The following is a 57166-nucleotide window of genomic DNA, read 5'->3' as shown; positions in this document are numbered from 1 at the left end:
CATATGCTTTTAATTCGTCGCAAAATGCAAATTGGATATTGTAGCATCGGTTTCCCAGTTTCTTAGGATTATATCCTTTTGACGCACCTTCTTGATGACCTTCTACGTTAATTACACTACTATCAATATCAATCGTAATGGATGTCAATTTACTTTTAGTGAGCAGTTTTTTAAAGACTTTAAAATTAATGTCTCTAAACATTTGGGTTGTCTTGAAGTTGAAGTTTCCTAGAAACCGTGACACTGTTTCAGGTTCTTTTACGGAAATATCAAACTCGTTGACGAGGGGATCATTTTGAAGTAGCTTTAGACGTTCTAACTTATCAATGCCAATGAAGTGACCGCAGAGCATGGTCTTTATATGATTCATCTTGATTTTATTTGTTGAGTCATTATCAAATACGAGGTCATTTTCAATAAAATCAAAAATCCCATTGCTTTTTGCATTCTCAAGGAGCAGAAAAAGACCTGCATTTGATGTTAGATTCTTAGCTTTGAAATCAATTTTATTAATCATAATTAGAACCCCTTTTTACTACTTTTCTTACTATTATTTTACCATATATCGAGTCATAAAAGCTGATAATTTAACATATTTTTGAGCACTTTTCTTTCACCCAATGGGTGAAAGCTGAATTTCGAAGGAATGCATATTTATCAAGGCTTTGATTATGCTTTTTGAAGTACTGACGTAGAATCTAGGTCATATATACTTTAGATTGATTTAAAACTTCATTTTTAATTTAAAAGGATCTAGGTGAAGATCCTTTTTGATAATCTCATGACCAAAATCCCTTAACGTGAGTTTTCGTTCCACTGAGCGTCAGACCCCTAATCGCAACATCCGCATTAAAATCTAGCGAGGGCTTTACTAAGCTTGCCCCTTCCGCCGTTGTCATAATCGGTTATGGCATCGCATTTTATTTTCTTTCTCTGGTTCTGAAATCCATCCCTGTCGGTGTTGCTTATGCAGTCTGGTCGGGACTCGGCGTCGTCATAATTACAGCCATTGCCTGGTTGCTTCATGGGCAAAAGCTTGATGCGTGGGGCTTTGTAGGTATGGGGCTCATAATTGCTGCCTTTTTGCTCGCCCGATCCCCATCGTGGAAGTCGCTGCGGAGGCCGACGCCATGGTGACGGTGTTCGGCATTCTGAATCTCACCGAGGACTCCTTCTTCGATGAGAGCCGGCGGCTAGACCCCGCCGGCGCTGTCACCGCGGCGATCGAAATGCTGCGAGTCGGATCAGACGTCGTGGATGTCGGACCGGCCGCCAGCCATCCGGACGCGAGGCCTGTATCGCCGGCCGATGAGATCAGACGTATTGCGCCGCTCTTAGACGCCCTGTCCGATCAGATGCACCGTGTTTCAATCGACAGCTTCCAACCGGAAACCCAGCGCTATGCGCTCAAGCGCGGCGTGGGCTACCTGAACGATATCCAAGGATTTCCTGACCCTGCGCTCTATCCCGATATTGCTGAGGCGGACTGCAGGCTGGTGGTTATGCACTCAGCGCAGCGGGATGGCATCGCCACCCGCACCGGTCACCTTCGACCCGAAGACGCGCTCGACGAGATTGTGCGGTTCTTCGAGGCGCGGGTTTCCGCCTTGCGACGGAGCGGGGTCGCTGCCGACCGGCTCATCCTCGATCCGGGGATGGGATTTTTCTTGAGCCCCGCACCGGAAACATCGCTGCACGTGCTGTCGAACCTTCAAAAGCTGAAGTCGGCGTTGGGGCTTCCGCTATTGGTCTCGGTGTCGCGGAAATCCTTCTTGGGCGCCACCGTTGGCCTTCCTGTAAAGGATCTGGGTCCAGCGAGCCTTGCGGCGGAACTTCACGCGATCGGCAATGGCGCTGACTACGTCCGCACCCACGCGCCTGGAGATCTGCGAAGCGCAATCACCTTCTCGGAAACCCTCGCGAAATTTCGCAGTCGCGACGCCAGAGACCGAGGGTTAGATCATGCCTAGCATTCACCTTCCGGCCGCCCGCTAGCGGACCCTGGTCAGGTTCCGCGAAGGTGGGCGCAGACATGCTGGGCTCGTCAGGATCAAACTGCACTATGAGGCGGCGGTTCATACCGCGCCAGGGGAGCGAATGGACAGCGAGGAGCCTCCGAACGTTCGGGTCGCCTGCTCGGGTGATATCGACGAGGTTGTGCGGCTGATGCACGACGCTGCGGCGTGGATGTCCGCCAAGGGAACGCCCGCCTGGGACGTCGCGCGGATCGACCGGACATTCGCGGAGACCTTCGTCCTGAGATCCGAGCTCCTAGTCGCGAGTTGCAGCGACGGCATCGTCGGCTGTTGCACCTTGTCGGCCGAGGATCCCGAGTTCTGGCCCGACGCCCTCAAGGGGGAGGCCGCATATCTGCACAAGCTCGCGGTGCGACGGACACATGCGGGCCGGGGTGTCAGCTCCGCGCTGATCGAGGCTTGCCGCCATGCCGCGCGAACGCAGGGGTGCGCCAAGCTGCGGCTCGACTGCCACCCGAACCTGCGTGGCCTATACGAGCGGCTCGGATTCACCCACGTCGACACTTTCAATCCCGGCTGGGATCCAACCTTCATCGCAGAACGCCTAGAACTCGAAATCTAACGTCCGTTCGGGCATCGAGGTCCATGTCGGGGTGGGACGGGCCCGTGGCTTCAAGATCACTTGCAGTCCGACCGCGATGTCTTGGTTGCGCGAGAGGTTGTCGACAGGCCATGCTGAGTGTGCGATGGTTGATCGCTTCCTCGCCGCTCTCCACGGCGACGATGGCCGCCGCCATCAGCAAGTGCGCCAGTTCCCCTATGGTGCCCTCGCTGCGTGTGAGCAGGTAGCGAGCCATGTCCAGCGTGGCAATTGGGGAAGGCCGGCGCAGCGGGAGCGAAGCGGCGAAGCTGGCCAGCAGTGAGCAGCAATCGTCGTTGGCCTCCCATACCGGCAGCATCATCGGCTCGAAGCGATTTTCCAACTGGTCATCGGAGCGGATGGCTAGGTAGGCGTCGCGCGTGCCTACCCCAACCAACGGGATGCGCAGTTCGTTGCCGAGGAAGCGCAGCAGGTTGAGGAATTCCCGGCGGTTGACGCTGTTGCCGGCCAGCACGTTGTGCAGCTCGTCGATCACCAGCATGCGCACGCCGACCTTGCGCAGCAGTGCCAGAGCCAGTTGCTCCATTTCCGGCAACCGTGGGCGTGGGCGCAGCGGCGCGCCCATCGCGGCGAGCAGCGCGACGTAGAAGCGGATCACGGACGGCTCGGACGGCATCTGCACGACCAACACCGGGATGTGCTCCTGGTCGGCGTCGGAGCTGGCCGGGTGGGTGCGGCGGAACTTCTCGACGATCATCGACTTGCCATTGTTGGTCGGGCCAACCAGCAGCAGGTTGGGCATGCGTTGCTTGTTTGGCCACGCATAAAGGGCTTCCAGCCGGTTCAGCGCCTCGACTGCGCGCGGATAGCCGATCCAGCGGTCGGCGCGAAGGCGCTGGATGCGCTCGTCCGCCGGAAGACGGGCCAAGCCCTGGGCCGCCGGCAGCAGGTGGGACAGGTCGATGATGGGATATTCGTCCACGGCTACCACTCCTCAATCTGGTCGAACGGTTTGGCGGGTGGCAAGTTGTCTGCCTGCGGGTCGGCAATATCCGTATCCGGCGGAACGGGCTTGTCCGGCCGAGCTGATGTCTTGAGGTGCTGGCGGCGATCCGCGTCACGCCGCGCCTTGCGTGTGGCCTTCTGCGCGCTGGTCACAATCTCACGCATCTGGCCGATCATGCGGAACAGCGCCGACTCATCCACCTGTTCGCGCCCTTGCTGCCGCAGTTTCGCCAGCGCCTGCCGTTGTTCCCAGAGGGTGACAGCCGGATGCGACAAGGTACGGTAGGGAATTTCCAGGTAATGCTGTCCCTCCGGTTCCAGGACCCAGATACGGCTGATGTCGCGCGGATCGCGCCGGATCAGAAAGGACGGCCAGCGTTCACGCCGCGCAATCCACGGCTTGAGCGCATCGGCGTAGTAGTGGATGTGGTCGATGACAAAGCCGGTGCGGGTCAGCGTGCGCCGGAGGATCGGCAGAAAATCGACCAGGAACGAAGTAGCGCGTGTGACGACGGCCGGTACGCCGACACGCGCCACGGCCTCGGCCCAGCGCGCGGCCGGCGGTTGGAGCAGGCCGTTGTGCACCGAACCGTGGTAGGTGCCGACCGCCAATGTGAGCCAGCGCTCTAGCTCGCGCAGCGTCAGGGCGGCCTTGTTTTCGGAATCGTAGTCGCCGCGCTGGTCAGGGTTGGAGAAGGTCGTTCCCGGCAGTTCGTCGTGAATCATCTGCATCGCCGTGCCGATGATCCGTTCCACGATGCCGCCATAGTGCGGCTGTCCCAGCGGGCGATAGTCCAGCCGGATGCCATGCTGCTCGCAACCCCGGCGCAGGGCCTCGCTCTTGAACTCGGCCGCGTTGTCTAGGTAGAGCAGCAAGGGCTTGCCGCTCATCTGCCAATCCATTTCCACGTTCAGTCCTTCCAGCCAAGGGCGCTTGTCGCAGGCGACATGCACGAGGCACAGGCCAACCGAAACGGCAGACGGCGCTTCCAGCGTGACGACCATGCCGAGCACGCAGCGGGTGAACACGTCGATGGCGAGGGTCAGGTACGGGCGGCCAATAGGTTGCCGGTCGCGGTCATCGACCACGATCAGGTCGATGACCGTATGGTCTATCTGCACCTGCTCCAGCGGCGCGGTCACGGCAGGAGGCTCGCCGCCCACACCTTGTAGGTCACGAGCGGCATCCTGGCCTTCCCGCCGGCGGATGACCTTGCGCGGGTCAAGGCTAGCGATCCGTAAGGCCACGGTATTGCGCGCCGGCACTCGCAGTTTTTGAGCCTTGCACACCTGAGTGACTTCGCGGTGAAAGGCCGCTAGGCTGCGCTTCTGCTTGGTCAGGAACCGCTTTTGCAGTAGCTCGTGGATGACGCGCTCGACCGGTTCCGGCAAGCGCCCCTTACCTTTACCTCCACCGGACTGGCCGGGCACCAGATCCGTCACGAGGCCGCTGCCTTGCCGGGCACGCCGGATCAGAACGTATACCTGGCGCCGAGACAAGCCCAGCGCCTGAGCCGCCATATCGGCCGCTTCGTGCCCGACCGTCTCCGACTGCGCCAACGGACTGATGATCTCCGCACGACGGCGCGCACGCTCCCAAGCCTCATCAGGCAGAGTGGCCACGCCTTGTTCTGGAATCCGTGGGGTGTCCGTCGCCATGCTCAGGGGTTCTAGGGATTTTCCGTCCAAAAACGACAAAGTGCTCTGGAGGCCACGCCGTCCGCGGCCTCCAGAGGGGTATTACTTTTTTGGCGCTTCACATAGCCAGTCACAATAAATCAATCACTTAGCAGTCTGAATGTCGCATTTGGACGGAAAATCCCTAGAACCCCCGAGTGGCGGCAGCGGCTCCTCGATGCAGGCCTTCAGTTGGATTGAAGGGAGGTGGTGCCGATGTGGTTGAGCGATAGATTTCCGGGGTTGATGTTGTGGCACACAGTGGCGGCGCTGGCCGCCGTGTTCGCGGCGAAAGCCCTGCTGTACTGGGCGGCTGACTGGCTGGCGCTGGGGCCACTTTACAGCGCCTTGGCGGGGCCTTCCTGGAACGTGGCGGCATGGATTGCGGCGCTGGCTCTGTTGCTGCGCTGGATGAAGGTCTAGCCCGCTCTGCCGCGCTGCGCTTGGCGGCCCCCGAGCCAGTGGCGATAGACTGCGCTAGTCGCCCCAGTTCGGGGGCGACATTGCAGTACTGCAATCGGGTTGTGACGGCGCTTAGATTGCGTGGTAAATTTAGGTATCGCTAGGTAATACCTTTGGCTAACAGTGAGGTCTTATGTCCGCAGCTACCAAACCCATGTCTATCAAACTTGATAGCGATACCCAAAGCCGGATCAAGCAGCTAGCTGCTGCCCGCGACCGTTCAGCGCACTGGATGATGCGCGAAGCTATCACCCAGTATGTTGAGCGCGAAGAGCGCAAGGAGGCGTTCCGCCGCGATACCCTCGATGCTTGGCAGGAGTTTCAGGAGACTGGTTTGCATGTCTCTCTTGAGGAGACCGATCAGTGGTTGGCTGGTTGGGGCACCGAGATTGAAGGTGGTGCACCTGCATGCCACAAGTGATCCTCTCTCCGGCTGCTCTGCGTGACCTTAAACGGCTGCGCGAGTTCTTGCACAGTAAGAGCCCAGTTGTTGCACAGCGAGCAGCCCAAACCATCCGTTCGGCGCTGGCCCAGCTCGGGCAACAACCCGCGATGGGGCGTCCTATTGAAGGGCTCCCGGAGGTGTTCCGCGAGTGGGTCATCCCCTTTGGGGACAGTGGTTATCTGGCGCGTTACCGCCTAGAGGGCGAAACCGTAGTGATCTTGGCTCTGCGTCACCAGCGCGAAGCCGGGTTTATTTAGGGAGGCGTAATGGGCTCCGGAAGCCTCTTTGCCGCCCACCCAATAGGTGTAGCCCGCGTCCCAGTAACCGGAAAGGTGCCCCGTGCCGCTGTCGAACCAGCGCGCTTCCCAGGGCTTTGACGCACCGATGCGCAACGTGGCGCCGCCCTGGCCCGTGGCGCCCACCGCGGCAGACAATTCTGCACCAACGGCGGGCGTGGCAAGCAAGGCCGCAGCCAGTGCGCCGGCCGGCAAGGATCTCAACAACATGATTTGTTTCCTCATGAAAAACAGATGACAACACTTCATGCTTCGGGATCGGCGCTGGCGGCAGCTGGCGCCACTGACGCCGTGTGCCAGCCGCCGCCCAATGCCCGGTACAGATCGATCTCGCTATTGAGCTGCGCCAGCTGATTCAATACCAGCTGCTGCTGCGAGCTGAACAGCAGGCGTTGCGCGTCCAGTACGGCCAGATAGCTGTCGACGCCTTCCCGGGGTTCTAGGGATTTTCCGTCCAAAAACGACAAAGTGCTCTGGAGGCCACGCCGTCCGCGGCCTCCAGAGGGGTATTACTTTTTTGGCGCTTCACATAGCCAGTCACAATAAATCAATCACTTAGCAGTCTGAATGTCGCATTTGGACGGAAAATCCCTAGAACCCCATAGACGGCCGCCAGCCCAGCGGCGAGGGCAACCAGCCCGGTGAGCGTCGGAAAGGCGCTGGAAGCCCCGTAGCGACGCGGAGAGGGGCGAGACAAGCCAAGGGCGCAGGCTCGATGCGCAGCACGACATAGCCGGTTCTCGCAAGGACGAGAATTTCCCTGCGGTGCCCCTCAAGTGTCAATGAAAGTTTCCAACGCGAGCCATTCGCGAGAGCCTTGAGTCCACGCTAGATCTATCTCATCTGCGCAAGGCAGAACGTGAAGACGGCCGCCCTGGACCTCGCCCGCGAGCGCCAGGCGCACGAGGCCGGCGCGCGGACCCGCGCCACGGCCCACGAGCGGACGCCGCAGCAGGAGCGCCAGAAGGCCGCCAGAGAGGCCGAGCGCGGCCGTGAGGCTTGGACGCTAGGGCAGGGCATGAAAAAGCCCGTAGCGGGCTGCTACGGGCGTCTGACGCGGTGGAAAGGGGGAGGGGATGTTGTCTACATGGCTCTGCTGTAGTGAGTGGGTTGCGCTCCGGCAGCGGTCCTGATCAATCGTCACCCTTTCTCGGTCCTTCAACGTTCCTGACAACGAGCCTCCTTTTCGCCAATCCATCGACAATCACCGCGAGTCCCTGCTCGAACGCTGCGTCCGGACCGGCTTCGTCGAAGGCGTCTATCGCGGCCCGCAACAGCGGCGAGAGCGGAGCCTGTTCAACGGTGCCGCCGCGCTCGCCGGCATCGCTGTCGCCGGCCTGCTCCTCAAGCACGGCCCCAACAGTGAAGTAGCTGATTGTCATCAGCGCATTGACGGCGTCCCCGGCCGAAAAACCCGCCTCGCAGAGGAAGCGAAGCTGCGCGTCGGCCGTTTCCATCTGCGGTGCGCCCGGTCGCGTGCCGGCATGGATGCGCGCGCCATCGCGGTAGGCGAGCAGCGCCTGCCTGAAGCTGCGGGCATTCCCGATCAGAAATGAGCGCCAGTCGTCGTCGGCTCTCGGCACCGAATGCGTATGATTCTCCGCCAGCATGGCTTCGGCCAGTGCGTCGAGCAGCGCCCGCTTGTTCCTGAAGTGCCAGTAAAGCGCCGGCTGCTGAACCCCCAACCGTTCCGCCAGTTTGCGTGTCGTCAGACCGTCTACGCCGACCTCGTTCAACAGGTCCAGGGCGGCACGGATCACTGTATTCGGCTGCAACTTTGTCATGCTTGACACTTTATCACTGATAAACATAATATGTCCACCAACTTATCAGTGATAAAGAATCCGCGCGTTCAATCGGACCAGCGGAGGCTGGTCCGGAGGCCAGACGTGAAACCCAACAGACCCCTGATCGTAATTCTGAGCACTGTCGCGCTCGACGCTGTCGGCATCGGCCTGATTATGCCGGTGCTGCCGGGCCTCCTGCGCGATCTGGTTCACTCGAACGACGTCACCGCCCACTATGGCATTCTGCTGGCGCTGTATGCGTTGGTGCAATTTGCCTGCGCACCTGTGCTGGGCGCGCTGTCGGATCGTTTCGGGCGGCGGCCAATCTTGCTCGTCTCGCTGGCCGGCGCCACTGTCGACTACGCCATCATGGCGACAGCGCCTTTCCTTTGGGTTCTCTATATCGGGCGGATCGTGGCCGGCATCACCGGGGCGACTGGGGCGGTAGCCGGCGCTTATATTGCCGATATCACTGATGGCGATGAGCGCGCGCGGCACTTCGGCTTCATGAGCGCCTGTTTCGGGTTCGGGATGGTCGCGGGACCTGTGCTCGGTGGGCTGATGGGCGGTTTCTCCCCCCACGCTCCGTTCTTCGCCGCGGCAGCCTTGAACGGCCTCAATTTCCTGACGGGCTGTTTCCTTTTGCCGGAGTCGCACAAAGGCGAACGCCGGCCGTTACGCCGGGAGGCTCTCAACCCGCTCGCTTCGTTCCGGTGGGCCCGGGGCATGACCGTCGTCGCCGCCCTGATGGCGGTCTTCTTCATCATGCAACTTGTCGGACAGGTGCCGGCCGCGCTTTGGGTCATTTTCGGCGAGGATCGCTTTCACTGGGACGCGACCACGATCGGCATTTCGCTTGCCGCATTTGGCATTCTGCATTCACTCGCCCAGGCAATGATCACCGGCCCTGTAGCCGCCCGGCTCGGCGAAAGGCGGGCACTCATGCTCGGAATGATTGCCGACGGCACAGGCTACATCCTGCTTGCCTTCGCGACACGGGGATGGATGGCGTTCCCGATCATGGTCCTGCTTGCTTCGGGTGGCATCGGAATGCCGGCGCTGCAAACAATGTTGTCCAGGCAGGTGGATGAGGAACGTCAGGGGCAGCTGCAAGGCTCACTGGCGGCGCTCACCAGCCTGACCTCGATCGTCGGACCCCTCCTCTTCACGGCGATCTATGCGGCTTCTATAACAACGTGGAACGGGTGGGCATGGATTGCAGGCGCTGCCCTCTACTTGCTCTGCCTGCCGGCGCTGCGTCGCGGGCTTTGGAGCGGCGCAGGGCAACGAGCCGATCGCTGATCGTGGAAACGATAGGCCTATGCCATGCGGGTCAAGGCGACTTCCGGCAAGCTATACGCGCCCTAGGAGTGCGGTTGGAACGTTGGCCCAGCCAGATACTCCCGATCACGAGCAGGACGCCGATGATTTGAAGCGCACTCAGCGTCTGATCCAAGAACAACCATCCTAGCAACACGGCGGTCCCCGGGCTGAGAAAGCCCAGTAAGGAAACAACTGTAGGTTCGAGTCGCGAGATCCCCCGGAACCAAAGGAAGTAGGTTAAACCCGCTCCGATCAGGCCGAGCCACGCCAGGCCGAGAACATTGGGGTTCTAGGGATTTTCCGTCCAAAAACGACAAAGTGCTCTGGAGGCCACGCCGTCCGCGGCCTCCAGAGGGGTATTACTTTTTTGGCGCTTCACATAGCCAGTCACAATAAATCAATCACTTAGCAGTCTGAATGTCGCATTTGGACGGAAAATCCCTAGAACCCCGCTCACCTCGCTTTGGTGCACACGAGTATTGAGCATAGTCGAGATTGGTGCAGATCACTTCTGATATTGAACTGTCAGGAGCTGGCTGCACAACAGCCATTACGCCCAATCAACTGGTGCAGTCGTCTTCTGAAAATGACAAAAATGCACTAATGTTAAGGAACTATTTAAAACAGACTTAAGGGTGACGTCGATGTTCATTCGCGCTTATCTGCGAGCCTCCACTGTCGATCAAGACGCTGAGCGCGCCAAGGAGCAGTTGGTGACCTTTGCCAGGGAGCATGGCCACCAGATCGCCTCTTTTTATGTGGAGAACGAATCCGGGGCGACGCTGGCCCGGCCCGAGCTGATGCGGCTTATTCGCGATGCCGGGCCCCGAGACATTGTTCTGGTGGAACAGATTGACCGCCTTGCCCGTTTGACCCAGGCCGACTGGCAGACGTTGAAGGCGCGCTTGGCGGAGAAGCAACTGGCCATCGTCTCCCCTGAGCTGCCAACCTCCTGGGTGGCATTACAGGGTGACAGCGGCTCCGATTTCACCAGTACCATCTTGCAGGCTGTAAATGGAATGCTGTTGGATATGCTGGCCGCCGTGGCCCGCAAGGACTACGACGACAGGCGGCGCCGGCAGCAGCAAGGCATTGCCAAAGCCAAAGAGGAGGGGAAATACCGTGGTAGGCAGAAAGATGAGAAGAAGCGTCAGTACATCGGTAGCCTCTTGGTGACAGGCCACAGTTATTCCGCGATCCAGGAGATGCTTGGCTGCTCTCGGCACCTTATCGCCAGTGTGGCCAAGGAAGCGCGCAGTCAGCTCCAGAAGTAGTAATTTTTGATGACCGGCCCACTCTTGCGCTTTGGGCGTGGGGTTGTCTTCAGGGTTTTCGCTGTCCAGATAAGTGCGATGCTCAGCGCAGTGAACAGCCCGGCGGGCCAATGCCAGCAGGTGAGGGCGGCAAGGGCCAGTAGCAGTAGCCAGGCCGTGATAGGCCGTCTGGTAGTCCACGCCAATACTGGCCAGCACCAGTACACCGGTGGCAGGCAGATCAGCAGCCATGCGAACAGCGTGTTGCCCAGTGCCATCAAGCCCAGCACAACCACCGCCATGAGGGCGATATCAGCGATCGGTTTCATGGTGCCGCTCTTTTGCATGCGCCTTGTAGCTATACAGACTCCACACGAAGACAAGCGTGAAGAAGGCCAGCAAGCCCACCATCCCCCAACTGAACGCATCCATCGTGTTGCTCCACCACTGAACATAATTTCAGCATGGCACCGAAGGCGTTGGTGTTCAATCAACTTATTGAAAATGTTGAGTTTGTTCGTTCGTGACAAAGTTGGAACTATGGAATCCAGTGGCTTATTGACCAGTGGAATCAGCGCCCTCATCCCCGGCCAATCCCTGTCCAGTTCCCCTCCACATAACTATCTATCTGGAATCTTGGTGCGGATATTCCAGATAGTGGAATGTCGCTTCAGAACGAGCTCCTTGGAATCTTGGTAGATGCCTTCATATATATCTGGAATGTTAGAGCGGGGCTTCCTTATGGAAGCCTGATATCCCGGTTAGTCAAAACTATTGGATGGAAAGTAGGGCCAATTATTCTATCTATCTGGAATATTGAGCCAGTATCACGAGGTGAAATGGAGGTCAGATAGTTGTAGTTATTATCTGACCTGGTCGATGATTAATATCAAAGTTCAAAACCTGATCATCCATTTATGACGAAGGTGCGACCCGATTGATCGCACCTTCTATGTGCCGCTCGAGCGGGTTACTCCACAATCGCTTTCAGCAGCGCATCTCGGGAGTCTAGGTAGAACTGGATATCCACCTTGGTCGCCATGTCATCAGACAAGTCGTAGAGCTGCCGACGAGCGGTAACGGGCATCAGCAAGGTAGTGGCCCCCTTTTCTACGGCCAGCTCGGCGATATTAACCGCGCTATTGATGGGTTCTATTGAACCCCCTAGGTTGATTTCACCAACCACAACCAGACCACCTTTCACCGATTTTTTCAGCAGGCTGCTACACATGGCGATCAGAGCAGCTACACCCAGCTTGGAGCCTTTCTTGGAGGTATCGAACGCCCGTAGCTGCACACTGTATTCGTGAGAGCGGGGCTCCCGGTCTCCCACCAGCTGTTGTGCACGGGAGTAAAGATTCTGCTCCGCATAGCGGAGCGACTCTTTGAAGGCGGCGGGAGCGGGGTTATTCAGAATTTTCACCCCTGAGCCTGGCCCTTCGTTCACTTCAATCCGATAAAGTCCGGCGTTGTCGTCAATATCCGATCCGCCTTCGCTGATGGTCCAGATCTGGCCCGGCTCCAACGGGTCATCACCAATTTCGTTGTCGGCCCGCAATTCCGGGGTTGCCACAAACTTTTCAATGCCATCGTCACGGCAGAAATAGCTGAAATGTGTATTGCGGAACTCGGCTGCACCTACCCGCTTTTGCTGCTCCTTGACCCGGCGACGCACTTCCAGGCCCAGACGGGTGGCCCATTCCAGATCTGCATCGGACACTGGCATATCCGGATCGGGATACAGCAGCTTCAGCAGGCCGGAAACGGTCTTGTTCACTGCATTGGTATCACGGCCACTGAGGGCGCCACCTAGATGTACCCGGTTTTGCATGGCGGATACCCGGCTTTGAAAGCGCAGCCGGCTCATGCACTCGGAGAAAAAGTCGCTGACCAGGCCAAAATGGTCTGTGGTTAGCTCCTTACTCATTTTGGGCACATCCCAGCCGGGCAGATAGCAATGAATGCGGTCCATCCAAGCAGTGTCGTCACGCATTTCCGCAGGCAGGGGGCCAAACAGGTGGCCAACCCGCTGCTGGTGCTCCACATCCACGTCAAAGTTGCCCACAAACACCATGGAGCCATCGGCGCGGATGCTCTCTTTGCCACGGCTGAATTCGCCGGACTCCATATAGCCCTTCATGATGTTGATTCCTTCTTTGGTGTCGAAGGAAATGCCGCTCACCTCATCGAAGCAGACCACATCGTACTGACAGACCAAACCACGCTGGCCACTGGCGTTGTTCACGAACATTTTGGCAATGGTGGCTTTACCCCCGGAAATCAGGTGGGCATAGGGGGATACCTGCTGGAACAGGTGGCTTTTACCGGTGCCGCGCGGGCCCAGCTCCACCAGGTTATAGTTGCGCTCCACAAAGGGCACCATTCGCAGCAGAACAGCGTCCTTGGCCCTGTCCGACAGGGCTTCAGATTCAAGGCCAATGGAGCGGATAAGAAAGTTGCGCCACTCCCGGCTGTCAAAATGACGGCGTGCTTCGGCCATCACCTCCAGCACGTTGCGCTTGGACATCTGTATGGGGCGCAACTCGGCAATACCAAAGGCATTGCCTTTCTCCTCGGCGATGATGGGGTCGTACTCCAGCGTCACTTCGGCATAAAAACCGCCGGTCAGTAGACGCTCATTGTCATCGACGATCTTGTCAGCAATACGCACCCGGCTGAGGTTCAGGCTGGGCAAGGAGGCAACATAGCCTCCTTCCTTTTCAACAAAGCGCACGCTGACGATGTCGATAAGCTTTACTGTGCCGGCCTTATAGGCCTTCGCCTTGAACAGTTCCTCTTCACCGGCGCGCACCGTGCGTGAGGACAACTGCCGCTGCACGATTTCAAGACCTTCTTCAATCTCGACCGGGTCTGTGCTGGCACAATAGCGGCCCAGCATAAACTCCACCACATAGGTGGGGACCGGAAACTGGCGGGCGAAGGTTCTCACCAGATCCTTGCGAACAAGGTAGCCTTCAAAGGCCTCGGCGGCTTTTCGGTCCAGTTGGTCCAGTTCCACTATTCATCTCCCGCCAATGTTGGTTTCTTTGCTAAAAGGTTGCCTTGAGCGTCCAGCAGCACCAATACTGCCGAGGTTTGCTCATACTGGTCATCCACCATCAGGCTGCACTTACCGTCCTTGAGTGGTTTGCGTGTGCAAATCTCGGAATCTGGATCTGCCGGCAGGGTGCGAAGTACGGCCACCACTGTGTCGGCATTGGTTTCCGCCTTCACCTTGCATACCAGCCCCAGCCAACGAATGTCGGTAATGGACGCTGTTACAGTACTGGTAGTTGTTACCGGCTGCTGACTTTCCAGTTCAATCACGGGGGTCAAGCATTCCTGTAAACTCAGGCCGCCATGGTCATAGTGCCGGCCGGCAACAAAGCTTCTGGCTCCGGGAGCCATGGCCACACTCACCAGCGGGTTCCAGTACCAGCCTACCTGCAAAAAGCCGCTGGCCACTGACTGTTTCAGCAGAGCGCACCGGCTCCAGCGGGTTTCAGTCAGGTGTTTGGGCAGGTCAACCTTGGCCATGGGCTCTGGTGTTAGTATCCAGCCATGGTCGGTGACAATGCGAATTTTGCGCCAACCGGCAGCCAGTAGCTCTTCAATCCGCTCCACAATTTCATCCAGCAGGGCATCGATACGAGCGGCCAGTTTAAGGCCTCTTACATGACCTTCCTTGTCGATGTCGCCGCTTTGCACCCAGGCATTGGTACTTGGATCTCCGGTTTCGCCTTCGGACAGATACCCCCAGCCTTTTTCGGCCAGGAATTTCTTCAGGTAGTGAGAGGAGAAGGGGGTATCATTTTCCATCAGGCTGGGCTGAAAATCCTTATCGTCGGCCCGTCCGGTAATGCGGTCATTCACCGGGGTAACGGCGGCCTTTGCCGTGGCAGTGACCGAGGGGAGGGCGGCCCAGTCATGGCCCAGCCGCACATCACCGAGGTGCTCAAGGCGTTGGAGCAGTCGCCGGGCAATATCAAAGCGCAGGCCATCCACAAAGAACACCAGCTCACCGGTGGGCTGATATTCCGCCGTGGCTTCTTTGGCCAATTGGGTGCCCGCATAGCCTTTCTGCCGCACCAGCTCCTGAAAAGTGCGGGTGGTTTCGTCGAGCCAGGGGGTATACATCTGTGCCAGCAGGCCCTGGATCAGCTCCTGTTGACGGGGACTCAGTGGATAGGCCAGTGCTCGCAACAAGTGATCGTCGGCTTCCCAGTAGCGATCGCGGTATTGCAGTCCCATTTCTTCCATGGAAATACCGGAAAAAGCGGTACCGGTAAGCCGGGCGATATGGGTCAGGTGCTCCAGCGCGCCTACCAGCGGAGATAATCCAAGCGTGTGCCAGATCCACTGTCGGCGAACCTGATGTAGCTTTTCCAGCGCGAGAATTTGCTTGCGTACCTCTGCCGAACCAAGGGGAAGAAGCTGGCTCAGTTCATGCTCCAGGGCGCTTTCTTCGGCCTGGTTAATCACCGGGTAGCTTGAGCCATCTGCGGCCAAATCAGGCTCCACCTTCAGCAGCAACTGAGGCAGGTTTCTGTAGTAATGGCTGCTTTCCACAAAGCGTTGCCACACGCTTTCCCAGACTCCCTGACGTTGGCACAGCAGCTCGGCGGCAGTAAGGGCTCCATCGCGCTCGGGGCTGAAGTGATATTCGGTTTCACAAATGCCAAGCAGCGCCTGCCAGCGTGTCCTGTCCCAGCGAGCCTGCATGGCCTGGCTGTCGTTCATCCAGCTCAGTAGATCGCGCACCGGATCGCTGGAGATCAGCTTGTTGAAATCGGCAGCCTCCAACCGGCGGTTGGCCAGATCTTCCCGTTCGCTTTCCAGCACTTCCGGCAGTACCCGCAACATGGCCTGAAGCGTATTTTCGTCTCTGGCCACATCCAAGCCGGCACCGCCATTGGCGGAAGATAGAAAAGCCGTTACAGTCCAGTCGCGGCCCGCACTGTTATAGGCCCACCAGCAACCACGGTATTGCAGCTCGGCCAGGGGCATCAGGGCTTTGGGACATTCGGCAATGGCCCGCAAGTCCCGTCGCTCAAGGCCCGGCAGATAAATGATGGGAGTGCGATCTTCGGGTAGCTCAAACTCGGGTAGCACCCGTTCAATCACACACTTAATCCAGATGGCCGGACCCTGTTTCTTGTCGGGGGCATAGTCGCCCAGCACCACCAGCTCGGGCATAGCGGACTGCAGCAGCGGCAGGGCACTCTCCCACTGGCGTTGTTTGTCGGTCCAGAGGATCACGCTGGGCGCGACCTGAATATTAGAGTTATAGGCAGCACTGGCCCGCACTTCGTCGGCCAGCAAATCAATCAGTTTCATAGCAGTCCCTGGCGGTACGCTTCAAACCACACAATCTTAGTTCTTTAATCATCTTTTCTCTCCAATGCAGGGCTGTTCTGCATTACTTTGGAGTTCTATTGTTCTCTTACGGATAGAGGGAACTGCTCCAGCACTTTCTTTACCAGCTGGTTTGTTCTGGCCCGTAGCTTATCAATTGTCCAGCTCTCTTCCGCAGCTAGTGAGTGATTCAGATAAAGGCCGTTGTTATACCCAACCTTGCGGCCTTGGCTGTCGGTACGGTTTTGTTTTTCAGCAAAGCTCTTGTTGCCCAGCGAACTGTTGTAACCGGAAATGGTCAGGTTACCGAGGCAATGAACGTAAGTCTGGCGATGTTCTTCAGCCTTATCGGCATCACCATCTGCCATCATATCTACCCAGCTTTGAGGGATCTTTTCGCCCTGGGGGAAGATATGTTCGATGGTCCAAACATACTGCTTGCCCTTCACTGCCCACAAGTCTACCTGGGTTTCCCGGGTCATGCGGGCCTCTTCAAGTGCGCACAGCACAAAGCGGCATACCGCTTTGTTGTCTTCGTAAATCGGGCCCTTGAGGCTGTTCTCGAACTGCTCATCACTGGCGCTGTTGGCTCTGAGACATTGTCTGATATGACTGACTACCACGTTGCCCCGTAGGGGGAGAATCCCCTCGGCGATGTCCATAAAGATGCGAGTCAGATCGCGGGTTGGAGGCTGGTCAGTGCTGTTACGACGAACAAAAAAGGCGATCAGGAAGTCTACTGTCTGTTCCAAATGTTCATTCTCTAACTGCAGTGCATCTTTTCGCTCAAACAAGACCAGTAATAGCAGATAGGCTGCGGCACCCTGGATCCGGTCTAAAGACAGTAGCAAATTTGATAGCTTGGGTTGCTCCGGCACGGCTCGGTAACCAACTATTTGCGCATAGTATGCAGACAGGCGGATCATAGCCTGCAAAAAGGCTTCGGCATCGTGGCTGATCAGCTTTTCGTACACCAGCATCAGGTTCGATTTGGTTGCCACCGGCACCGACACAACGCCCTTTAACTCAGGCTTGAACGCATTGTAATACTGGCGGAAGAAACGCTCTTGAATGCCATAGTCATCGCCCAAGGCGTCCATCACCTTCTTCCAGCGGTTGTAATGCTTGTCGATGCCGCCTTTGTCTTTCGACTCCAGCGTTGCCAGCAGCTTGTTTTTGATAAGGTCGATTGCAGTCAGTGGTACCCCTCGGTTGTTCAGGGACTCAAACAATGTGTAAGCGTCGGAGTGGCTATTTACATCGATTTTGACCAACGTCGCTGAGTTAACCTTTTCAATTAATGCCAAGAGGCTGGTAGCCTTGTTATGGCTGCCTTCCTGCAGCTGTTCGATACGACTTAAAAAATGCCGGTAGGCTTTCATTACCCGGCGTGTTCCGGCGTAAGCCACAGGTTCCACATCCTGAAGGAGACCTGCCTCGCCAAGAACCAGATAGAAATCCTGCTGATTATTGTTTTGTACCTGTGGAACTAGGCGTGGTTGTTCGAGCTGCTTCTTGAGCACCAGCTTGTGCTTAAGGTTATACAGTTCGAACCGATAATCGTCCGTTAAATCAGGGAACACTCTCAAGCTTTGATAGATTGCAGCTAACAGCAGCGATAATGTCGTCATGCGCTGTTGCCCATCTACAAGCTCTAACTTGCGTGTTGCTAGGGAATCTTTTTCCTGGTTAATGCAGATGATCGAACCAAGAAAGTAGTCATTATCATTTTCCAGCAAGTCATCAAATAAGGCGTCCCATTGCCAGCGTCCCCATGTGTACTCACGTTGATAACGGGGAATGACATAGATGGCCTGGGCTTCAATATCCAGCAGGCTGGATAAAGGATATTTATTAACAGACTCGATCATGCATTCCCTTCCTAATTTCGCGCCGCCAGCTTCTTTGCCAGGTGTAGGTGGTGGTCATTGATGCGATCGCCTTCCTTGCCACCGTATTCCAGGCCCAGGTGATACCAGGGGGCGGAGGGCACGTCGCTGCCGCGGTCCTTGGTCCATTTGATATTGGGTTTGGCGCGTAGTATTCCGGCGCCTTTTTTGCTCATGTCTCTGGCGGTCATAAAGGGTCGAATATTGAGTCGCACGCCGTCGTTAAGATCCGGGTTCCAGCCGATGGGCTGCTCGGAAAGCGGCTTCCAGCGCACGAAAATATCGTAAGGGGCTTCGCCTTCGAGAATGGCTTCCAGTGCTTTTTTAAGGCTTTCGGCGGCGGCCAGGCGCACATCGGCACCGTCTTCGCCGTTGGCCATGGCGCTTTGCTGGCTGCGGATCCAGTCGCCCAGGTAGGTATATATCAAGCGCTCCAGGCCGGCTTTGTCCAGCTTGTGGTAATTGACCAGGGCGCTGAAGCCGTCTTTAAGGCCGTCCCATACATGCCAGATAAAGGGGCGGTTTTGGAACAGCTTGCAGTGCTGCTCAAAGAACTTGTCGCGCAGCCAGAGGCTCAGTGACTTGCTGCCTACTGTGTCCAGCAGGCGTTGCTTGAGCGGGGTGGTCCAGGCTTGTCCGTAGGCATCCTGCAGCAGGGCTTCCAGCCGAATATCGGCGGCCTTTTCGCCGCGCACGGCGGGCAGGCAGACGATGCCGTCGTCGTCGGCATGGGTCAGCAGCTTGTCGCTTTCCCCCAGCCAGTGCAGCATCTCCTGGGCTAGCTCCATGTCTTCATCCAGCTCCGCCGGCCAGCGATAGCCCAGCAAGCGGGCCACCGCCACCTGCAATACGGTGTCATCCACCCGCAGTTCGCCCTGGACGGTCCATTTTTTCTGCTCGTCCCACACTACCGAGCCACAGGGATGGCCATGGAAGATCCACTGGGTGGGATCATTGCTATAGGGTTGGGGCAGGCCATTGGGGTATTTTTCTTCCGCTACATTCACCCAATATTTATGGTCAAAAGGAACTTTTACTAGAGTCGAGTTAGTTACCTTAAGGCTTTGGTCTATGTGTCTAACATGATTTTTAAAACTTTCTGATGAGCAAAAACACCAAACAGCACTCAAGAGGTTTTCATCTGATGGAATAATTGCTGCGCAATTTTGATCAAATTTTGAACCTAAATATTGGGAACATGGGAGGTGGCCTACTTGCCTAACACTTATACCTTTTTTCCCCCAAGCAAGTCCTCCTGCAAGTATCGCTTTTCCTATTTCTGATAGCTTCTTCAGTTCGCCTTTCTCTTGCTCCCAGTGGTATGCTGTAGAAAGTCCACCAAAGTCACGAACCTTTTCTACAGTGGTCTGACCAGGCACCCAATCAGGGTTGGTAAGCTCAATCTCCCAAAAACACCTAATGAACCTAGGCGCATCTTTGGTATTGGTGCCATGAATGCCGTTTGCGTAATCAGCTAATATTATTGTACCTTCATTTTCATTTCCCAATGTTATTCTGAAGTCAGGGTTTTTAAGTTGCTGATATTGTGGTAATAGAGTCACCCTTTGTGCTCTTAAATAGTGTGATTTTTCATTTGGTTTTCTTTCACTTGCAGCATCAATAAAGAATGTATTGTCCTTCCCGGTGCCATTCATAACTGATGGTGGTTGGTTATCAAGAGTAAGCAAGATAGCTTTTACATGCTCTCCTGATATTGTTTCAAAGGCTCCGGCACCAAGTCTTGCGACCGACTTCCAGCTGTATGTATCTAAAAGAACCTTCCTAAAATCTTTGTAACCATTAAGGAAGAGCCAGTTTTGAGGAAGCACTAGAGAGCTAACCCCACAAGGTGATAGAAATTCCATGCATCTTGACAGAAAGGAAGTCTCTAACGATCTTCTAGCATGTGGATAGTTTTTGGTTAAAAAATTATCTACTTCCTCAACCATTTCCCCAGTTTTTTTATAGGGCACATTGGTGATCACCCAGGTATACTGGCCGGCCAGCAGCTCGGCGGCCTTGATTAACCCTTGGACTACGATGCCGGCTTCCTGCCGGTTGTTATGCTCATTGCTGTCCCGATCGGTGCCGGTGTTGTCCTGCTGCAGGGCATCCTTCAGCAACTGTTGAATGTCGCTCCAGGAGGCCATATCGGCCTGGCTGCGGCGAGGGTTGATCAGGCTGCCCAGCACGGGGGCATCCGCAAAGGTATGCTGCAGCCAGTCCAGGGCGCTGCTCAGGTTGTGCTTGCCGGCCTGGTGGGCGAGGGTTTTCCATTCGTCCTTGGCGGCGGTAACGGAAAGACCGGTGCAGGCCAGGTGCAGCTCGGGCAGGGTTCGATAGCCACCGGCACCGGGGTAGCGCCAGGCTTCCAGCGCCACCGCAAAGGCGGCCAGCTCCACGCAGCGTTGGTCCAGCTCCAGGCCATGCAGGTTTTCGCTGAGCACCCGGTCAATGGCCTCCTGCGCACCCAAGCTTTCCAGGGTCATGCGCATGGGCACCAGCATTAAAAAGGCCGCCACCAGAAAATGGCCGGAGCCACAACAGGGATCCAGGGCTTTCAGCTCACTTAACTGCTTGGGCCAGGCGTCAAAGGTGCCGGAGGCGGGTTGCCATTGCTGGGTAGCGTCGTCTTTTACAAAACGCAGGTAGCTTAAGGGCACGCCGGGAATGGCGGCTCGGTCGCGCAGTTCCTGTTCGCTTTCGGCCTGCTTCCAGTCCGTTTCAGACAGGCGCTGGCCGGCCCACCAGGCCCCCAGGCTGTTGTCGAGCAAAAAGCTCACCATATAGGGCTCGGTAAACAGCTGGGTCACCGGCGACAGCTCGTCGGCACCGATTTTTACCTCGGACTTGTTCACCTCTTCTTTGCGCTTGCTCTGCCAGAACTGGTATACCCAGCCCAGGCTGTCCTGGGCCTGAAAGGTCTCCAGGGCCAGGCCGGTGACCAGTTGCTCCAGGGTGCGCTGGTGCTCGGGGGCCAGCTCCAGCTCAAACACCGGCGAGTCGATGCGAAAGATCTGCGGCAGCATTTTGGAGGCCAGCACCCCGGCCAGCTCCCAGCCGCTGGTGCAGCGGGCTTCCTGCTCGTCCCGGGCAATGTCCGGCTCCTGCACCAGCTCATTGCACTCCGCCAGGGTCAGGGCGGTGTGCTGGTCGTACATCAGCAGCTGGTTCTGCTCCAGAAAACGGGCAAACAGCATGCGGTGCCAGTGCTCATAGGCCACCTCGGCCACCAGCTTGCCGGTGCTTTGCTGGCCATTGTTCTGTTTAATGTCGCCCAGCTGGCGGCCATGAGCCCGCAGCCGGTTACGCAACTGCTTTTGTTCATCGGTCAGGTAGTCGGCGGCCTTGGCATCGCCCACACACAGGCGCTCCAGCGCCTGGGCCGCGGCCCGTTCGGCCACGTCCCGGGCCTTGATAACGGTGGTTTCCAGCGCCCGGCGCAGGGTCTTTTCCAGAGGAATACGGCTGTTCATGGTTGCATGTATCTGTGTGTTCATCAGAAGGTCACCGGTCCGTCACTGAGTTTGTCGAGGATCTGCTGTTTTACTCGTGCCAGCCACTCATCCACTTCGGCTTCGTTTTCAAAGGTGGTGCGGGGCAGGCTGATGCGCTGCAGCTTGGGCTGCAGCAGTTGCACCGCTTCCAGCCGGGCGCTGTCGAATTTGCTGGCCAGGGAGTCGGTGCGATCGCGCCATTGCTCCAGGCTGACTTCGGTCAGGGCGTCGATAATGGCGTCGGCGTCGTTCAGCCCGGGCTGGGGCAGGGTGAGCAGGTTGCGTTTGTTCAGCATGGTGTTTTGCTGCTCGGGGCTGAGCTGCTGCCAGTGGCTGTCGGCCTGCAGCTGGGCCAGGCAATGGGCATGCTGGCTGCAGTAGGCATCAATATGGTGGTTGATGGCATTGCGCAGATTGGTGACCAGTTGCTGGATCAGGCTGCGAGTGGGGTTGGGCTCGTCCAGTATGGAGCGACGGGCCAGAATGGCGTCCACCTCCTGTTGCACCTGCTCATGAAAGGACAAGCCTTTGCTCAGCCTGAGCAGCTCGCACAGCAGGGTCCAGTCTTCCCGGCGGGCGGCGATGCGCTCGGCGGTGCCGGCCCAGTTGGTGATGGCGGTTTTAATGTCGTCCTGATGGTCCAACACCAGCTTGAGCTGGGCATTGTTGGACTGACGGGCCAGCTCATCAAAGACGGTGGTGCTCGGGCGCTCGGGGAAGGGCGCTTCCCCCCCGGCTCTGGTCGCCAGGCTGCGGCCTTTTTCAATCAGCTCTACCAGTTTGCTGCCTTCTTCCCCGGATTGGCAGGGAATGCCGCAGGCGGTGAGTACGCCACGAATTTTGATTAAATCCACCGGGCGTATGGTAATGCTCTCGGGCTTGAAGCCGGTCTGGGCAATGTGCTTGCGTTCCAGCTTGCTGAGCGGCACGGCATTGCCGCTGGCGTCTTCGGTGATCAGAATGCCGGCGGCCACCAGGGTAAAGAGGGCGCCGTCTATGGCATCCTGAGGCCAGCCGTAAGGAGCCTGCTGAAACTGCTCGCGAATTTCCTTGCCCTTTTTCGACACGCCGATAAAGCGTTTTATCTGGGCACACACCGGGTGCTGCTCCGGATCGCCCTTGAACTCGACCGCTTCCAGGGCGTTCTGGCCACCGTCCTTGCCGGCACGGGTAAAGACTGTGCCCCAGCCGGTGTGGTCGGCGGCGTCAAATTCACGGTACAGGCGGATTAACGAGGCCCGGGCGGCGGTGTCTACTCTGTCGGTAATGGTGTTGCCGTCCACTTCGCTGCCGCCGGACTGCAGCACCAGCACGCCGTCGAAGATTTCGCGCAGCAGCGCCTCCACCTGTTTTTTGGCGTCTCGGTGGCGGGTTTCCATGGCGGTGCGGGCATCTTTGCCGGCGTCGGTGTTGGGAATGCCGCGCTTTTGCAGGGTGGCGTCCGCCGCATGCTCGGCGATGATGGCGTTGGTCAGCTCGGAGCGGTTGCGGGCCGGCACAAACAGAAAAATGGTGGGCTCGGCGGGCGGACGGCGTCGGGCTTCACTGACAAAACTCTTTTCGTCCATGCTCCAGCCGTCCTGCAGCCAGACGTAAATCTTTTTATCGGCGTCTGCCGGCAGCTCGGCCTCGGTGCAGAGGATCACCTGGCGGGGCTCGTTGCATTTGCCCTGGGTCAGGCGCACCTGGGCAATTTGCTGCCGCACGGTTTTGTGCAGCAGATCGACGCGAATGTTTTCAATGCGCTGCATGTTGCCGCGCAAGTCGGCCTCTTCCTGGCGGAAGGTGTCGTACCACTGGGCGCTTTCCTGGGTTTGCAGCCGGTATTCGGTGCCCACGCTGGTTTTCATGGCCATCACCAGGCCGTCGTCGGCCAGGGCCTGCAACAGCTGGGGCACTCGAGTGCGAATGGCGTCTTTGCCGTTGCTCAGGTTGTCGATCAGCAGGTCCGAGAGCATATCGGCGGTGGCCCGCACGCCGCAGTCGGCGGTGGGATCGGTGGGCAGTTTGCCGATAAGCAGGATCAGAGCCAGAATGCGGCCCTTGAGCTGATCCTGTTCGTTGCCGGCGGAGAAGCGGCCAATGACTTCGGAAATTTCCTTGGAGATCACCCCGGTTTGCAGCAGGTTTACCGCAATCTGGTTGTAGATGAAGTCGGCGGGCACCACATGGCCCAGGGGCTCATCGGCGGTGGCCTGGGCGGCCTCGTGGATCACCTTGAGCTGGTTGCGCAGCTGCGACACTGTGCCGGTGGTATCCACAATGCGCAGCACCTTTTCCCAGAAGCGCCGGCGTACCGGCAGCAGGGGGTAGTCCGCCAGCATGACCTGTTCATCGTCGCGGTGATGTTCAATTTTGGTGCCGCGCAGCTGGCGTGAAATTTCACCCAGGTGGTTTTTCAGCACCTGATCCAGCTCAGGCTTGGCGGATTCCTTTTTCTGCAGGATCACCTTGCGGATCACCGACTCCACGTCGGTGTCGGACAGCTGAATGGGGATCTGAAAACGGCCCATCAGGCGCTGCAGGTTGGGCATGCCGGAGAGGGCGCTTTGTCCGGTGGCGACAAACAGCAGCTTGTTGGAAAACGCCGAGTGTTTGCAGCAGGTTTCCACCACTTCCTGCACCTGGTGCGCCTTTTCGGCATCGGTGCCCACATATTGCTGCACCTCGTCCAGCACAATCAGGGTGGCGGGGAACTGGCCATCCTGTGACAGGGCTTCGGCAATGGCATCCACCATTTGTTTGTTGGTGACATCTTGCACATGAGGGTATTGCTCTTTCAGCAACTGCCGCATTTGCTTGATGTCGGAGGCCAGGGTGTTGTCCACCTCCAGCAGTGCGCCGGCGATGCTGCGGGACATATAGAGGTCGTCCAGCTCGTCGAGCCAGTCGTCGTCTTCCGCTTCCACCAGAGATTTTACCTGTTCAAGCAGGCCTTCTTTTTTCAGCCACATCACAAAGCGAGCCTGATGGTATTGCTCGGGCAGTCCAGCTGATTTGAAGACGATATTTAGTAGCGCCAGACGTACGTTGTTGTCGGCCCCGGCACCCAAAGTGCCAGAAGCGGCATGCAGGCCACCATGGCGGGCAGCGGTCACGCTGAGCTCCTTCAGGTGATCCTGAATTTCCTGGGTTAGGTCGGCAATGTCCCGAGCCGAGACTCCACCGTTGAACGGCTGGTTGACCCAGAGCGCCCGCAGCATTTTGGCCAAGTGAGATTTACCCGAACCGAAGAAGCCGGAAATCCACACGCCGGGCTGCTCGTGGCCGTCGGCCAAGTTGCGCAGATAGGTGGAGAGAATTTTCTCCATGCCGGCTTCATACTCGCCATCGCAGACGAAGGTTTCGAGTTCGTAGCGCAGGGTATTCAGGGCCTGAGCGGATTGGTCATCCTTAACCTCGGCCACACCGTTGTTGGCCAGCCGGTTTTTGGTTGGATCGAGCTGGTAAATATCGCGGTTAAGCATCCTGTACGTGCTCCTTTATTTCTTATTGTTAGTTGTCTGCGGTAATGGCGGTGGCCTTATAGCCCCAGCCGTCCCGGGCATCCAGCAGCCGGTAGGTGTTATCTGTGTATTCGCCCGGAAACAGCACCAGCAACCTGCCCGGCACATGAGCCGAGAGCTGTTTTACAAAGTCGGATACTGAGGCAAAACCAAACAATGTGCTGCAGCCAACAAGGGCCACCAGAGTGTTTTCGTCAGACTGTTCATCGATTTTTGCGGCCAGCATGTCTACGGCCTGACGGGCAAACTTTTTGTATTTGGGGGCCAGACTGTCGGGTTCTTCAAAGTATTCTTCCCGGTATTTCTGGCTGGCCATCCAATCGGGGAACAAGCGGGTGACGTCCAGCTCCAGCCAGCGATGGCCGGCGCTTTCTGAGGCCAGGCGAAACTCTTCCACGCGAGCGCGTAGCTTCAACTCGTCTTCCTTGTGATAGACGGCAAACAGTACGCGCTGTTCATCAGCCAGCCCCGCTATCCAGGGGATGCTGATATAGCCGGAAAAGCTTTTGATCAGCCGGTTCAGTCGGTTACTCATGCAGCCAGGTCTCCTCTTCCCTGGTGAGATAGTCTGGGAAAGTCACTTCCACCACCTCACTGGAGTGTTTGAAGGTAATAAGCCCTACATGGCTGGCCATTCTGGCCTGCTCTAGCAGGCGTTCGGTACGGCACTCCAGCATCCGTGCCCACTCGGTGGTAAACAAGCGATTACCTGTGGATCCTTGGAGGTAGCCCAGAAACAGGGCGAAGGCCACGTTTACAGGCCGAATAACTGGTTCGCTGCGTAGTTTTTTGACTCTGCCCTTGAGGTAGCCGGCCTTGGTCCAGGTGCCGCTCACATTCTGTGCCAGAGACTTGAGAGTTGCGGGGCTAAACCGATCCGGGCACAGTTCTGCCAGTGCTTGCTCCATTTGCTCACGAGTGATGGGTTGACCCAGCTCCAGAGACTGTATTTTGGGTTTGGACAAACGTAACAAAGGATCCCGCGCCAGGCTCATTTGGCATGCAAGGACGGTTTGTGCTTGCTCATCAAATTCCCATAAGCGGCGGAATGTGCGAAACAACGGCTGCTCGGGATTCATGCCATATAAGTCCACTAGGTGGCGCCAGGTGAGCTTGCGGGCTTTTTCGGTGGGTTTGTGTAGCACATTGAAGTGCTCGATATCTTCCTGGTACTGAGCTGGGGTAGTGCTGGGTGGCCGGCCTTCAAACAGGGTGGCGATTTCATTCAGCATCATGGTGCGGCAGGCATGGGCACCGTTGCGGCCATACTTAAAGCCGAATTTTTCCTGTATTGCTTGTGAGGTCATATCGGCTTGGGCTCCATGTGAAAACCGGGTGCCAGAGTAAAGCTGGATAACACGTCGTTGTACTGTTGGATCAGTTGCGAGACATTGCGCAACCATAGGTGGTGTTCTGTGGCCGACAGACGGTGGTTAGCGGAGGCATCGACATTCCAGTATCTGAGCAGGTATCCGGCTTGGGCTGCCCTGGTGGACAGCTGCAGAGCGTAGTTGCCATGCTGTTCTTCCATTCCATAATCGTGAGCAATGGCTTCGGGGTAGAGCAGACCAGGATGCGGCACCAGCTCCAGTGTTAACTGGGAGTTCCAGGCTCGGTCGGCGTGTTGTTGTTCGTGACTATCTACCGTAGGCCGCTTGCTCTGTTCTACACAAACAATGCGCATGCAGGCGAAATCCCGAAAGTCTTCATGCGTGCGGTCATAGGCACGCAGATACCAGCGCTTGCCGTTCTTGGCTAGGCTGTGGGGAACCACTGTGCGCTCGCTGCTACCCGAGTTCAGCGACAAATACCTAATCTTTACCGCTTGCTGCTGGCTGATCGCCCGGCTGAGCGGTGCCAGTATGTCTTGTGAGGGAGTGTTCAGATCCGATGCATCTTCACAGAAGCCTGTACTGGGCTTATCCCTACTTACTCCGTTACCAAACCCATGAGCCAGTATGTTCAGTACTGTCCGGCTGTCATGCTGAAACAATGGCCGAAAGCTGGAAGTGCGGTGGTAGCGCTTGTCTTCGTGACGCATTTCCAGGTTATCGGGGGCTAAATTTCGGTAGAGGGTGAAATCTCGGGTGCAGGAAGCCACGGCAGTGCCGAAGTGCCCCATCAGCTCGCCACGGCCCACCGAACCATGGTACTGCAAGCAAAAATCTATAAACGCTAGGCGTTCTCGCTGGGAATGAGAATGGCTGCTGAGCTGAGAAGAAAAGGTCGGCACTGTTATCCCGTTGTTTTAATGGCAGATGCGTACCTTAAGACATCCAATATAGGGGTGCAATCATTTTGATTTGCTGTGTGAGGTGAAGCTGTATATGCACAACGTTTTCGATTGTAGGAGTGTTAGGCGAATATTTGGGTGTGTGTTGTAGTGCGCAAAAACAGATGTACCTATCTGTACGTTTATTGTCTCTTGCCAAATATGCACATGTGAAAGTTTTCCCTTCGCAAAAAACGCTCTTGGTGCCCAAATTGGACAACTACAGCGACGAGGATTTCGCCAAGCCCCCGGTACGCTCTTGCATGCTGATGATTGCTACGAGGAGACCATCTGCATGCGTGAGCAAAATCTGTCTGTTTATAGCGATCCAAATGGGTCAATTTTGAAAGAGCTTTATGAGCTGAAACGGCTGGTGATCCAGCAAGGACAGGCGCTGAAGGAGGTGCTTTCTGCCGAGGAGTGTGCCGAGCTATTGGGGGTGTCAGTAAGTTATGTGTACCGGTTGACTAGCGAAAAACGCCTGCCGTTCTACAAGCCCCAGGGTAAGAAGATCTACTTTAAGCGCGATGAGCTGCTGGATTGGCTGCTTTCCCATCGTATCTCCCCAGACGCAGAGCTCACTAAGCATGTGGCCAAGCGCGTGCGGCAAGCCCGCCATGGGCGGCTGTGAGGTGGGTATGGCGCAGGATCTCATTGCATCTCACTGGCCCCTGGATCTTCAGGCGGCCTTTACCGAACCTCCCAAGCCAATCGACTTTGTCCTACCGGGGCTGCCGGTGGGCTGTGTCGGTGCCTTGGTATCACCAGGCGGTGCCGGTAAATCCATGCTGGCACTGCAGTTGGGGATGCAGATAGCCGGCGGGCCGGACTGGCTTGAGCTTGGCAGGCTGGAACAGGGAGCTGTGCTCTACCTGCCTGCTGAGGATCCTCTGCCGGTGTTACATCACCGGTTATTTGCCTTGGGTCAGAACCTTGATGCACGTCAGCGTGCGGCGCTTGAACGTGACCTTCGGTTGATTCCGCTTCAGGGAGCCAGCCCCAACCTGTTGGATAGCCAGTGGTTGGAGGTGATTGCCCTTTGGGCTGAGGGCGTGAGGTTGATCGTTATCGACACCCTGCGGCGTTTTCATGATACCGACGAGAACGTGGCAAGTGCCATGACGCAGGTGCTGGGTCAGTTGGAACGGCTGGCCATGGGGCAGGGATGCGCCGTGCTGTTTTTGCACCACACCAGCAAGCTGGCAGCCTTCCAGGAGGTTGGCGATCAGCAGCAGGCCAGCCGTGGTTCGTCTGTGCTGGTAGACAATGTGCGTTGGCAGGGCTACCTCGCCACCATGACCAGGAAGGAGGCGCAGCAGCTGAGCTTGTCGGCACAGCAGAGCCATCGCTACGTGCGGTTTGGGGTTAGTAAAAGCAACTATGTTCCGCCGTTACCAGAGCGCTGGCTGGTGCGGGGGGAAGGTGGCGTGCTGCGCCCTGCCAGGTTGGACGTAGCACGCCGAGCGGGAGGCAAGCGTGCCTTGCTTTGAACTAACTCATGCCCGGCACGACCATATGCACTGTCTGGCGCCAGGATTGTTCAGAGCCATCTCTCGTGGCCAGCGCCGCCGAGACAAGCTGGATGTGGTGTATCGATTCGGTGGGGGCAATCAGATTGAGTTTTCCGGGCCAGAACCCTTGGGGGCTGACGATTTGCGCGTACTTCAAGGGTTGGTTGCCCTGGCTGGTATCGAGGACTACAGCGCCATCATCGAACCCATTGCCGCTACCGGGGAGGGCAACACCTTGCGGACCCTGCTAGAGCCTCGCTGGGCAGCCAATCAGCAACGCGTCTTGGTGGTCAAAAGCAGCCTGCGCAAACTGGCCAAGGAGATAGGCTACGCCAACCCTCGTGACACCAATACAGTGCGCCGCTGTGTCGAGCGGTTGTGGAAGGTGTCGGTGATAGCCCAGGTGGCTGGCCAGCGCAGCGGTTTTCGTCTGCTTGCGAACTATGCCAGCGACGCCCTGACCGATGGGCTCTTTGTGGCGCTTAATCCTTTGCTGACCTCCGCCATTATGGGCACTGGCCGCCATGTTCGTATCGACATGACAGAGGTGCGGCGCCTGAATAGCAGCATCACCAGATTGTTACATCAACGGCTATGTGCCTGGGTCGATGTTGGCCAGAGTAGAGTGGTGCAGTTAGACACCTTGGTTGCTTATGTCTTTCCTGAGGAAGCCAGCATGGCCACCCGCCGCAAGCGGCAATCGCGAGTTCGTAAGGCATTGGATGAGCTGACTGCTTTGGGCTGGTCTATCTGCGAACATGCCAAGGGGCGGTTTACCATCGGCCGGCCTGCACTATCACGATAATGGTCACAGACCATCACGAAAGTGGTCACAAAGCTCACGATAATGGTCACAAACCAATTGAGCGAAACCCAGGTGCTACTTGGGCTGCAGGGCGATCCTGAAATCCGATCTAGATTATCTAAGATCATCTACACCAGCGCTGGGTGGCGCCGGCGCTTTTGTTGGCTCTTCCTGGCCAGGATCCGCTTCTTGCTCTAACTGGTTAAGTATCAGCGCAGCCTGCTGTTTGGCGGCCGCGACCACTTCAGGCTTTTCACTGGCCAGGATCTCGTCGAGGGTGCGTCCCATCTTCTATCACTCCAATACGTTGGGGAAATCCAGCATGGCATCTCTTCGCCGCGATTCAAGGATGTCGGCATAGATCTCGGTAGTTCTCAGCTCACTGTGCCCCAGCAAGCGGGAGAGGGCATAGATATCGACGCCGCGGTTAAGCTGGATGACGGCAAAGGAATGACGTGCGCTGTGGAAGGTGACCTTCTTGGTGATCCCGGCCTGCAACGCCCACCGGGTGAGCTCCATGTTGTGCCAAGCCGAGTACTTGAGGCCCTTGAAGATTCGCTCAGATGTCTTGCCTGGGCGCCCCATCAGCTGCATCGCCATGTCATTCAAATCCAGGTATTGCAGGCCGCTAGTCTTCTTCTGGGTGAAGACGATTCGGTAATGGCCGTAGAAGGGCTCAAGCTCTGCCCAAGTCAGCTTATGAATGTCGGACCAGCGCAAGCCAGTGCAGCAGGAGAACAGAAAGGCGCGCTTAAGAACGTCGTAGCGGCATTCGGCCTGGGCCAGGGCTCGTACCTCGTCTTCGGTCAGGTAAACGCGCTTGTTCTTCTCTCCCTGGATGACTTTGACGCGTCGTACCGGATTATCCATCAGCAGCCGCTCCTGCTCTGCTTGGTTCAGGGCTGCCCTCAACTTGTTGAAGTAGGCACTTTGGGTGTTGCGGCTCAGTGGCGTGCCGCTTTTGGTGCGGGCCTTGTGCATCAGGTAGTGCCGAAAACCCTCCAGGAACAGCTGATCGACCTCCTCGAAAGTCAAATCAGGCAGTTTATGGTACTGGCGCAAATGCTTGAGGGTAGACACCCAGATGGAATAGTTGCTCTTGCTGCCTGCCGCCTTTTGGTCGGTCACTTCCTGGAAGTACTCAAAGAATCTGGCCTTGTGGGCGTTCGAGAAATCCAGGTGGTGTTTGCCGGTCTCGTATTCGAAGAGCCGCTTGGCGCGGATGGCTTCGGCTGCCCGCTGTGTTTCTTTGTTGTGAAGCCGCTGTGCCGGGGTACGCGGCTTGTCGTACAGGAAGAGATCCAGGGTCTCTCTGCTGCGCTTGTGCTTGCGGATGCCTGTGGCGGGGTCAAGGTAGGAGCCGGCGTAGTAGGTTAAGCGCAGAGCGCGCTTGCCTTCGGCGTCCGGTGCCCGGTATTCGATGCTGATGTTCATGAGTGTCCCCCAAAAGTACCCCAAGAGGTTACTTCGGGGTACTCTCGGGGTAAATTCTCACGAAACAAGATCAGGCAAGAACAGCCAGTAAAAAACAAAGTCCATTATTTACAATGTCTTATGTTCTTTCTGGCTGCTTTTTATTGCTGATTTTTCACCACATTACTTCCCGATGCAGAAGCTGGAGAAGATGCGACCCAGCAGATCGTCGGAGCTGAACTCACCGGTGATCTCGGAGAGGGACTCCTGCGCCAGGCGCAGCTCTTCGGCCACCAGCTCGCCGGCCACGAACACCTCCAGCTGCTCCTTGGCCACCAGCAGCCGCTCGGCGGCGCGTTCCAGCGCATCCAGGTGACGGCGGCGGGCCATGAAGCCCCCCTCGGTGTTGCCCTGGAAGCCCATGCAAGCCTTCAGGTGCTCGCGCAGGGCGGGCAGCCCCAGCTCGGTCTTGGCGGAGATGCGGTAGACTGCGTGGCCCTTCTCCTGACTCGGAGCCAGATCTTCGCCGGTCAGGTCGGCCTTGTTGCGCACCACGGTGAGGCCGATCTTTTTTGGCAACCGATCAACAAATTCCGGCCAGATCTCCCGCGGGTCGACCGCATCCGTGGTGGTGCCATCCACCATGAACAGCACCCGGTCGGCCTGCTCAATCTCGGCCCAGGCACGCTCGATGCCGATCTGCTCCACCTTGTCCTGGGTATCGCGCAGGCCGGCGGTGTCGATGATGTGCAGCGGCATGCCATCCAGATGGATGTGCTCGCGCAGCACGTCACGGGTGGTGCCGGCGATCTCGGTGACGATGGCGGACTCGCGGCCGGCCAGGGCGTTGAGCAGGCTCGATTTGCCGGCGTTGGGACGACCGGCGATCACCACCTTCATCCCTTCCCGCAGCAGGGCACCCTGCTTGGCCTCGCCGCGTACGTCGTCTAGCTCCGCCATGATGGCGTAGAGATCACCCGCCACCTTGCCGTCGGAGAGAAAATCGATCTCCTCGTCCGGGAAGTCGATGGCGGCCTCCACATAGATACGCAGCCGGGTGAGACTCTCCACCAGCTGCTGGATCTTGCCGGAGAACTGCCCCTGCAGGGAGTGCATGGCACTGCGGGCCGCCTGCTCGCTGGATGCCTCGATAAGGTCGGCGATGGCCTCGGCCTGGGCCAGATCCAGCTTGTCGTTCATGAAGGCGCGTTCGCTGAACTCGCCGGGGCGGGCAGGGCGCAGCCCTTTTATCTGCAGGATGCGGCGCACCAGCATGTCCATGATCACCGGGCCGCCATGGCCCTGCAGTTCCAGCACATCTTCGCCGGTGAAGCTGTTGGGGGCCTTGAACAGCAGGGCGATGCCCTGATCCAGCGGCTGGCCTTGCTCATCCCTGAACGGCAGATATTCGGCATAACGCACCCGGGGGAGCTTGCCGAGCACTATCTCGGCGACCTGTTCGGCGGCGGGACCGGAGACGCGGACTATGCCGACGCCACCCCGGCCGGGGGCGGTGGCCTGGGCCACGATGGTATCTGTAGTCATCTTGCTTGGCTCATTTGTTCGCTGATGGTTCACAGCAGTGGGGTCATTGTAATAAAAAAGGCGGCCCGAAGGCCGCCTCTTTTGTCATCCATCTTGCCATCGGGAGCGATTAGCTGCGGGTATGCAGGCCTTTCTTCTCAAGCTGACGGTAGATGATGGTCTGCTGGGTAATGGAGATGACGTTGCTCACCAGCCAGTACAGGGTCAGACCTGCCGGGAACCAGAGGAACATGAAAGTGAAGATGATCGGCATGAACTGCATCACTTTCTGCTGCATCGGGTCGGTAATGGTGGTCGGGCTCATCTTCTGCAGGTACCACATGGACGCACCCATGAGGATCGGCAGCACGAAGAAGGGGTCCTTCACCGACAGGTCGGTGATCCACAGGGCGAACGGCGCGTGGCGCAGCTCAACGGATTCCATCAGTGCCCAGTAGAGGGCGATGAAGATCGGCATCTGCACCAGGATCGGCAGACAGCCACCCAGCGGGTTGACCTTCTCCTTCTTGTACAGCTCCATCATGCCCTGAGACATCTTCTGGCGATCGTCGCCGAAGCGCTCACGCAGTGCGGCCAGCTTGGGCTGCAGCATGCGCATCTTGGCCATGGAGGTGTACTGGGCCTTGGTCAGCGGGAACATGATGCCGCGTACCAGCAGGGTCAGCATGATGATGGCCACACCCCAGTTCTGGACGAAACCGTGGAACACGGTCAGCAGCCAGTGCAGCGGTTGGGCTATGAACCAGAGCCAGCCGTAGTCGACGGTCAGGTCGAGGTGGTTTGCCACCTTGGCCATCTGGTCTTGCAGCTTGGGACCGACCCACAGCTTGCTGGTCACTTCGGCCTGCTGGCCGGCAGCCACGTCAACCAGCGGCGCCTTGTAGCCGATGATGGCCTGGTCTTTGCCAGGGATCACGCGGCTGTAGAAGCTGTTGGTATCGTCGGCATTCGGTGCCCAAGCAGAGACGAAGTAGTGTTGCAGCATGGCGACCCAACCACCCTTGGTGGTCTTGTTCAGGTCGGCATCCTTCATCTCGTCGAAGGTGTACTTCTTGTAGCGGGTATCTTCGCTGGAGAAGGCACCACCACGGTAGGCACTGGCCACCATGGCATGACCCTGCTGGTCTTTCGGGGTAGTCACGGTCTGCTTCAGCTGACCGTAGAACTGCACCTGGACCGGCTCGGCGGACTTGTTGTCGATCTTGTAATCGACGCCAACGGCGTAGTCACCACGCTTGAGGACGAACTCCTTGGTGAAGACCACGCCCTTGCTGTCGGTCCAGGTCATCGGTACGACGACTTGATCCTGACCATCGGCCAGCTGGTAGCTGGTCTGGGCGGCTTCGTAGGTGGGACGACCCTGGGCCTGGCTGTCAGGACCATTGCGACCAACCAGACCGCTCTGGGCAACGTAGAGGTGCTCAGGTTGGCTGGTCAGCAGTACGAACGGTTGATCCTTGCCCTCTTCCAGCTTGTGGGCCAGCAGATCGGCAGAGACGATGTCGCCACCCTGGGTATCCAGGGTCAGCTTGAGCACGTCGGAGGAGACGGTGATCAGCTTGCGTGCGGTGTTCGCATTGGCTTGCTCGGAAACCTGAGGAATATCACCGGTCTGACCGGCTTCAGGTACGAAATGTTCGGTTTGGGCCACGGTAGTCGGGGCCGGCTTCGGAGCCTTGTCGGACTCCCACTGTTGCCAGAGCAAAAAGCTCACGAACAGCAAACCGATCAGGATGAGATTGCGTTGTGATTCCATAGTCTTCAGTTTCTTCGCTTTGGTTGCGGAACCGGGTCATAACCACCCTCGGATAAGGGATGGCATTTTAATAGACGTTTGCTGGCTAACCAAACGCCTTTTATGAAACCGTGAAGTCGGATTGCTTCTATCGCAAATTGGGAACAAGTCGGAGTGAAACGGCAGCGCGGCCCGAGCAGCGGGCTAATGATTAGCTGATACAGGCGTATCAGTTTGACAGCTACCCATTGCAACGGCGTGACAGAGTGCGCCATAGCTTTTCCAGTAACTTGAACAGTTCCTCGTTATCCATCTCTTTCACACCGGCCTTGGCGATCACGACGATGTCGATAGCGGGCAGATTGGCCTGATTGAGGCGGAAACTTTCCCGAACCACCCGTTTTACACGGTTGCGCCAGACGGCACGCTTGAGTGCTTTTTTGGGCACAGCGAGACCAAGGCGAGGATGTTCGAGGGTATTGGGACAGGCGAGAAGCGTAATTTGCGGAGAAGCGGCCCGGACAGGCTCGGCGAAAACGCGTTTGAAGTGTTCGGGAGTTAACAGACGTAACTCCCGAGAAAAGGCGTGCTGGGTAGGCATTAGACTACCAGGCGGGCACGACCCTTGGCACGACGAGCGGCCAGAACTTTACGACCGTTGGCAGTTGCCATGCGGGCGCGGAAACCGTGAGAGCGCTTGCGCTTCAGGTTGGACGGTTGAAAAGTACGTTTCATGATTCGATTCCGTATTTCTGTACAGTTTTGATTGTCACACTTAGCCGACGCGCCAGCTATAGCGTGTGACGACTAGCAAAAGAGGCCGAATTCTAAACAGAGTTCGGCTTTTAGTCAATCCGCCGTTCCCTCTCTTCCTGTCCTGACCTTGCAAAGGCCCGAACCGGCAGTGAGGATCCAGAGGATCGAGGGCTCCGGATTATACTGGCAACCCGGGGTTTAACAAGGATCCTCCAATAAAAAAGGCGGCAATGCCGCCAAAGAGAGAGCTATTTAAGCACTTTGCGCAGGAACTCCCGGGTACGGGGATCCTGCGGATCGACCAATATCTGATCCGGCGGGCCCTGTTCCACGATCCGGCCCCCTTCCATGAAGATCACCCGATCGGCAACATCTCGAGCAAATTCAATCTCATGGGTTACCACCACCATGGTCTGGTGCTGGCGGGCCAGCTCCTTCATCAGACCCAGTACCTCGTCGACCCACTCGGGGTCGAGAGCCGACGTGGGCTCGTCAAACAGGATCACCTTGGAGTGTGCGGCCATGGCCCGGCCGATGCCGACCCGCTGCTGCTGACCACCCGACAGGGAAGCCGGATAGGCGTCCTGCTTGTCGGCGAGGCCGATGTCCTTGAGGATGCCGAGGGCGGTGGCACGGGCCTCTGCCTTCGGCTGTTTCCAGACGGTGATCAGCCCTTCGGCGATGTTGTCCAGCGCCGTCTTGTTGGCAAACAGGGCGTAGTTCTGGAACACGAAGGAGGCCCGCTTGCGCAGCTCAATGGCCTGCTGCTCGCTGGCCCTGGCCAGGTTGAGCTGCAGATCGTCGATGGCGAGGTTGCCGGCATCCGGGGTTTCCAGCAGGTTGAGACAGCGCAGCAGGGTCGACTTGCCGGTGCCGGAGGGGCCGATGATGACCACTATCTCCCCCTTTTTCACCTCCAGATCGATGCTGTTCAGCACCTGATTGCCGTCATATGCCTTGGACAGGCCGGTTAACTTGATCATGATGGCCCTCCTTTAAACAGGCGCAGTGTTAAAGCGTACTGCCTGCGTGCATGGCAGGCGGGTCGGTTGCGTTGTCATGGCAACCCCCTAATAAGCGCGGTTGAGCCGCACTTCCAGCAGATGCTGCAAGCGGGTAAAGAAGATCACCACCACCCAGTAGACCAGCGCCACCGCCATGAAGCTCTCGAAGAACTTGAAGGAGGAGGAGGCTTCCATCTGCGCCTTGCCCATGATCTCGGCCACCCCCAGAGTAAAGGCCAGCGAGGTGCTCTTGATCATGTCGATGAAGTAGTTCATCAGCGACGGCGTCGCAATGCGGGCCGCCTGCGGCAATATGATCCGCTGCATCGCCTGGTAGCGGCTCATGCCGATACTGAGGGCGGCTTCCATCTGGCTCTTGTGGATGCCGATGATGGAGGCGCGGATCGATTCGGCCATGTAGGCGGCGAAGTGCAGGGTCAGGCCGACGATGGCGGCGGTAAAGGCATCCATCCCCACGAAGATGGGGAACAGCTGTGGCAGCCCGTAATAGAGCAGGAACAGCTGGACGAGTAGCGGTGTACCCCGGAAAAACGAGATATAGAGCATCGCCAGCCAGTGGATCACGGGAACGCGAAACACCCGTACTATCGCTAGGGCCAGCGACAGTACGAGTGCCAGGACGAATCCCCACAGGGCCATCTCCATCGTGGTGCCCAGATATTTGAGCAGGATGGGAAACAGCCCCAGCGTGTATTCGAGGTCAAATTCCATCATTTATTTGTCGGTGATGTCGGAAGCGAACCATTTTTCAGAGATCTGACGCAGGGAACCATCCTTGCGCATGGCGGTGAGGGCATCGTCGACCTTCTTCAGCAGCGCCTGCTTTTCAGGGGTCTTCAGGAAGGGCAGGGCGTTCTCGATGGTTTCAAACGGTGCGCCGGCCTGCTGCAGCGGCAGCTTGGACTCTTTGATCAGTTGGGCGGTGGAGACGCGGTCCATCACGAAGGCGTCGATCCGGCCCAGGGCAACGTCCTGCTCGAAGGCGGAGTCATAGGTGCGGATGTCGATCTTCTTGTTCGGGTCGTTCTTGCGCAGCAGTTCTTCGAAGTTGGAGCCTAGGTTCACCGCCACCTTCTTGCCTTCCAGATCCTTGATGCCGTGAATGGTGCTGTTGCCCTTGCGGACCACGATCTGGGCACCGTCATAGACGTAGGGCTGGGAGAAGGCGTACTTGGCCTTGCGCTCGTCGGTGATGGTGATCTGGTTGGAGATGGTATCGACGCGGCCGGTTTCCAGCATGCCGAACAGGCCGGAGAAGCTGGCGGTCACGAATTCTACCTTGTAGCCGGTGCGCTCACCGATCTGGTTCCACATATCCACCTCGAAGCCCTGCAGCTTGTCCTGCTTGACGAAGGTGAACGGGAAGTACTTGCCGGACATGCCGACCTTGATGGTTTCCTGGGCGATGGCTTGACCGGACAGGGCGGCCAGCAAAATGGCTGCGCCGGAGACCAGCTTGATGGATGACGTCATGGGGATTCCTCTCTCTCTCTGTTGTTCTGTATTTTTAGTTGTAAACACTGGATTTGCGCTGATGTTATTGGAATAAAAGCTAAAGAATAAATGATATTTGGTTATATAAAATAACCGCTTCAGGTCTGGATCTTTGGTGCCCCTGTCGATGGATCTGGCTGTGGGTAACTTTGGGGATGAAATCGGATTCGGCGCTGCTGGATCCTTGAAAGTCAAGGATCTTATTTGCTGGATCCGCGAGGTCGCGGCTAGAGATCCAGCCGCTAAAAACGTAGAATAGCCGGTCTTTAGTTAATCAATCGACGGGAGTTTAGAGTGACTGCTTCGCTATGGCAGCAGTGCCTTAACCGGCTGCAAGATGAGTTGCCCTCGGCAGAATTCAGCATGTGGATCCGGCCGCTTCAAGCGGAGTTGAGTGACAATACTCTGACCCTGTATGCACCGAATCGCTTTGTTCTGGACTGGGTTCGAGACAAGTATCTCATCCGGGTGAACGGCATCATCAATGAACTCTGCGGGGTCGACGGCCCCACTCTGCGTTTTGACATTGGTAATCGTCCCCATCCCGTCGCGGTCGCCAGAGCGCCGGCGCGGGGTGCGGATCCTGTGAATAACTCGCAGAAGAGCTGGGAAAGCAAGGCCGAGGCCAAACCCGAGCCGAACCACAAGAGCAACACCAACGTGAACTATACCTTCGAGAATTTCGTCGAAGGTAAGTCCAACCAGTTGGCTCGTGCGGCTGCCCGTCAGGTTGCCGACAATCCGGGCGGGGCCTACAACCCGCTGTTCCTCTATGGCGGCACCGGTCTGGGCAAAACCCACCTGCTGCATGCGGTCGGCAATGCCATCAAGGAGCGCAAGCAGGACGCCAAGGTCATCTACATGCACTCCGAACGGTTTGTGCAGGACATGGTGAAGGCGCTGCAGAATAACGCCATTGAAGAGTTCAAGCGTTATTACCGTAGCGTCGATGCCCTGCTCATCGATGACATCCAGTTCTTTGCCAACAAGGAGCGCTCCCAGGAGGAGTTCTTCCACACCTTCAACGCCCTACTCGAAGGCAACCAGCAGATCATCCTGACCTCGGATCGTTATCCGAAGGAGATCAACGGGGTGGAAGATCGTCTCAAGTCCCGCTTCGGCTGGGGCCTGACGGTGGCGATCGAACCGCCGGAGCTGGAAACCCGGGTGGCGATCCTGATGCGCAAGGCGGACGAGAACCAGATCCACCTGCCGGACGAAGTGGCCTTCTTCATCGCCAAGCGGCTGCGCTCCAACGTGCGTGAGCTGGAAGGTGCCCTCAACCGGGTGATTGCCAACGCCAACTTTACCGGTCGGGCGATCAATATCGACTTCGTGCGCGAAGCGCTGCGCGACCTGCTGGCGCTGCAGGAGAAGCTGGTCACCATCGACAACATCCAGAAGACGGTGGCGGAGTACTACAAGATCAAGCTGGCGGATCTGCTCTCCAAGCGGCGTTCCCGCTCCGTTGCCCGCCCACGCCAGCTGGCGATGGCGCTGGCCAAGGAGCTGACCAACCATAGCTTGCCGGAGATAGGTGATGCCTTTGGTGGTCGTGACCACACTACCGTGCTTCATGCCTGCCGCAAGATCGAGCAGCTGAAGGAAGAGAGTCACGACATCAAGGAAGACTATTCCAACCTGATCCGTACCCTTTCTTCCTGACAACGGAACGGAGTGGACAGATGCAGTTCGAATATTCCAACCTGATCCGAACCTTTTCCTCCTAATAACAACGGAGAGCACAGATGCAGCTCGAAATTAGCCGTGAGGCCCTGTTACGTCCTCTGCAACTGGTGTCCGGTGCCCTCGGTGGCCGGCCGACCCTGCCAATCCTCGGGAACGTGCTGCTGGATGTGAGCAACGGTCTGCTGTCACTGACCGGGACCGACCTCGAAGTGGAGATGATCGGTCAGGTCTATCTCAACAGCGACAGTCAGGATGGCCGCACCACAGTGCCGGCGCGCAAGCTGCTGGATATCTGCCGTGGTCTGCCGGAGGGGGCGGACATTCGCCTCAATACCGAAGGCGAGCGCCTGATCATCCGTTCCGGTCGCTCCCGTTTCAACCTGTCGACCCTGCCGGCCACCGAATACCCGAACATCGAGGATTGGGAGTCCGTGCTCGAGTTCGACATCGGCCAGCTGGAGCTTAAAAAGCTCATCGATGCCACCCAGTTTTCCATGGCCAGCCAGGACGTGCGTTACTACCTGAACGGCATGCTGTTCGAGAGCGAGGGGCACGGCCTGCGTACCGTGGCGACCGACGGTCACCGGCTGGCGACCTGCCGCCGCGAGGTGGTAACGGAATCGCTGCCCGATCATCAGGTCATCCTGCCGCGCAAGGGCGTGCTGGAACTGGTGCGCCTGCTGGAAGCGGAAGACAAGCCGGTACGGCTGCAGATCGGCCGCAGCAACCTGCGTGCCGCCCTCGACGGCTTCATCTTCACCTCCAAGCTGGTGGATGGTCGCTTCCCGGACTGGCGCCGCGTCATTCCGCGCAACAGCGACAAGGCCCTGATCGCCGGCCGTGAGGATCTGCGCCAGGCGTTTGCCCGTGCCGCCATCCTCTCCAACGAGAAATTCCGTGGGGTGCGTCTCAATCTGCAGGAAAACCTGCTGCGCATCACCGCCAACAACCCGGAACAGGAAGAAGCCGAAGAGCTGCTTGACGTACAATACGAAGCCGGCGAGATGGAGATTGGTTTCAACGTCTCTTATGTGCTGGACGTGCTGAATACGTTAAAATGTGACCAAATCCGGATCAGCCTGAGCGATTCCATCAGCAGCGCCATTATTGAGGATTTTGACAGTCAGGATGCTCAGTACGTGGTAATGCCGATGCGGATCTAGTCGTGTCCCTGGTCAAACTCCAGCTCAGCGACTTTCGCAATATCCAGCAGGCCAGTCTCGCGCTGTCGCCCGGCCTCAATATCCTGGTCGGGTGCAATGGCAGCGGCAAGACCAGCGTGCTGGAAGCCATTCACTACCTCGGTCTCGGTCGCTCCTTTCGTACTCACCTGACCGGGCGGGTCATCCGCCAGGGGGAGAGGGCGTTTACCCTGTTCGCCCAGTGTGAACTGGAAGGGCGCCAGGTACCCATCGGCCTCGCCAAGGACAAGAGTGGCGAGACCCAGCTCAAGATCGCCGGTACCCAGGCCCAGCGCCTGGCCGAGCTGGCCGAATTGCTGCCGGTGCAGTTGATCCATCCGGATGGCTTCAATCTGCTGACCGGCGGGCCTCAGGCTCGTCGAGCCTGGCTCGACTGGGGTGTTTTTCATCAGGAGCCGACCTTCTTCTCCCTGTGGGGGCGAGTACGTCGGCTGCTGAAACAGCGCAATGCGCTGCTGCGTCAGAGCAGCCAGTATCGCCAGCTGGCGTACTGGGATCAGGAATTGGTACGGTTGGGCGGTGAATTGGCCGAGTTTCGCGCCAGTTATTGTCAGGCCATTACGCCCCTGATCAAGGAGATGACGGCGGATTTTTTGCCGGAATTCGATATCAGCCTTGGATTCTATCGAGGCTGGGAAAAAGATACCCCGCTCAATGAATTGCTGGAGGCGGGGTTTGAGCGGGATCGGGCGCTGGGTTACACAGGAGTAGGCCCACAGAAGGCCGATGTGCGACTCAAGGCGAACGGCGTCCCCGCTCAGGATATTTTGTCCAGGGGTCAGTTGAAGTTGCTGGTCTGTGCCATGCGACTGGCCCAAGGGCTCTATTTGAATCAACATAGCAGCCGTGGCTGTATTTTTTTAATTGATGATTTTGCCTCTGAACTGGATGTCGACAAGCGCCGGTTGCTGGCCGCAAGGCTGAAGCAGTGTGCGTCCCAGGTATTCATTACCGCCATCGACACCGGTCAGCTCGCAGACATGATGGATGCGAATGACTGCAAGTTGTTCCACGTGGAACAAGGCAAGATCTCCGAAACGTTAGAGAAGGCAGAGAGTAAGCTATGAGTGAAAATACTTACGACTCCTCGAATATCAAGGTACTGAAGGGCCTGGATGCGGTCCGCAAGCGCCCGGGGATGTATATCGGCGATACGGATGATGGCTCGGGTCTGCACCACATGGTGTTCGAGGTCGTCGACAACTCCATTGACGAGGCTCTGGCCGGCTACTGCTCCGATATTCAGGTCAAGATCCATTCCGACGGCTCCGTCTCCGTCCGTGACAACGGTCGTGGTATTCCTGTCGACATCCACCCGGAAGAGGGTCGATCCGCTGCCGAAGTCATCATGACTGTGCTGCACGCGGGCGGCAAGTTCGACGACAACTCCTACAAGGTCTCCGGTGGTCTGCACGGCGTCGGCGTCTCCGTGGTAAACGCCCTCTCTGACAAGCTGCTGCTGACCATCCGTCGCAACGGCCATGTCTACGAGCAGACCTATCACCTGGGTGAGCCGCAGGCACCGCTCAAGCAGATTGGCGACAGCACCGGCACCGGGACTGAAGTCCGCTTCTGGCCGAGCCCGACCATTTTCAGCGATACCCTGTTCCACTACGAGATCCTGGCCAAGCGTCTGCGCGAGCTCTCCTTCCTCAACTCCGGCGTCTCCATCCGTCTGCTGGATGAGCGTGATGGCCGCGAGGCGCACTTCTGCTACGAAGGCGGTATCAAGGCGTTCGTCGAATACCTGAACCAGAACAAAACCCCGATCCACCCGAAAGTGTTCCACTTCACCACCGAGCAGGACGGCATCGGCGTCGAAGTGGCGATGCAGTGGAACGACGCCTATCAGGAAGGGGTTTACTGCTTCACCAACAACATTCCGCAGCGTGATGGTGGTACCCACCTGGTGGGCTTTCGTACCGCGCTGACCCGTACTCTGAACTCCTACATGGATAAAGAGGACTACAGCAAGAAGGCCAAGTCTGCCGCCAGTGGCGACGACGTGCGTGAAGGTCTGATTGCCGTTATCTCCGTCAAGGTGCCGGATCCCAAGTTCTCCTCCCAGACCAAGGACAAGCTGGTCTCTTCCGAAGTGAAGACCGCCGTCGAACAGGCGATGGGTGAGAAGCTGGCCGACTTCCTGCTGGAAAACCCGGGCGATGCCAAGATCGTGGTCAACAAGATCATCGATGCGGCCCGTGCCCGCGAAGCGGCCCGCAAGGCCCGTGAACTGACCCGCCGCAAAGGCGCGCTGGATATCGCCGGTCTGCCCGGCAAGCTGGCTGACTGTCAGGAAAAAGACCCGGCGCTCTCCGAACTCTACATAGTGGAAGGGGACTCTGCTGGCGGTTCCGCCAAGCAGGGTCGCAACCGTAAAAACCAGGCCATCCTGCCGCTCAAGGGCAAGATCTTGAACGTGGAGAAGGCCCGTTTCGACAAGATGATCTCCTCCCAGGAGGTGGGCACCCTGATCACCGCACTGGGCTGCGGCATCGGTCGTGACGAGTACAACCCGGACAAGCTGCGTTATCACAACATCATCATCATGACCGATGCGGACGTCGATGGTGCGCACATTCGTACCCTGCTACTGACCTTTTTCTATCGTCAGATGCCGGAAATCATCGAGCGTGGCTACGTCTACATCGCCCAGCCGCCGCTCTACAAGGTGAAGAAGGGCAAGCAGGAGCAGTATCTGAAAGACGAAGACGCGCTGCTGCAATACCAGACTGCCATGGCGCTGGACGGTGCGACTCTGCATGTCAACGAGTCCGCCCCGGCCATCGGTGGCGAGGCGCTGGAGCGTCTGGTCAACCAGCATCGCTCGGTGACTCACCTGATCACCCGCATGTCGCGCCGCGCGCCGGAAGCCGTGCTGACCCAGCTGATCTATCAGCCGGAGCTGAACGAAGCGCTGCTGAGCAGCGAGAGCGATCTGCTGGCCTGGTGTCAGAGCATGGAAGCCGTGCTCAACGAGAGCAACCACGGCATCCAGTACCAGATGCAGGTACGCCACGACGAAGAGCGCCGTCTGTTCGTGCCGCACGCCGTGGTACGCCAGCACGGGGTCGACCGTGAATACCCGCTCAGCTACGACTTCCTGCAATCCTCCGAGTACCGTCAGCTGGTCTCGCTGGGCAAGGAGATCGCCAACCTGATCGAGGAAGGTGGTTACATCAAGCGTGGCGAGAAGGTGAAGCCGGTCGCCAGCTTCGTGGAAGCGGTCGAGTGGCTGATGGGCGAAGGCAAGCGTGGCATCTACATCCAGCGCTATAAAGGGCTGGGCGAGATGAACCCGGACCAGCTGTGGGAAACCACCATGGATCCGGAAGCCCGTCGCATGCTGCGTGTCACCATCGACGACGCCGTCGGTGCCGACCAGCTCTTCTCCACCCTGATGGGTGATGCCGTTGAGCCGCGCCGTGACTTTATCGAGACCAACGCCCTGCGCGTGGCCAACCTCGACGTCTAATTCGACGCTGTCAGCTCGATATAAAAAAGCCGCTCCCTGTGAGCGGCTTTTTGTTTTTCTGGCGAAAGAGGTGGCACGTTCCACGTGAAACATGGCTCCGTCTTGATGGTGCCGGCTCAGCCCAGTTCGGGGGCCGGGCAGTAGAGGCGCAGACGATGGCCATCCGGATCGAGCGCCATGCAGGTGTAGCCAAACTCCATCCGGGTCGGTGCCTGGATCAGGGTGAGCCCGCGCGCCTGCCACTCGGCAGACAGGCGATCGACGGCGGCATCATCGGGGAGGGCGAAGGCCAGCTCCATGGCCCCGGCCGTTTGGGTCACGGCGGGCTGGACCGTGGCGCTGGACCAGAGTGCCAGTCTGGCGCCTGATTCGAATACGAACATGGCAAAGGTGGGGGACTCCTCCACCGGTGGGCGTCCGAACAGCTTGCGATAGAAGAGCGCGCTGCGGGCCGGGTTGGCAACGTAGAGGATGGTGAACTGGGGGACTAACATGGTGATGCTCCTTGCTGATGAGATGGCGCATCGGCGCCGACCCCGTCAGCATGGCGCTGCCTGCTGTCAGTTTCTGTCAGCAATGAATCTGGGCTGCGGGATCTGCTGGCTGTCGCGCCACTCCTTGAGCAGCCGCTCCCGGCTGCCCGGATAAGGTTCCTCCTCCAGCCGCATCGCGCTGATCCTGTCCACCCGAAAGTGGCGAAAGCCCTGGCGCAGCTCGCACCAGGCCACCAGTACCCGCACCTGGTCGAAGTAGCCGAGGGCACAGGGCCAGACAGTGCGCTCCGAGCTCTCCTCTTTGAGATCCCGATAGCTCAGGCTCACCTTGCGCTGCTGGCGGATGGCGCTGCGCAGCGGAGCCTCATCGACGGGGCTGTCACCGCGAGAGGTACCGATCAACAGGGCATTGGCATGCAGCTGTTGGCGGTAGTCGGCGGGTAGCACGGCCTCTATCTTGGCCAGCGCGCTGCTGGCGGCGGTACTGAGGGCATGGTCGGCATGGGCCGCCACCCAGCGTGAGCCCAGCACCAGCGCATCCAGCTCCTCTTCGCTGAACATCAGCGGCGGCAGCATGAAGCCGGGGCGCAGCACATAGCCGATGCCCGCTTCCCCCTCGATGTGGGCGCCCTGTGCTTGCAGGGTAGCGATATCCCGATAGAGGGTGCGCAGGCTGATGCCAAGCTGGCTGGCCAGCTCGCTGCCGGTGATGGCGTAGCGGTGGCCGCGCAGCAGTTGCAGCAGGGCCAGCAGGCGTTCGGAACGGGACATGATATGGCTCCTCAAGATCTCCGCTCAGGGTGCCATGTTGTGACTGGGGGAGAAAGTTGAATGTGGAAAAGGCCTGCAACGGGCGGCGAGAAGATTTTTCGATCAGGACCCTTGAAAGCCGAAAGCGGGCCCCTATATAGATAACAAGGCCGGAACGCTCGACAGAGGTTTCGACCAGGCGCCCGTCCATCAGGAGGGCAAAAATCAGTTATCGCTCAAAAGAGGATAATACTATGCGTTCTATCGACTTTTCTCCGCTCTATCGTTCTGCCATCGGTTTCGATCGTCTGGCCAATCTCATCGAATCTGCGGCCAGCAATGGCAATGCCGGTTATCCCCCCTACAACATCGAGCAGCTGGGTGACAGCGACTACCGCATCAGCATGGCGGTGGCGGGCTTTACCCAGGAAGAGCTGGAGCTGAGCTTCCAGGAAAATCTGCTGACGGTGAAGGGCAACAAGCAGGCCGATACCGAGCGCAACTACCTCTACCAAGGCATAGCCGAACGCGGTTTCGAGCGTCGCTTCCAGCTGGCCGACTATGTGCGGGTGAAGGGGGCCGATCTGAAAAACGGTCTGCTGCACATCGACCTGGTGCGCGAAGTGCCCGAGGCGATGAAGCCCCGCAAGATCGAGATCAACGGCTGATAGCCTGACCTCATTGAATTGTTGACGTTTCCCGGGTGCCGATGACGGGTCCGTGGAGAAGTGAAACCTGTTGCTTATAGAAGGATAGGATTATGCGTAATCTCGATTTTTCTCATCTCTATTCCAACGCCGTCGGCTTCGAGCGGATGGCCCGTGAGCTGGAAGGTCTGTTCGAGCAGAAGACCGCCGCTTATCCCCCGTACAACATCGAAAAGCGCGATCACGATGGCTATCGCATCACGGTTGCCGTGGCTGGCTTCGAGCGCGAAGAGCTGGAGCTGGAAACCGAAAACGGCACCCTCAAGGTGAAGGGGCGCAAGGCCGCCGCCGATGAACGCCAGTTCCTCCATCAGGGGATCGCCGAGCGCGACTTCGAGCTCGCCTTCAAGCTGAGCCAGCATGTGGAAGTGCAGGGCGCCAAGCTGGAACATGGGCTGCTGACCATCGATCTGGCGCGCGAGCTGCCGGAGGCGCTCAAGCCTCGTGCCATCCCGATCGGCAAGCCCGATCAGCTGGCACTGCCCGGTTAAGCCAACCGGCGCGTGATAATCAAGAGAGGCCTGCATGTGCAGGCCTCTCTGTTTTTGTATCGCCGGACTGGCTTAGCTGGCGTAGAGGGTGTTGATCTCGTCGGCCAGGATGGCGATGCCACGGCGTACCAGCTCCTCGCTCTGGGAGTAGTTGAGACGGATGCACTCCTGGCTGTGACGCCACTCGGGGTCGTCGATGCCGGGGAAGAAGTAGTGCCCAGGCACGATCAGCAGGTTCTTCGCCTTCAGTCGCTCGTACAGATCCTGACAGTGGATCGGCAAGCCTTCGAACCAGAGCCAGAGGAAGAGGGCGCCTTCCGGCTTGTGGATGTGGAAGCGCGGGTCGGGGATCGCTTCGCGCAGCAGTTGCACCGCCAGCTCCGCCTTCTGCTGATAGAAGGGTTTCACCACCTGCTCGCTGAGGGCGATGATCTCGCCGCTCTCGATCATCGGAATGGTGATGGCGGGCCCCAGACTGCCCGGCGCCAGATTGATGATGCCGCTCAGGTTGGTGATGGCCTGAATGATCTTCTCGTCGGCGATGACGATGCCGCAGCGAGTGCCCGGCAGGCCGAGCTTGGAGAGGCTCATGCAGAGGATGGTATTGGCGTTCCAGAACGGCTTGGCCTCGCTGAAGATGATGCCCGGGAAGGGGACGCCGTAGGCGTTGTCGATCAGCAGCGGAATGCCCTTGTCGCGGGCAATCTGATCGAGGTGTTCGATCTCTTCATCGGTCAGCACGTTGCCGGTGGGGTTGGTGGGGCGGGAGACGCAGATCACCCCGATGTCGTCACCCACCTGCAGGCTCTCGAAGTCCACGTGGTACTTGAACTGGCCGTCGGCCAGCTTCTCTATGGTGGGCTTGTAGGCCACGAAGTAGTCGTCCGCCAGTGCCGAGTCGGCATAGCCAATGTACTCGGGGGCGAGCGGGAACAACACCTTCTTCTTGCGGCCATCGGCAAATTCGCCCGCCAGCAGGTTGAACAGATAGAAGAAGGCGTTCTGGCTGCCGTTGGTGAGGGCGATGTTGCGGGCGGAGATGTCCCAGCCCAGCTCTTTGCTGAGCAGGGCCGCCAGCGCCTTGGTGAACCTGTCCTTGCCCTGGGGGCCATCGTAGTTGGCCATCGCCTTCACCAGCTCGCCGTTGTCGAGCAGGCTCTTGGCCTCGGCCTGAAAGCGTTCCAGCATGGCGGGGATGGGGGCCGGGTTGCCGCCACCCAGCATGATGGCGTCCGGATTGGTCAGCCCCTGATTAAGGTCATCCATGAGTTGGGTAATACCGGCATGGCGAGTGAACTTCTCGCCGAACAAGGAAAATTCCATTCGGTGACAGATCCAGAGTCAGTTACGGGGGAGCTAGCACCATAGCTCAGTTTAAAAGCGGGTGTCGATCAAAAAAATGGGACGTTCCACGTGGAACAGCAGACAAAAATTAAGCGTGGTGAAAATGACCACTTGTTGGTTCAATCCTGACTACAGGATGTTTTCCAACTGGCGCCAGTTTCCATCTAAAAATTATTAATTTAAACAAAATCATGTCGTTATAGATGTGGCACAACAATTGGAATAGCTATCTGGTCATCTCAACCACACCGGAGCACACCAGATGAAAATCCTGATCGCAACCTTGATTGCCAGCAGCCTGAGCCTGAACGTCATGGCCGACGAGTACCCCAGACCCGAACTGGACAGCGCCAAGCTGGCGCAGGAGATAGCGGCCCAGCAGCAGCAGGCCTCCCATGCGGTGGTGGAGGAGGCGATCCACAACCTCAAGCCGCTGGCGCTGGAGACCCTGGTGGTGGAGGCGAGCTCGGCCGATGCGACTCACCCCGAGAGTTGAGATAGCGCAGCGGGGTCTGCCCCGTGTGCTGTCTGAAGAAGCTGATGAAGGCGCTGTCGCTGGCGAACTCCAGCGTGGCCGCCACCCGGCTGATGGGTTCGGCCTCGGCCAGCAGCTCCAGTGCCCGCAACAGTCGCCACTGCTGGCGCCAGGCCTGGTAGCTCATGCCGGTCTCCCGCATGAAGATACGACCTATGGTCTTGTCACTGGCACCCACCCGTTCGGCCAGCCGGTTGAGCCGATCGGGCAGGGTGTCGCCCCGCTTCACTTCCTGCAGCCAGCCGGCCAGACGTGGGTCTGACGGCAGCGGCAACTGCCAGGATTCCCGCGGCGCTTGCGCCAACTCCTCCTGCAACAACGCCAGCGTGCAATGTTGCTCCGTCGCCGGCTTGTCCCACGGCCAGATCGCCATCCGTTCGATGATTTCCCGCAGCAGCGGGTTGACCGCCAGCACAGCCATCTCGGTCGGCAAGCCGGGCTCCGGCTGGAAGTAGAGGGAGCGATACGCCACCACCCCGCGCATCAGCACCCGATGGGGCAGGCCTGCCGGCAACCAGGCCGCTCGCGTCGGCGGCAGCAGGCAGACCTGATCGTCCAGCTCTATGGTCATGCAGCCGGCCTGGGCGAACAGCAGCTGATGGCGTTTGTGCTGATGACGGCCGGAGTCATGCCAGCCGAGGGCGGAGGCGATCCCGATGGCGCTGCCATCGTGCTGATCCGGGTCAAAAGGGTGATCGGGAAGAATAAAGGCCATGTGTCCGATTATTGATGCTTATAGTCCTGCTTATTGTAATCGGACAATCGGCATCACTCTAGAATGACGGCCTCTTGTGAAGGAGGTTTGTCATGAACAACAAGTTGCCACCGCTCTGGCTGGTGGTCGGATTGATGATGTTTCCGCAGATAGTGGAGACCATCTACAGCCCGGTGCTGACCCATATCGCCAGCCAGTTTCGGGTGAGCGAAGGGCAGGCATCCCAGACCCTGTCGGTCTATTTTCTGGCGTTTGCGGCGGGCGTGGTCTGCTGGGGCAGACTGTGCGATCTGGTCGGGCGGCGTCCCGCCATGCTGGCGGGGCTGATGACCTATGGCGCCGGCACTCTGCTGGCTTTGCTGGCCACTGAGTTTGAAACCCTGTTGCTGGCCCGGGTCATCGCGGCCTTCGGCGCCGCCGTGGGCTCCGTGGTGACCCAGACCATGCTGCGCGACAGCTATCAGGGCAGCGATCTGGCGCGGGTCTTTTCGGTGATGGGCATCGCGCTCTCCCTCAGCCCGGTGCTGGGGCTGGTGAGCGGCGGCCAGCTGGCGAGCGGGTTCGGCTATCTGGGGGTATTCAGCGCCCTGCTGGTGTTGGCTGCCGGATTGCTGCTGGTCACTTGCTGGCAGCTGCCGGAAACCCGGCCGGCCATCACCCAGCGGGCGGCACTCTGGCCGCTGGCACAACGGATGGCGCGTGATGCAGCCTTGTGGCGCAGCGCCGCTCTGGTGGCGCTGTTCAACACCATGCTGTTCGGCTACTACAGTCTGGCGCCCTTCCTGTTTGCCGGGCTGGGGTTGAGCGCGGGCGAGTTTGGTTACTCCGGCATCTTGCTGGCGCTGGCGACTCTGGGGGGCAGCCTGCTCAACAAGCGCCTGCTGGGGCGTGGCTGGTCGCCTGCCTCGCTGATCCGGCTCGCTGCCGCGTTGGCGCTGGGGTCCGGCTGGCTGGTGTGGGCCAGTCAGACTTCGCTCTGGTTCCTGCTGCCGATGATGGGGGTGGTGGTGGCGTTCGGGCTGGCGATCCCCAATGTGCTGAGCCAGGCGCTGCTGGCCTATCGGGAGGTGGCGGGCAGTGCCGGCGCCCTGTTCGGGCTCGGTTACTACCTGTTGCTCAGCCTGGGGTTGGCGGTTGCAGCCAGTTTGCAGGATCTCGGTCTGCTGCTCGGCGGCTGCGGTCTGCTGGCCCTCTGCTGCAGTTGGCGTCGTTCCACGTGAAACATCAGCTGCCGATAAAACGGTAGCCGATGCCGGATTCGGTTTCTATCAGCGTGGGTTGCTGGGGGTTATCTCCCAGCTTCTTGCGCAGGCTGGCGATGACGATGCGCAGGTAGTGGGTGTCCTCCTTGTGGCTCGGTCCCCAGATGTCGTTGAGCAGCTGGGTCTGCAGCACCAGCTTGCCGGGGTGGCACACCAGGGCCTGCAGCAGGGCGAACTCCTTGCGGGAGAGGGGCACCTCTTCCTCCCCCAGGGTGACCCTGTGGCTGCTGCTGTCCAGAGTCAGCCCGCACTGGGGAAAGTGGCGCTGTTCGCCACTGCTGACCCCGGCCCGCTGGCGCAGCAGCACCCGGATGCGAGCCATCATTTCGCCGATGCCGAACGGCTTGCTCATGTAGTCGTTGGCCCCCGCATCCAGCAGTCGCACCTTCTCCTGCTCAGAATCCCGCGCCGATAGCACCAGTACCGGGTGCTGATGGTGCTCGCGAATGGCCTGCAACACCTGGATGCCGTCTCCGTCCGGCAGACCGAGATCCAGGATCACCAGATCGGGATTGAGGTGGCGATACTGCGCCAGCCCCTCGTTGACGCCGACTGCCTCACTCACCTGATGCCCCTCGGCGATCAGGCTGATCCGCAAAAAACGGCGGATGGCCGCCTCGTCGTCAATGACCAGTATGTGAGCCATTCAGCCTCCAGCTGGATAGAGTAAAAAGGTTCAGGCCGCGGCTGCATTGAGCGCCAGCGGCAGGGAGATGCGCATGCAGGTGCCGTTGCCGTTAGGGCCGGAAAATGCCCAGATGCGGCCGCCGTGGGCCTCTATCATAGCGCGGGAAATGGCGAGGCCAAGTCCGGTGCCGCGGCTGCCGCAGTCGCCGACCGGCTGGGTGTAGAACAGATTGAAGATCTTGTCCCGATCCGACTCGGCAATGCCGACCCCGATGTCGATGATGTCGAGGATGAGATCGGGGTCCGCCAGCATTACCTTGAACTCGATGGGGGTGCCGGCCGGCGAGTAGCGGGAGGCGTTGTCGAGAATGTTGACCAGCACCTGCTCGATCAGGGCGCCGTGCACATAGAGGCGGGGGATCTGCTGATCGAAGTGCAACAGCAGCTTGTGCTGGCGCCAGGAGGAGTCGAGCCGGCGGCGGGCGTTTTCCACCAGATCCGCCAGGTCGACCCAGTCCCGTTTCAGCTGGAAATCCGGCGAGCCGATGCGGGTCATGTCCAGCAGGTTCTGCACATAGCTGTGCAGGCGGCGCGCCTCGTCCTGCACCGAGTGCAGCAGCTCGCTGCGATCTTCGCTGCTGATCCGGTCACCATATTCCAGCAGAGTGCTGCCGGCCCCCATGATGGTGGCCAGTGGCGTCTTCAGATCGTGCGAAACCGAGGAGAGCAGGGCGGCGCGCATCCGGTCGGTCTCCGCCTGCAGCTGGCTGTCGGCCAGCCGTTCGTTGAGATCGATCCGGGCCAGCGCGGCGCGGATATCGGTGAGCAGGGCCTGCAGCTGATGCTCGGCCGAGGAGGCGAGCGGATTGGCCAGCACTATCCCCAGCACCAGTTCGTCGCTGAGGTGGTGGTACTGGGCCTCGGCCGCGTTGAGGGTAGCGGTGTGGGCGCCGGCGCTCTGCTTCTGGGCCAGACACCAGTCGATGGCCGCCTTGTCGGTCTGCCCCGGCTTGTGCTGGGTCGAGCCGGCCCTGTGCTGGTAGTGCTGATCGAGGGCGAACACCGGCTGGCCCAGCGCCAGCGAGATGGCCTGGGATCCCTGCCTGAGCACCTCTTCCGGACTGCTGGCGGTGGCCAGCCCCTGGCTCAGCGACAGCAGGGCATTGCCCAGTTGCTGGGTCTCGCGCAGGCCAATCAGCTGTTGGCGCTGACGGGAGGCGAGCCGCCCGGCCGTGATGCCGACGATCAGCAGCACGAACAGGGTGAGCAGATCGCTGTGGCTGGCCACGCTCAAAGAGAAGTAGGGGGCGGTGAACAGCAGATTGTGGCCGACGAAGCCCAGCACGGCGGCCAGGATGGCGGGCATCAGGCTGGTGGTGAGCGCGGTGGCCAGCACCCCCAGCACGAACAGCATGGGCAGGGAGGCGGGCGGCAGCCAGTGGGAGAGGCCCCAGACGGCGGCCGAGGTGGTCCCCATGATGGCTACCGCCAGCAGGCTCTGGCGAATGTCTTTGGGGTGGAGCGGCTGCAAGCCCAGGCTGGGCTTGCGCTTCTCGGTATCCACCAGCGTGATCTCGAGTCCTTGCGCCTGCTTGAGCAGATGTTGCACCAGCGAGCGACGCCAGGGCGCCTTGTGGGGTTTGCCCAGCAGCAGTTGCGATACCTGCTGCTGCTCGGCGGTCTCCAGCAGGGTGTCGGCCACCGCCGGACTGGAGAGAGTCAGCACCTTGGCCCCCAGCTGGGAAGCGAGCGCCAGTGCCTGCTCCAGCTCGACCGAGCGCTGCCCCTTGCTGTCGATGTGCACCACCAGCCAGGGCAGCTGGCGGCGCTGGGCGAAGCGGTGACCGTAGCGCACCAGGGCGGCGCCGTGCTGATCGCCGAGGCAGACCATCAGCTTGCCCCGCAGCGGCAGAGTGGTCTTGCCGGCCGCCTGCCACTGCAGTTGCAGATCCCCCTCCACGTGGCTGGCGGCGGTCTGCATCGCCAGCTCGCGCAGGGCGGTGAGGTTGTTGAGAGAGAAGAAGGACTGCAGGGCGGCCTTGGCCTGGTGGGGCACATAGACCTTGCCCTCCTTGAGGCGGCCGAGCAGCTCCTTGGGGGGGAGGTCGATCAGCACCAGGCTGTCGGCCTCCAGCAGCACCTGATCCGGCAGGGTCTCCTTGACCCTGACCCCGGTCAGCTGCCACACCAGATCGTTGAGGCTCTCCAGGTGCTGCACGTTGAGGGTGGTGTAGACGTCGATGCCGGCACCGAGCAGCTCTTCCACATCCTGCCAGCGCTTCTCGTGGCGACTGCCGGGGGCGTTGCTGTGAGCCAGCTCGTCCACCACGGCGATGGCAGGCTTGCGGGCCAGCAGGCCGTCCAGATCCATCTCCTCCAGCCGCTGCTGGCGGTGTAGGTGCAGCTTGCGCGGCTGGATGGCGAGCTTGTCGAGCAGGGCCAGGGTCTCCTGGCGGCCGTGGGTCTCCACCACCCCGATCAGGATGTCGACCCCCTCCTTGGCCTGCTCCCGTACCGCCTGCAGCATGGCGTAGGTCTTGCCGACACCGGGGGCGGCACCGAGAAACACCTTCAGCTTGCCCCTGTGCTCCTGTTCCAGGCTCGCCAGCAGGGCGTCCGCCCTCACCTCATCACGCATCCCCGTGCTCCCGTTGCATCGGCCGAACTGCGGCCGTGACCTCATTGCTCATGCTTGTTCCCGTTGTCGAAAGGGAGCCTGTCCCGAGCGGCAAGGAGCGCCCTCAGGCGCCCTTTTGATGATCGAGTTGCAGGTTCAACTGGAGAATGTTGACCACCTGCGGGCCAAGGATACCAGCTTGTGCCGCCGACTTGACCTGCTCCGTCAGCTGAACGGGATCCAGCCCGCGTTGCCCGGCGACCCGCTCTACCTGAGCCAGCGCTGCAGCGAGTGGCAGATGGGGATCGAGGCCGGAGGCGGAGCGGGTCAGCAGGGCGGGGACCCTGGCCTCCGGCTGCGCCCTGGCCGCCGCGGCGGCAAACTCGGCCCGCAGCGGCGAGCTCATCCCCAGGTTGCTGGCACCTCCGCCTATGGTGGCGAAGTCGCTGGCGGAGGGGCGGGAGTGGAAGTAGTCGGCCCGCTCGAACTTCTGTGCCAGCAGGGCGCTGCCGACCACCTGCTGCTTGGCGTTGGTGAGCAGGCTGCCGTTGGCCTGCCAGGGGAAGAGCAGCTGGGCCAGCCCGGTGACGGCCAGCGGATATGCCACCCCCAGCAGCAGGGTCAGGGTCAGCAGAGTTCTGATTGCTATCATGATTTTCTTGCTCCAAATGCGTTGGGTGGATGCGGGTCTGCCCCGCATCCGGTAATGCCGTTACACCAGCCCCAGGCCGGTGATAACCAGATCGATCAACTTGATACCTATGAAAGGCACTATCAGGCCGCCGACGCCGTAGATCAGCAGGTTGCGGCGCAGCAGGCTGGCGGCCGAGCCCTGCAGGCTGACCCCGCGCAGGGCCAGCGGCACCAGCGCTACGATGATCAGGGCGTTGAAGATGATGGCCGACAGGATGGCGCTTTCCGGGCTGCCCAGCTGCATCAGGTTCAGCACCCCCAGCTGCGGATAGGCGGCGATGAACAGGGCCGGCAGGATCGCGAAGTATTTGGCCACGTCGTTGGCGATGGAGAAGGTGGTCAGGGCGCCGCGGGTCACCAGCAGCTGCTTGCCCACCAGCACCACGTCCAGCAGCTTGGTAGGGTTGGAGTCGAGATCCACCAGGTTGCCCGCCTCCTTGGCGGCCTGGGTCCCCTCGTTCATGGCCAGGCCCACGTCGGCCTGGGCCAGCGCCGGGGCGTCGTTGGCGCCGTCCCCGCACATGGCGACCAGCCGGCTGTCGGCCTGCTCCTGACGGATGTAGGCCAGCTTCTTCTCCGGCGTCGCCTCGGCGATGAAGTCGTCCACCCCGGCCTCGGCGGCGATGGCGGCGGCGGTCAGCGGGTTGTCACCGGTGATCATCACGGTGCGGATCCCCATGTGGCGCAGGATCTGGAAGCGGGCCTTGATGCCCGGCTTGATGATGTCCTTGAGGAACACCACCCCCAGCAGCTTCTCGTGAGTGCAGACCAGCAGCGGGGTACCACCCTGGCGGGCGATGTTGTCCACCGATTTGAGGATGAGCTCCGGCACCGCCTTGCGATCGAGCGAGAGGTAGCGCAGCACTGCATCCACCGCCCCCTTGCGATAGTGATGGCCGTTGCGATCCAGCCCGCTCAGCCGGGTCTCGGCGCTGAAGGGGATGAGGATGTCGCTCTCCAGCTGGCTCGGCTTGGTGTGGCTCTTGCCCGCCAGGGTCAGGATGGATTTGCCCTCTGGCGTATTGTCACCGAGCGAGGCCAGCATGGCGGCCTGGGCCAGCAGGGAGGGGTCCACGCCGGGGGCCGGGATCAGCTCGTCCGCCATCCGGTTGCCGAAGGTGATGGTACCGGTCTTGTCCAGCAGCAGGGTGCGCACGTCGCCGGCGGCTTCTACCGCCCGGCCCGACTTGGCGATCACGTTGAGCTTCACCAGCCGGTCCATGCCGGCGATGCCGATGGCGGAGAGCAGACCGCCGATGGTGGTCGGGATCAGGGTGATGAACAGCGCCAGCAGATAGAGCCGGGGCACCTGGGTGCCGTTGTAGTCGAGGAACCAGGGCAGGGTGGCCACCACCAGCAGGAAGATCAGGGTCAGCCCCACCAGCAGGGCGTCCAGCGCCATCTCGTTGGGGGTCTTCTGCCGCTTGGCTCCTTCCACCAGGGCAATCATCCGATCCAGCGTGCTTTCGCCCGGGTTGTTGCTGATGTGCACCCAGATCTGGTCGGAGACGACGGTGGTGTTGCCGGTCACGCCGCTGCGGTCGGTGCCCGACTCGCGGATGACGGGGGCGGATTCGCCGGTGATGGCTGCCTCGTTGACCGAGGCGATGCCGGCGACCACTTCGCCGTCGGCCGGGATCATCTCGCCGCTGCGCACCAGCACCAGATCGCCCTTGAGCAGGCTGGTGGCCGGTACCCACTCGCCCTTGTCATCCTGCGGGCTGGTGACCCGACGTGCCTTGAGCTGGCTCATGCCGGCCTTCAGGCTGTCGGCCCGCGCCTTGCCGCGCCCCTCGGCCAAGGTCTCGGCGAAGTTGGCAAACCAGAGGGTCAGCCAGAGCCAGGCGGTCAGCTGCCAGGCCAGCGATGGGGCGACGCCGGAGAGCGGCTGCCCCAGCAGCGACTCCAGGGTCGCCATCACGGCCGCCAGCCAGAGGGTGAACAGGATGGGGCTGCCAAACAGCGCCCTGGGGTTGAAGCGATAGAGGGCTTCTACCATGGCCTGCAGGATCTGTGATTTCTGTTTCTTGCCCTTCACCTGAATGGTGTCGGTGCTCATTGAAGCGGACTTGCTCATTGGAAAGCTCCCTGCATCGAATAGTGGGTCACGCAGATCAGTCGGGTGTGCAGCATTAGAAGGCACCTCCCAGCAGGCTCAGGTGTTCCGCCACCGGGCCCAGCGCCAGTACCGGCAGGAAGGAGAGACCCCCCATCAGCAGCACGGTGACGATCAGCAGGGTGATGAAGAGCGGGCCGCTGACCGGGAAGTCCCCTTCGCTTCGCTCCTGGCGCGGGGCGCGGGCCAGCTGGCCGGCGATGGCCAGCACCGGAATGATGTAGCCGAAGCGGCCGAGCAGCATGGCCAGCCCGATGGCGATGCACTGCCAGCTGTCGGCGGCGGCAAAGCCGGCGAAGGCGGAGCCGTTGTTGCCGGCGGCCGAGGCGTAGGCATAGATCAGCCGTGACAGGCCGTGGGGGCCGTCGTGACCGATGACGGTGGCGGAGTCCGGCATCAGCAGAGTAATGCCGCCGATCACCAATACCCCGATCGGCATCACCAGCATGCTGGCGACCACCCATTTCATCTCGGTGATGCCGAGCCGTTTGCCCAGATAGGTGGGGGTGCGCCCCACCATCAGGCCGCACAGGAACACGGTCAGCAGCACGAACAGCATCATGCCGTAGATACCGGCACCGACGCCGCCGAACACCACTTCACCCAGCAGCATGTTGATCATGGCGACCATGCCGGCGAGCGGGGCGAAGCTGTCGTGCATGGCGTTGACCGAGCCGTTGGAGGCGGCGGTGGTGGCCACTTCCCAGATGCTGGACAGCACGGGGCCGAAGCGGCTCTCCTTGCCTTCCCAGTTGCCAGCTTCGCTGGTGAGGTGGGCGAGGGCGGGATCCGGTTTCAGCTCCTGGCCGATGGCGAGGCAG

53 protein-coding genes and 1 pseudogene (2 of these 54 running past the window's edge) are annotated in these 57166 nt (G+C 59.2%); 19 read left to right on the top strand and 35 right to left on the bottom strand.

Translation table 11 applies throughout. From position 1 onward, the window contains the following. Nucleotides 1-517 carry the 5' end (the start) of an IS1380-like element ISEcp1 family transposase gene (locus PG900_RS20105; protein WP_125941896.1) on the bottom strand. Its footprint begins 746 nt before the window's first position, so 517 of the gene's 1263 nt are visible here — the first part of the coding sequence; its start codon is at nt 515-517; the stop codon falls past the left edge of the window. 299 nt (nt 518-816) lie between these two features. Between PG900_RS20105 and PG900_RS20100 the strand changes: the two genes are divergently transcribed. From PG900_RS20100 to PG900_RS20090, 3 genes are all read left to right on the top strand, one after another. Further along, entirely contained in the window at nt 817-1137 is a 321-nt protein-coding gene (locus PG900_RS20100) for a DMT family transporter (RefSeq protein ID WP_118881660.1), read from the top strand. After that, nucleotides 1131-1970: a sulfonamide-resistant dihydropteroate synthase Sul1 gene (gene sul1, locus PG900_RS20095; RefSeq protein ID WP_000259031.1), complete on the top strand. Its 840-nt coding sequence runs from the start codon at nt 1131-1133 to the stop codon at nt 1968-1970. Before PG900_RS20100 ends, sul1 begins: the two co-directional genes overlap by 7 nt. A gap of 127 nt (nt 1971-2097) precedes the next feature. Next, on the top strand, nt 2098-2598 hold the full coding sequence (locus tag PG900_RS20090; RefSeq protein WP_000376623.1) for a GNAT family N-acetyltransferase: 501 nt from the start codon (nt 2098-2100) through the stop codon (nt 2596-2598). Here PG900_RS20090 and PG900_RS20085 read toward each other — a convergent pair. Beyond that, nucleotides 2567-3559 carry a TniB family NTP-binding protein gene (locus PG900_RS20085; RefSeq protein ID WP_001381192.1) on the bottom strand — a complete coding sequence of 331 codons (993 nt, stop codon included), beginning with the start codon at nt 3557-3559 and terminating at the stop codon, nt 2567-2569. The genes PG900_RS20090 and PG900_RS20085 overlap by 32 nt on opposite strands. 2 nt (nt 3560-3561) lie before the next feature. Further along, nucleotides 3562-5241, bottom strand: a complete 1680-nt coding sequence (locus tag PG900_RS20080; RefSeq protein WP_000179844.1) for a Mu transposase C-terminal domain-containing protein — start codon at nt 5239-5241, stop codon at nt 3562-3564. A gap of 264 nt (nt 5242-5505) precedes the next feature. On the opposite strand from PG900_RS20080, the gene PG900_RS20075 reads away from it, so the two are divergent. The 3 genes from PG900_RS20075 (at nt 5506) to PG900_RS23085 (ending at nt 6423) form a co-directional block, all read left to right on the top strand. Beyond that, complete coding sequence (locus tag PG900_RS20075; protein WP_167576894.1) at nt 5506-5682, top strand: hypothetical protein; 177 nt, start codon at nt 5506-5508, stop codon at nt 5680-5682. A gap of 172 nt (nt 5683-5854) precedes the next feature. After that, entirely contained in the window at nt 5855-6142 is a 288-nt protein-coding gene (locus PG900_RS20070; protein WP_011222051.1) for a CopG family ribbon-helix-helix protein, read from the top strand. Beyond that, complete coding sequence (locus PG900_RS23085; protein ID WP_011222050.1) at nt 6130-6423, top strand: type II toxin-antitoxin system RelE/ParE family toxin; 294 nt, start codon at nt 6130-6132, stop codon at nt 6421-6423. Before PG900_RS20070 ends, PG900_RS23085 begins: the two co-directional genes overlap by 13 nt. Here PG900_RS23085 and PG900_RS20065 read toward each other — a convergent pair. From PG900_RS20065 to tetR(A), 3 genes and pseudogenes are all read right to left on the bottom strand, one after another. Beyond that, on the bottom strand, nt 6361-6672 hold the full coding sequence (locus tag PG900_RS20065) for a hypothetical protein (protein ID WP_052150402.1): 312 nt from the start codon (nt 6670-6672) through the stop codon (nt 6361-6363). The two genes, PG900_RS23085 and PG900_RS20065, sit on opposite strands and share 63 nt — an antisense overlap. A 35-nt stretch (nt 6673-6707) precedes the next feature. Next, nucleotides 6708-6893, bottom strand: a pseudogene (locus PG900_RS20060) (TolC family protein); the annotation flags it as partial. Between the two features lie 702 nt (nt 6894-7595). Next, nucleotides 7596-8246: a tetracycline resistance transcriptional repressor TetR(A) gene (tetR(A), locus tag PG900_RS20050; RefSeq protein ID WP_000164043.1), complete on the bottom strand. Its 651-nt coding sequence runs from the start codon at nt 8244-8246 to the stop codon at nt 7596-7598. 105 nt (nt 8247-8351) lie between these two features. Between tetR(A) and tet(A) the strand changes: the two genes are divergently transcribed. After that, on the top strand, nt 8352-9551 hold the full coding sequence (gene tet(A), locus PG900_RS20045; protein ID WP_001973670.1) for a tetracycline efflux MFS transporter Tet(A): 1200 nt from the start codon (nt 8352-8354) through the stop codon (nt 9549-9551). A gap of 31 nt (nt 9552-9582) precedes the next feature. Here tet(A) and PG900_RS20040 read toward each other — a convergent pair whose 3' ends face one another. Beyond that, nucleotides 9583-9843: an EamA family transporter gene (locus PG900_RS20040; protein ID WP_425330936.1), complete on the bottom strand. Its 261-nt coding sequence runs from the start codon at nt 9841-9843 to the stop codon at nt 9583-9585. A 373-nt stretch (nt 9844-10216) separates the two neighbouring features. On the opposite strand from PG900_RS20040, the gene PG900_RS20035 reads away from it, so the two are divergent. Continuing rightward, a complete protein-coding gene (locus tag PG900_RS20035; protein WP_125941669.1) occupies nt 10217-10846 on the top strand; it encodes a recombinase family protein in 630 nt (209 codons plus the stop codon). Here the strand turns inward: PG900_RS20035 and PG900_RS20030 are convergent. The 9 genes from PG900_RS20030 to PG900_RS19985 all read right to left on the bottom strand — a co-directional run bounded on the left by PG900_RS20030 (nt 10831) and on the right by PG900_RS19985 (nt 27230). Beyond that, a complete protein-coding gene (locus PG900_RS20030) occupies nt 10831-11154 on the bottom strand; it encodes a hypothetical protein (protein ID WP_125941668.1) in 324 nt (107 codons plus the stop codon). The genes PG900_RS20035 and PG900_RS20030 overlap by 16 nt on opposite strands. Nucleotides 11155-11795: 641 nt before the next feature. Next, entirely contained in the window at nt 11796-13844 is a 2049-nt protein-coding gene (brxL, locus tag PG900_RS20020; RefSeq protein ID WP_125941667.1) for a protease Lon-related BREX system protein BrxL, read from the bottom strand. Then, complete coding sequence (gene pglZ, locus PG900_RS20015) at nt 13844-16162, bottom strand: BREX-1 system phosphatase PglZ type B (protein ID WP_125941666.1); 2319 nt, start codon at nt 16160-16162, stop codon at nt 13844-13846. Before pglZ ends, brxL begins: the two co-directional genes overlap by 1 nt. A gap of 95 nt (nt 16163-16257) precedes the next feature. Then, nucleotides 16258-18051, bottom strand: a complete 1794-nt coding sequence (locus PG900_RS20010; RefSeq protein ID WP_125941665.1) for a DUF262 domain-containing protein — start codon at nt 18049-18051, stop codon at nt 16258-16260. Nucleotides 18052-18062: 11 nt separating this feature from the next. Then, the gene (locus PG900_RS20005) at nt 18063-21545 is read right to left on the bottom strand and encodes an Eco57I restriction-modification methylase domain-containing protein (RefSeq protein WP_270832116.1); all 3483 of its coding nucleotides are present in this window, start codon (nt 21543-21545) and stop codon (nt 18063-18065) included. Nucleotides 21546-21568: 23 nt separating this feature from the next. After that, entirely contained in the window at nt 21569-25033 is a 3465-nt protein-coding gene (brxC, locus tag PG900_RS20000) for a BREX system P-loop protein BrxC (RefSeq protein ID WP_125941663.1), read from the bottom strand. Between the two features lie 28 nt (nt 25034-25061). After that, nucleotides 25062-25607, bottom strand: coding sequence for a BREX protein BrxB domain-containing protein (locus tag PG900_RS19995; RefSeq protein ID WP_125941662.1), 546 nt, complete (start codon nt 25605-25607; stop codon nt 25062-25064). Next, nucleotides 25600-26379 (bottom strand): hypothetical protein, encoded by a 780-nt coding sequence (locus PG900_RS19990; protein WP_125941661.1) that lies wholly within the window; start codon nt 26377-26379, stop codon nt 25600-25602. The genes PG900_RS19995 and PG900_RS19990 overlap by 8 nt, the downstream gene beginning before the upstream one ends. After that, nucleotides 26376-27230 (bottom strand): WYL domain-containing protein, encoded by an 855-nt coding sequence (locus PG900_RS19985; protein WP_125941660.1) that lies wholly within the window; start codon nt 27228-27230, stop codon nt 26376-26378. Before PG900_RS19985 ends, PG900_RS19990 begins: the two co-directional genes overlap by 4 nt. A gap of 409 nt (nt 27231-27639) precedes the next feature. Here PG900_RS19985 and PG900_RS19980 point away from each other — a divergent pair, with 409 nt between their 5' ends. From PG900_RS19980 to repC, 3 genes are read left to right on the top strand one after another with little or no spacing between them, the layout of a single operon-like run. Beyond that, nucleotides 27640-27975 (top strand): helix-turn-helix domain-containing protein, encoded by a 336-nt coding sequence (locus PG900_RS19980; protein ID WP_125941659.1) that lies wholly within the window; start codon nt 27640-27642, stop codon nt 27973-27975. Between the two features lie 7 nt (nt 27976-27982). Beyond that, entirely contained in the window at nt 27983-28834 is an 852-nt protein-coding gene (locus tag PG900_RS19975) for a helicase RepA family protein (protein ID WP_125941658.1), read from the top strand. A 46-nt stretch (nt 28835-28880) separates the two neighbouring features. Next, complete coding sequence (repC, locus tag PG900_RS19970; protein ID WP_254203888.1) at nt 28881-29660, top strand: replication protein C, IncQ-type; 780 nt, start codon at nt 28881-28883, stop codon at nt 29658-29660. Between the two features lie 114 nt (nt 29661-29774). Here repC and PG900_RS19965 read toward each other — a convergent pair whose 3' ends face one another. The 10 genes from PG900_RS19965 to PG900_RS19920 all read right to left on the bottom strand — a co-directional run bounded on the left by PG900_RS19965 (nt 29775) and on the right by PG900_RS19920 (nt 37607). Continuing rightward, nucleotides 29775-29948 carry a hypothetical protein gene (locus PG900_RS19965; protein ID WP_156991768.1) on the bottom strand — a complete coding sequence of 58 codons (174 nt, stop codon included), beginning with the start codon at nt 29946-29948 and terminating at the stop codon, nt 29775-29777. A gap of 6 nt (nt 29949-29954) precedes the next feature. Beyond that, nucleotides 29955-31094 (bottom strand): site-specific integrase, encoded by a 1140-nt coding sequence (locus PG900_RS19960; protein ID WP_125941656.1) that lies wholly within the window; start codon nt 31092-31094, stop codon nt 29955-29957. A 162-nt stretch (nt 31095-31256) separates the two neighbouring features. Next, the gene (mnmE, locus tag PG900_RS19955) at nt 31257-32618 is read right to left on the bottom strand and encodes a tRNA uridine-5-carboxymethylaminomethyl(34) synthesis GTPase MnmE (RefSeq protein WP_270801750.1); all 1362 of its coding nucleotides are present in this window, start codon (nt 32616-32618) and stop codon (nt 31257-31259) included. Between the two features lie 109 nt (nt 32619-32727). Then, nucleotides 32728-34374 (bottom strand): membrane protein insertase YidC, encoded by a 1647-nt coding sequence (yidC, locus tag PG900_RS19950; protein ID WP_011707925.1) that lies wholly within the window; start codon nt 34372-34374, stop codon nt 32728-32730. A 5-nt stretch (nt 34375-34379) separates the two neighbouring features. Next, nucleotides 34380-34628: a membrane protein insertion efficiency factor YidD gene (gene yidD / locus PG900_RS19945; RefSeq protein WP_010635605.1), complete on the bottom strand. Its 249-nt coding sequence runs from the start codon at nt 34626-34628 to the stop codon at nt 34380-34382. Further along, nucleotides 34595-34954: a ribonuclease P protein component gene (gene rnpA / locus PG900_RS19940; protein WP_016352406.1), complete on the bottom strand. Its 360-nt coding sequence runs from the start codon at nt 34952-34954 to the stop codon at nt 34595-34597. Before rnpA ends, yidD begins: the two co-directional genes overlap by 34 nt. Next, nucleotides 34954-35088 carry a 50S ribosomal protein L34 gene (gene rpmH, locus PG900_RS19935; RefSeq protein ID WP_005307156.1) on the bottom strand — a complete coding sequence of 45 codons (135 nt, stop codon included), beginning with the start codon at nt 35086-35088 and terminating at the stop codon, nt 34954-34956. Before rpmH ends, rnpA begins: the two co-directional genes overlap by 1 nt. 269 nt (nt 35089-35357) lie before the next feature. Then, complete coding sequence (locus PG900_RS19930; RefSeq protein ID WP_017410488.1) at nt 35358-36092, bottom strand: amino acid ABC transporter ATP-binding protein; 735 nt, start codon at nt 36090-36092, stop codon at nt 35358-35360. 87 nt (nt 36093-36179) lie between these two features. Beyond that, entirely contained in the window at nt 36180-36848 is a 669-nt protein-coding gene (locus tag PG900_RS19925; protein ID WP_011707929.1) for an amino acid ABC transporter permease, read from the bottom strand. Further along, nucleotides 36849-37607 (bottom strand): amino acid ABC transporter substrate-binding protein, encoded by a 759-nt coding sequence (locus PG900_RS19920; RefSeq protein WP_005307144.1) that lies wholly within the window; start codon nt 37605-37607, stop codon nt 36849-36851. A gap of 315 nt (nt 37608-37922) precedes the next feature. On the opposite strand from PG900_RS19920, the gene dnaA reads away from it, so the two are divergent. The 4 genes from dnaA (at nt 37923) to gyrB (ending at nt 43994) form a co-directional block, all read left to right on the top strand. Next, nucleotides 37923-39293 carry a chromosomal replication initiator protein DnaA gene (gene dnaA, locus PG900_RS19915; RefSeq protein WP_005307141.1) on the top strand — a complete coding sequence of 457 codons (1371 nt, stop codon included), beginning with the start codon at nt 37923-37925 and terminating at the stop codon, nt 39291-39293. A gap of 83 nt (nt 39294-39376) precedes the next feature. Next, nucleotides 39377-40480 (top strand): DNA polymerase III subunit beta, encoded by a 1104-nt coding sequence (gene dnaN, locus PG900_RS19910; protein WP_011704048.1) that lies wholly within the window; start codon nt 39377-39379, stop codon nt 40478-40480. A gap of 2 nt (nt 40481-40482) precedes the next feature. Continuing rightward, entirely contained in the window at nt 40483-41586 is a 1104-nt protein-coding gene (gene recF / locus PG900_RS19905) for a DNA replication/repair protein RecF (protein WP_076362545.1), read from the top strand. Beyond that, nucleotides 41583-43994, top strand: a complete 2412-nt coding sequence (gene gyrB / locus PG900_RS19900) for a DNA topoisomerase (ATP-hydrolyzing) subunit B (protein ID WP_016348869.1) — start codon at nt 41583-41585, stop codon at nt 43992-43994. Before recF ends, gyrB begins: the two co-directional genes overlap by 4 nt. Before the next feature lie 116 nt (nt 43995-44110). Here the strand turns inward: gyrB and PG900_RS19895 are convergent, their stop codons facing one another. Then, nucleotides 44111-44488 (bottom strand): VOC family protein, encoded by a 378-nt coding sequence (locus PG900_RS19895; protein WP_270832113.1) that lies wholly within the window; start codon nt 44486-44488, stop codon nt 44111-44113. A gap of 66 nt (nt 44489-44554) precedes the next feature. Next, nucleotides 44555-45259, bottom strand: a complete 705-nt coding sequence (locus tag PG900_RS19890) for a helix-turn-helix transcriptional regulator (protein ID WP_270832112.1) — start codon at nt 45257-45259, stop codon at nt 44555-44557. Nucleotides 45260-45492: 233 nt separating this feature from the next. Between PG900_RS19890 and PG900_RS19885 the strand changes: the two genes are divergently transcribed. Both PG900_RS19885 and PG900_RS19880 read left to right on the top strand, forming a co-directional pair. After that, the gene (locus PG900_RS19885) at nt 45493-45906 is read left to right on the top strand and encodes an Hsp20 family protein (protein ID WP_010635612.1); all 414 of its coding nucleotides are present in this window, start codon (nt 45493-45495) and stop codon (nt 45904-45906) included. Between the two features lie 92 nt (nt 45907-45998). Further along, a complete protein-coding gene (locus PG900_RS19880; RefSeq protein ID WP_076362540.1) occupies nt 45999-46436 on the top strand; it encodes an Hsp20 family protein in 438 nt (145 codons plus the stop codon). Between the two features lie 72 nt (nt 46437-46508). Here PG900_RS19880 and PG900_RS19875 read toward each other — a convergent pair whose 3' ends face one another. Next, a complete protein-coding gene (locus tag PG900_RS19875; RefSeq protein ID WP_270832111.1) occupies nt 46509-47759 on the bottom strand; it encodes a valine--pyruvate transaminase in 1251 nt (416 codons plus the stop codon). A gap of 283 nt (nt 47760-48042) precedes the next feature. Here PG900_RS19875 and PG900_RS19870 point away from each other — a divergent pair, with 283 nt between their 5' ends. Continuing rightward, nucleotides 48043-48276, top strand: coding sequence for a hypothetical protein (locus PG900_RS19870; protein ID WP_016348875.1), 234 nt, complete (start codon nt 48043-48045; stop codon nt 48274-48276). Here PG900_RS19870 and PG900_RS19865 read toward each other — a convergent pair. Beyond that, nucleotides 48206-49030 (bottom strand): AraC family transcriptional regulator, encoded by an 825-nt coding sequence (locus tag PG900_RS19865; RefSeq protein WP_270832110.1) that lies wholly within the window; start codon nt 49028-49030, stop codon nt 48206-48208. The two genes, PG900_RS19870 and PG900_RS19865, sit on opposite strands and share 71 nt — an antisense overlap. Nucleotides 49031-49122: 92 nt before the next feature. Here PG900_RS19865 and PG900_RS19860 point away from each other — a divergent pair, with 92 nt between their 5' ends. Beyond that, nucleotides 49123-50250: a multidrug effflux MFS transporter gene (locus PG900_RS19860; protein ID WP_270832108.1), complete on the top strand. Its 1128-nt coding sequence runs from the start codon at nt 49123-49125 to the stop codon at nt 50248-50250. A 4-nt stretch (nt 50251-50254) separates the two neighbouring features. Here PG900_RS19860 and PG900_RS19855 read toward each other — a convergent pair whose 3' ends face one another. From PG900_RS19855 to kdpA, 5 genes are all read right to left on the bottom strand, one after another. After that, nucleotides 50255-50938, bottom strand: coding sequence for a response regulator (locus tag PG900_RS19855; protein ID WP_011704058.1), 684 nt, complete (start codon nt 50936-50938; stop codon nt 50255-50257). A gap of 30 nt (nt 50939-50968) precedes the next feature. Beyond that, on the bottom strand, nt 50969-53557 hold the full coding sequence (locus PG900_RS19850) for a sensor histidine kinase (RefSeq protein WP_270832106.1): 2589 nt from the start codon (nt 53555-53557) through the stop codon (nt 50969-50971). 103 nt (nt 53558-53660) lie between these two features. Continuing rightward, nucleotides 53661-54188, bottom strand: coding sequence for a potassium-transporting ATPase subunit C (locus PG900_RS19845; protein WP_011704060.1), 528 nt, complete (start codon nt 54186-54188; stop codon nt 53661-53663). 60 nt (nt 54189-54248) lie between these two features. Next, nucleotides 54249-56306: a potassium-transporting ATPase subunit KdpB gene (gene kdpB / locus PG900_RS19840; protein WP_270832105.1), complete on the bottom strand. Its 2058-nt coding sequence runs from the start codon at nt 56304-56306 to the stop codon at nt 54249-54251. 55 nt (nt 56307-56361) lie between these two features. Then, a protein-coding gene (kdpA, locus tag PG900_RS19835) for a potassium-transporting ATPase subunit KdpA (protein WP_270832103.1) crosses the window boundary here: on the bottom strand, nt 56362-57166 show its final stretch. 878 nt of this gene lie beyond the right edge of the window; only the last 805 of its 1683 coding nucleotides appear in the window; its start codon lies beyond the right edge, outside the window; it ends in the stop codon at nt 56362-56364.

Origin of the sequence: Aeromonas sp. QDB03 (assembly GCF_027707985.1) — a bacterium.
Classification (GTDB): Bacteria; Pseudomonadota; Gammaproteobacteria; order Enterobacterales; family Aeromonadaceae; genus Aeromonas; species Aeromonas hydrophila.
The sequence above is the reverse complement of the archived record's forward strand: the minus strand, read 5'-3'. Positions and strand labels throughout refer to the sequence as shown.

Bases quoted from the DNA above. Each gene is read 5' to 3' on its own strand.
- rnpA (WP_016352406.1), bottom strand. From the start codon at position 34,954: ATGCCTACCCAGCACGCCTTTTCTCGGGAGTTACGTCTGTTAACTCCC.
- PG900_RS19920 (WP_005307144.1), bottom strand. From the start codon at position 37,607: ATGACGTCATCCATCAAGCTGGTCTCCGGCGCAGCCATTTTGCTGGCC.
- PG900_RS19880 (WP_076362540.1), top strand. From the start codon at position 45,999: ATGCGTAATCTCGATTTTTCTCATCTCTATTCCAACGCCGTCGGCTTC.
- PG900_RS19925 (WP_011707929.1), bottom strand. From the start codon at position 36,848: ATGATGGAATTTGACCTCGAATACACGCTGGGGCTGTTTCCCATCCTG.
- PG900_RS19850 (WP_270832106.1), bottom strand. From the start codon at position 53,557: ATGCGTGATGAGGTGAGGGCGGACGCCCTGCTGGCGAGCCTGGAACAG.
- PG900_RS19930 (WP_017410488.1), bottom strand. From the start codon at position 36,092: ATGATCAAGTTAACCGGCCTGTCCAAGGCATATGACGGCAATCAGGTG.
- PG900_RS19990 (WP_125941661.1), bottom strand. From the start codon at position 26,379: ATGACCTCACAAGCAATACAGGAAAAATTCGGCTTTAAGTATGGCCGC.
- PG900_RS19875 (WP_270832111.1), bottom strand. From the start codon at position 47,759: ATGGAATTTTCCTTGTTCGGCGAGAAGTTCACTCGCCATGCCGGTATT.
- yidC (WP_011707925.1), bottom strand. From the start codon at position 34,374: ATGGAATCACAACGCAATCTCATCCTGATCGGTTTGCTGTTCGTGAGC.
- PG900_RS19860 (WP_270832108.1), top strand. From the start codon at position 49,123: ATGAACAACAAGTTGCCACCGCTCTGGCTGGTGGTCGGATTGATGATG.
- PG900_RS19975 (WP_125941658.1), top strand. From the start codon at position 27,983: ATGGCGCAGGATCTCATTGCATCTCACTGGCCCCTGGATCTTCAGGCG.
- PG900_RS19960 (WP_125941656.1), bottom strand. From the start codon at position 31,094: ATGAACATCAGCATCGAATACCGGGCACCGGACGCCGAAGGCAAGCGC.
- PG900_RS20010 (WP_125941665.1), bottom strand. From the start codon at position 18,051: ATGATCGAGTCTGTTAATAAATATCCTTTATCCAGCCTGCTGGATATT.
- PG900_RS19845 (WP_011704060.1), bottom strand. From the start codon at position 54,188: ATGATAGCAATCAGAACTCTGCTGACCCTGACCCTGCTGCTGGGGGTG.
- kdpB (WP_270832105.1), bottom strand. From the start codon at position 56,306: ATGAGCAAGTCCGCTTCAATGAGCACCGACACCATTCAGGTGAAGGGC.
- PG900_RS19855 (WP_011704058.1), bottom strand. From the start codon at position 50,938: ATGGCTCACATACTGGTCATTGACGACGAGGCGGCCATCCGCCGTTTT.
- PG900_RS19890 (WP_270832112.1), bottom strand. From the start codon at position 45,259: ATGTCCCGTTCCGAACGCCTGCTGGCCCTGCTGCAACTGCTGCGCGGC.
- rpmH (WP_005307156.1), bottom strand. From the start codon at position 35,088: ATGAAACGTACTTTTCAACCGTCCAACCTGAAGCGCAAGCGCTCTCAC.
- dnaN (WP_011704048.1), top strand. From the start codon at position 39,377: ATGCAGCTCGAAATTAGCCGTGAGGCCCTGTTACGTCCTCTGCAACTG.
- PG900_RS20065 (WP_052150402.1), bottom strand. From the start codon at position 6,672: ATGTTGTTGAGATCCTTGCCGGCCGGCGCACTGGCTGCGGCCTTGCTT.
- PG900_RS19965 (WP_156991768.1), bottom strand. From the start codon at position 29,948: ATGGGACGCACCCTCGACGAGATCCTGGCCAGTGAAAAGCCTGAAGTG.
- PG900_RS20035 (WP_125941669.1), top strand. From the start codon at position 10,217: ATGTTCATTCGCGCTTATCTGCGAGCCTCCACTGTCGATCAAGACGCT.
- PG900_RS20030 (WP_125941668.1), bottom strand. From the start codon at position 11,154: ATGAAACCGATCGCTGATATCGCCCTCATGGCGGTGGTTGTGCTGGGC.
- PG900_RS19870 (WP_016348875.1), top strand. From the start codon at position 48,043: ATGAAAATCCTGATCGCAACCTTGATTGCCAGCAGCCTGAGCCTGAAC.
- PG900_RS19895 (WP_270832113.1), bottom strand. From the start codon at position 44,488: ATGTTAGTCCCCCAGTTCACCATCCTCTACGTTGCCAACCCGGCCCGC.
- PG900_RS19865 (WP_270832110.1), bottom strand. From the start codon at position 49,030: ATGGCCTTTATTCTTCCCGATCACCCTTTTGACCCGGATCAGCACGAT.
- PG900_RS19885 (WP_010635612.1), top strand. From the start codon at position 45,493: ATGCGTTCTATCGACTTTTCTCCGCTCTATCGTTCTGCCATCGGTTTC.
- yidD (WP_010635605.1), bottom strand. From the start codon at position 34,628: ATGGCGCACTCTGTCACGCCGTTGCAATGGGTAGCTGTCAAACTGATA.
- PG900_RS23085 (WP_011222050.1), top strand. From the start codon at position 6,130: ATGCCACAAGTGATCCTCTCTCCGGCTGCTCTGCGTGACCTTAAACGG.
- PG900_RS20005 (WP_270832116.1), bottom strand. From the start codon at position 21,545: ATGAACAGCCGTATTCCTCTGGAAAAGACCCTGCGCCGGGCGCTGGAA.
- PG900_RS20080 (WP_000179844.1), bottom strand. From the start codon at position 5,241: ATGGCGACGGACACCCCACGGATTCCAGAACAAGGCGTGGCCACTCTG.
- PG900_RS20090 (WP_000376623.1), top strand. From the start codon at position 2,098: ATGGACAGCGAGGAGCCTCCGAACGTTCGGGTCGCCTGCTCGGGTGAT.
- PG900_RS19995 (WP_125941662.1), bottom strand. From the start codon at position 25,607: ATGAGTAACCGACTGAACCGGCTGATCAAAAGCTTTTCCGGCTATATC.
- brxC (WP_125941663.1), bottom strand. From the start codon at position 25,033: ATGCTTAACCGCGATATTTACCAGCTCGATCCAACCAAAAACCGGCTG.
- pglZ (WP_125941666.1), bottom strand. From the start codon at position 16,162: ATGAAACTGATTGATTTGCTGGCCGACGAAGTGCGGGCCAGTGCTGCC.
- PG900_RS20070 (WP_011222051.1), top strand. From the start codon at position 5,855: ATGTCCGCAGCTACCAAACCCATGTCTATCAAACTTGATAGCGATACC.
- sul1 (WP_000259031.1), top strand. From the start codon at position 1,131: ATGGTGACGGTGTTCGGCATTCTGAATCTCACCGAGGACTCCTTCTTC.
- mnmE (WP_270801750.1), bottom strand. From the start codon at position 32,618: ATGACTACAGATACCATCGTGGCCCAGGCCACCGCCCCCGGCCGGGGT.
- PG900_RS19980 (WP_125941659.1), top strand. From the start codon at position 27,640: ATGCGTGAGCAAAATCTGTCTGTTTATAGCGATCCAAATGGGTCAATT.
- gyrB (WP_016348869.1), top strand. From the start codon at position 41,583: ATGAGTGAAAATACTTACGACTCCTCGAATATCAAGGTACTGAAGGGC.
- PG900_RS20075 (WP_167576894.1), top strand. From the start codon at position 5,506: ATGTTGTGGCACACAGTGGCGGCGCTGGCCGCCGTGTTCGCGGCGAAA.